This is a genomic window from Shewanella sp. SM71, from assembly GCF_025653905.1.
GTDB lineage: Bacteria > Pseudomonadota > Gammaproteobacteria > Enterobacterales > Shewanellaceae > Shewanella > Shewanella oncorhynchi.
This window is the reverse complement of sequence record NZ_JAKKRW010000019.1, coordinates 57,672-114,406: the sequence shown is the minus strand read 5'-3', so window position 1 is coordinate 114,406 and position 56,735 is coordinate 57,672. Positions and strand designations below refer to the sequence as shown.

Genomic DNA, 56,735 nt, shown 5'->3' with positions numbered 1-56,735 from the left:
CTAATCCCACCTAGGTTCATCCAATCGCGGAAGGCCCGAAGGTCCCCTCCTTTCCCCCGTAGGGCGTATGCGGTATTAGCAGTCGTTTCCAACTGTTATCCCCCTCGACTGGGCAGATCCCTAGGCATTACTCACCCGTCCGCCGCTCGCCACCTCAGAAGTAAACTCCCTTGTGCTGCCGCTCGACTTGCATGTGTTAGGCCTGCCGCCAGCGTTCAATCTGAGCCATGATCAAACTCTTCAATTAAATTTTTGTTGCTTCCGTCTTGCGACTTCAGCGGCTCAATGAATTCTGATTTTTTGTTTCTAACTAAAGAAACAAACTGTACATATTACTATGAACACTCATTGTTACATTGATTTAAATTTTTGACTGCCAACCCGAAGGCTAAGCAGTTTCGATTAACTCAACACCTGTGAGTGTCCACACAGATTTCTTGTTTTATCTTGTTAAAGAGCAACTCAGTATTCGTAAGAGAACTTGAGTACCACACTGAGCGTCGAACGCTTCCAGTTGGCTAGGGCTGCGTATTCTACGCATTTCCCGTTTCGCGTCAAGGAGTTTTTGCAAACTTTCTTTTCGCTCATCAATCAGTAAACTCATCGATGAACTGTCATATCAGGCTGCTTAACGCTGTCTGCCGTGTCAGTGGATGCGCATTATAGGGAGCAGGAGATTTTGTGCAACCCCTATTTTAAGGAAATTTGCAGTTAATTCCAATTACCTAATCTAGCCACACCATATCCACCACTTACCCCCAAAGTTACCCACAATTCAGTCAAGACTACGCCCTTGTTTCGCATTATGCATAGCCAAAAGCCATCAGATGATTTGTTGATAGTTATGAAAATAGAAGACTTTCGTCTTTTAAAATGAAGATTAAACGGTGCTAAGCGTGAGATTGACCTACGGATCGGCTTAAATGGATTTGTTTTAATGGCGACAACGCGTGACCATTAGTAAGTAGCGAGTTTGTGATGTAAGGCCTAAAGCATGACTATGATAGGGTTCATTGGTGCATAATAGATGTAGAAATAAAACAAACCCACAAAAAAGCCAGCTTACGCTGGCTTTTTACATCAAGTTACCTTAACGGCAATCGATTACACTGCTGTCTGGAAGATCACTTCCGATGCTTTTTTTGTGTAAGACTCGATTTGATCGAAGTTCAAGTAACGGTATGTGTCAGCTGCAGTTGCGTCTAACTCTTTAGCGTATTCTTGATATTCTTCAGGTGACGGCAGACGACCTAACAGTGCAGCAACCGCTGCCAGCTCAGCAGAGGCTAAGTAAACGTTAGCACCTGTACCTAAACGGTTAGGGAAGTTACGGGTAGAAGTCGATACCACAGTTGAACCTTCAGCTACACGTGCTTGGTTACCCATACACAGTGAACAACCTGGGATCTCGATGCGCGCGCCTACACGACCAAAAATCGCGTAGTAGCCTTCTTCAGTCAGCTGATCTCTATCCATCTTAGTCGGTGGTGCAATCCACAGACGTGTTGGCAGGGTTTTAGCAAACTTGTCTAGCATCTTACCGGTTGCGCGGAAGTGACCGATGTTGGTCATACAAGAACCTACGAACACTTCATCAATCTTAGTTTGCGCAACAGATGACAGTAAAACGGCATCATCAGGATCGTTTGGCGCACACAGGATTGGCTCTTTGATGTCATTTAGGTCGATTTCGATTACTGCAGCGTACTCAGCATCTTTATCGGCGCTCATCAGCTCAGGATTGGCTAACCACTCTTGCATGCCTTTGATACGACGTTCAATCGTACGACGATCGCCATAACCTTCAGCAATCATCCACTTGAGCATGATGATGTTTGAGTTCAGGTATTCAATGATAGGTTCTTTGTCTAACTTGATGGTACAACCGGCAGCAGAGCGCTCAGCTGAAGCATCAGACAGTTCGAAAGCTTGTTCAACTTTCAGTGATTCTAAGCCTTCGATTTCCAGTACGCGACCAGAGAAGATGTTTACTTTACCTTTCTTCTCAACGGTCAGCATGCCCAGTTCAATGGCTTTTAATGGGATAGCATGAACCAGATCACGCAGTGTGATACCCGGTTGCATTTTGCCCTTGAAGCGCACTAATACGGATTCAGGCATGTCGAGTGGCATAACGCCAGTCGCAGCAGCAAACGCTACTAAGCCTGAACCCGCTGGGAATGAAATACCAATTGGGAAACGCGTATGTGAGTCACCACCCGTACCAACTGTATCTGGTAGCAGCATACGGTTTAACCACGAGTGGATAACACCGTCACCTGGACGCAGTGATACACCACCGCGGTTCATGATGAAATCAGGCAGAGTATGATGTGTGTTCACATCCACTGGCTTTGGATAAGCCGCAGTGTGGCAGAATGACTGCATAGTCAAATCAGCACTAAAACCTAAACAAGCTAAATCTTTCAGCTCATCACGGGTCATAGGACCAGTGGTATCTTGTGAACCGACAGACGTCATCTTAGGTTCGCAGTATTGACCAGGACGCACACCCGCTACGCCACAAGCTTTACCGACCATCTTTTGCGCAAGTGTATAACCTTTGCCAGTATCAGCGACATCTTGAGAACGTACAAAGACGTCAGATAACCCTAAGCCTAATACGTCACGGGCTTTGTCAGTTAAACCACGACCGATGATCAATGGAATACGACCACCAGCACGAACTTCGTCTAACAAGACTTCCGTTTTTAAGCTGAATTCTGAAATTACTTCGTCGCTATCGTGACGCTTAACCACACCGGCGTATGGGTAGATGTCAATCACATCGCCCATTTCCATCTTGTTCACATCAAGCTCGATTGGCAGTGCGCCCGCATCTTCCATAGTGTTGAAGAAAATCGGTGCAATTTTACCGCCAAGGCAGAAACCGCCAGCGCGCTTGTTAGGTACGAATGGAATATCATCGCCCATAAACCACAGTACTGAGTTAGTCGCAGATTTACGTGATGAACCCGTACCCACAACGTCACCCACATATACTAATGGATGACCTTGTGCTTTTAATGCTTCAATTTTTTTCACTGGGCCAACGGCACCAGCAACATCAGGCTCGATACCATCACGGGCGTTTTTCAGCATAGCTAACGCGTGCAATGGGATATCAGGACGTGACCATGCATCTGGTGCAGGTGACAAGTCATCGGTGTTGGTTTCACCAGAAACTTTAAATACTGTCAGAGTGACTTTGTCAGCCAGTTTTGGACGGCTTAAATACCAATCTGCATTCGCCCACGCTTCAACCACTTGCTTCGCAAACTCATTGCCCGCTTCCATCTTCTCAACCACATCGTGGAAAGAATCAAACATCAGCAGAGTGTGAGATAGCGCTTTAACAGCTAAAGGTGCTAACGCTGGATTATCCAGCTGCGCGATCAGAGGTTCGATGTTGTAGCCGCCTTGCATTGTGCCTAACAACTCAGTAGCACGCTCTGCAGACAGAATCGGTGATTTTTCAGTGCCTTTGGCAACCGCATCTAAAAAAGCAGCTTTAACATAAGCAGCTTCATCAACACCTGGGGGAATTCGATTTTCAAGCAGGTCGAGAACGAAAGCCTCTTCACCTGCGGGTGGATTTTGAACTAACTTAACCAGTTCAGCCACTTGATGTGCATCTAATGGCTTAGGGACTACGCCCTCTGCAGCACGTTCTGCGACGTGTTTACGATATGCTTCTAGCACGGCAACATTCCTCTTTGTTTGGCGCTCTAACAACGAAACTGCACGTCTTCTTAATTGAAGCTGACAGTCCGACATGATCGACCCGTATTTCCGGCCTGCAGTATACTACAGCTTTGCAAAAGTATGAATCAGGTCACACTCGGCAAAAAGCGAAATAAGGACTAAATCCGGCGGCGAATGCCAACTTACGGGAAGATTAAAACAAGTGAAATTAGACAATAGTTTGAAAACAGACAAAAAACCATACACTACAAATAGTTAACAATGTTTCATTAATTTTAAATCGAACAAGCAATTTTCCGTGTCAGAGAGCAAATAGGTATAAATTTTTCTCATCTTGCTGCATTTTGGCTTTTAAGATGCAGTGCGAGAACTTACACTCAGGCTTAATTTACTGCATATCTCAGTTATTTCCTTAGTCCATCGGAGTACCAATGACATCCCTTAGCATTCAAGCCGTTATTTTTGATATGGATGGCGTTTTAATCGATTCAGAACCCCTATGGCAACGAGTCGAGTATGAAGTGTTATCCGCACTCGGCGTGCCAGTGACGGTAGAGACGATTCAACAAACCACGGGCTTACGCATCGATCAATGCGTCGATTATTGGTACCACAAGGCACCTTGGCCACACTATGATAATGCCAAGGTCAGCCAAACGATTGTTGATAAAGTTGCAAATGAAATTCTGGTTAGCGGCGAAGCTATGCTGGGCGTTTACGAAACGATTGACCACTGCCAAGCGCTTGGCCTTAAAATCGGCTTAGCGACTTCATCCCCAAACACCATTATCCAAGCAGTATTAACGAAGTTAGATCTCAGTGAAAAGTTTATGGCGATAGAATCGGCTGAACACCTAATCTATGGTAAACCCCACCCAGAAGTTTATTTGAATTGCGCTAAGGCGTTAGATGTTGATCCCCGTTGTTGTCTTGCCATCGAAGATTCCTTTAACGGCTTAATTGCCGCCAGAGCAGCCAACATGCAAACGGTCGCGATCCCTGCGCCAGAACAAAGAGGCGATGCTAAGTGGATTATCGCCCATCATCAGGCCGAGAGTTTGTTGGCATTAACAACAATTTTGGCAAAATAACGTCACAACACACCGAGTTTCTGCAGGGCGAATAAGCTTAGTCTTTACCCTACGGATAAATAGCAGAATGGTGTATGCACCAGAAGGAATTCAATGTGAAGTACCTATCCTTAATACTGCCCATGGGCTTAATACTCATGTCCACCTGTTTACCCGCTAGCGCAGGTGAGACCATGCACTGTAAACAACAAGTGATCAATACGGGCGATACTTTAACGACTGTGCAGGATAAATGCGGCTCGCCCAGCGATATTCGAGAATACAGTCTGCCCGCGACTTATCTCAACGCTAACGGAGACAGGGTGATCGATCCCAGCAAGTTGCCAACTGAGTATCAAGAATGGACCTATGACTTTGGACCAACACGCTTAATGCGTCGCCTGTATGCCACTGATAATAAAGTCACAAAAATTGAATCCTTAGGTTATGGACATTAATCGGCAGCATCATTGATTATTGTCATCAATAAAAAAGCCAGACATTGTCTGGCTTTTCTTATTTCAATCTACTGAATGTATTACCAAATTTTCACACGCTCATCTGGTGTTAAATACATTTTATCGCCTTCTTTCATCTCGAAGGCCTTATAAAAGGCTTCCACGTTACGTGGTGTACCCATGGCACGATAATGGCTCGGTGAATGCGGATCTGTCAGCAAACGACGGCTCAGCTCTTCATCACGGTAATTACGGCGCCATACTTGCGACCAACCCACAAAGAAGCGTTGCTCGCCCGTTAAACCATCAAGCACAGGTGCAGGTTTGCCGTTAAGGCTCATCAAATACGAACGTGCCGCTACAGTTAAACCACCTAAGTCGCCGATGTTCTCCCCTAAGGTCAAATCACCGTTAACAAACTTGCCGGGCATTGCCTCATAACCTGAGTATTGGGCAGACAACTGCTTACCGCGTTTTTGGAACTCTTCTCTGTCTTTATCTGACCACCAATCACGCAGGTTGCCATCACCATCGTATTTAGCGCCTTGGTCATCAAAACCATGGCTAATTTCATGGCCGATCACTGCACCTATACCACCGTAGTTAACGGCATCATCGGCATCCATATTAAAGAATGGCGGTTGCAGAATCGCAGCTGGGAATACGATTTCGTTTTTCACTGGGCTGTAATAAGCGTTTACCGTTTGTGGTGTCATGCCCCATTCGGTACGATCGATTGGCTTGCCAAGCTTGTTGATCATGTCTTGATATTCAAACTGAGCGTAACGCATGTAGTTACCCACTAACTCGTCAGCCTTGATATCTAAACCTGAGTAATCTTTCCACTTATCTGGATAACCGATTTTATAGGTGAATTTAGCCAGTTTTTCTTGGGCGGCGACTTTGGTTTCTGGCGTCATCCACTCAAGTTCATTGATACTAACCTCAAAACCTTTGATCAAGTTTTTGATCATAGTTTCCATACGCGCTTTAGCTTCTGGCTTGAAGTATTGCTTAACGTACTCTTCGCCCACTAACTCACCAATCACTTGGTCAGCGCCATCAACGGCTTTTTTCCAGCGCGGTTGTTGCTCTTCGATACCCATTAAGGTTTTGCTCTTAAAAGCGAAGTTCAAATCAACAAAGTTTTTGCTCAGTAACTCGGCGTAGCTATCCACTAAATGGAACGCGAGATAATCCTGCCAAGCCGATACTGGGAAGGTCTCGAAACCTGCACCGAGTTTTTCGAAGTAAGAAGGCTGGCGCACTATGATATCAGTGACTTTGTCGCCTAAACCTGCGCTGGTCGCGAAGGCATTGAAATCAAATTGACCCATTAACTTTTGCAGTTCAGCGCGATCTAACTTGTTGTAAGCCTTGTTGGCATCACGAGATTCAACTCGGCTCCACTGACTTTTGGCGATCATCATTTCGATGTCAGCGACGTTTTTAGCCGCACGTTTAGCGTCCTTGTAACCCGCTTCAGTCAGTATCTCTGTCACATACTTGGCCATGGCTTGGCGATTAGCGGCAAACTTAGGATCATCTTTTAGGTAATAATCGCGGTCCGGTAGCGTAAGGCCTGACTGGCTTAAATACACCGCATACTGAGTTGAGTTTTTAGCGTCATTATTGACGTAAAAACCAAAGGGAATACCAGAACCCGTCGTCAGTAATTTGCCCATAACGGCTGGTAAGTCAGCGTGCGTTTTTGCGGCAGCGATATCGGCCAGCAATGGCTTAAGCGGAGTAACACCTAATGTTTCAAGCAAATCGGTATTCATAAAGCTAGCATTGAAATCACCGATTTTCTGTTCATTAGAGCCTGCAGCAGGATTCTTTTTAGCGGCCGCTTCGTCGATAATTTTCTTCAATGCATCTTGGCTTTGGTCGTACAACACAGAAAACGCGCCATAGTTAGATTTGTCAGCTGGAATAGGCGTATTTGCCAACCATTTTCCATTAACGCTGTAATAGAAATCATCTTGATGGCGAACTGAGGCATCAAAGTTTTGCAATTCAATGCCAGACACCGCGACGGCTTCAGTTTTAGGCTCAGTACTACAAGCCGCTAAACCTAAACTCAAGGCGATACTCAGTGCCAGTGTGCTTATCTTCTTCATTGTTTTCCCCAGCTTCCGTTGAGAGTTATTATTTTTCCCGCAAAACCTTAGCATCTTGGCACGCCTCACAGTAGTAAGATTTTGTAAAAGGATATGACACTTTAGCGACACTCTTAGCTATTTCGGCAAGATAACTTCCATAGGGATGACGCTTATAGTTTTTCCATCGACCAAAAAGTAAGGGCACAACCTCAGTCATGCCCTTAAGTTCTTTACACCAATCTCAAACTAGAAGTTTTTACCCACAAATAAATAGAAAGACTTATCGCCAAGATCTGTGATCCCAAAACCAAGTGCCGCAGGTCCCATGGAAGTATCAGTACCGATATAAAGACTCGATGCATAAATCAGATCGGTCAGGGTGACGTCAGTGCGCTCGTCCCAGACATTCCCCGCCTCTAAGCTCCAACCTAGGTATAGAGGATAATCTGTCATACCTAGTGCATCACGCCCGAGATCATATTGATAAATAAAGGCCCCAAACACTTTATGTGCGCCCATAATTGAATCTTTATGGTAACCAGACAGGTTTAAGAATCCTCCCAGCTCAGATAAATGCAGCGTATTGACACCATCATTATTGTTAGTAGCAATTGATGCCTTACCAACAAAAGCGTGGTTACCGACACTCAAGGCACCTTTCCAGTCGGCCTCTATTTGCACGCTAAATTGGTTTTGATTATCGTCGATACTGTCATTGAAATCTTCATTGCGCACGTATACGTTTAAGGTTACGCGATTACCTGATGTTGGAAAGCTAATGCTATCTAAGCTATCGTAACCGAACCTAAAGTAAGCACCATAGGAACTAAAATCTAAGTCCTGCGTTAGCCAAACATCATTGACTATCGACCCCTTCTCTGCGACTAAGCCTAACTCAATCATCCCTTGTAAGGTGTAGTTATAACCTATGCCTAATTCAATAGTATGGGTTTTCTTGTCGAAGGTTAAGATACGACTGTTATTATCGTATAAGTCCCAATCACGGGTATCGTATTGATAGCGGGCACGGCTAAAGAACTGTTGGTCCCTGTCTAAAGGCTGATAAAACTCAGTTGCAAACAACTTTTCAATGCCGAGTTTGACCTCATTGCGCCACTCTCCACCATTAAAGGTCAAATCGGTCATGGTATAAGCCATGTCAAAACTGATGGCAGATTCTGAATTAAAGTCATCCTCCCAATTAAAGCCCAGTTGGAAATAATTCGGCCCCCAAGACTTAGCCTTAGTGGTAACTGTGAGTATGCGGCCATCCTCACCTTCTACAAATTCAGCATCGACACGCTCAAATTTATTGAGAGAGTAAATACGCTTTAACGCCTCATTAAGCTCGTCTTTAGATACAGCTTGCCCAGGTTTAATATCCAAGGTTTCCGTCAAGAGATTCAAACTCACCTTAGATTGGTTTTCAAATACGATTTCATTAATGGGATGACGTACATCCGCCATTAATAATTTACCTTTGGCTTTTTTAGCCTCGACGTAGGCGGCATATTCCTCAGGGCTCACGCTCATACTGCTCAACTTATAAAGCTGGCCATTAGCGGCTTCTTTTCCAAGGGTTAATGCCAGCGGCATAATAGTGAAATCAGTGGTGCTGAGGGCGTCAATAGCGGGTCGGATCAATACATCTTTATCTGTCAGTAATTGTTTTTGTTTTTCAGTGCTGGCATTGGTCAAAAAATTAGAGAGCTGATCGAGCACTGCAATAGTACTGTCTAATTTATCTTTTTTGACCAGAGGCGAGCCAATATCGACGGCGATAATAATATCGGCTCCCATGGCCTTAACCACATCGACAGGCATGTTATTAGCAATACCACCATCGACCAATAACTTGCCTTCAATTTGTGCGGGCTGAAGTGCACCAGGTACAGTTGCAGACGCTTGCATGGCTTTAACCATACTGCCGTGACTAATCACCACAGGTAAGCTAGTTTCTAAGTCGGTTGCAACCGCTCGGTAGGGAATGGCTAAATCATCAAAATGACCAAATTGCTGTACCAGATCTGTCGACTGACGTAAAAGTTGTGACATAGTCTGTCCACGTAGCAGACCACTTGGCGCCCTCACTTGGCCTTCGTTATAGCCAATGTTTAACGGAATATTGTAACGGTCACGTAACTGTTTATCCCTGTAACTCAAAATATTGCGCGGTATGGTGTCCGAGTAACCACTGTCCCAGTTGACCCCCATCATGATAGCTTCCACTTCACTCGCACTGTAACCCAGTGAATACATGCCAGCGACATAGGCGCCTATACTGGTGCCCGCGATATAATCGACTGGGATGTTATGTTCTTCTAATATTTTGAGCACGCCCACGTGAGCGGCGCCTTTAGCACCACCACCACTGAGTACGACACCAATTTTAAGGCGCTCTGCAGCCAAAGACGGGGTAACACACAAACACAAAATAATAGAAGCGAGTAGTTGACGCATCATGTGAGGCTACTTTTTATGGGATAAAAATCCGAGTTATATTAACAAACTTATCGATTTAACCGTCAGTCATATTTTATCTGGACCGACTAGTGATAAGTTTGTGTACTCTTTATACAAACAGATGAAGTTTAATTGAATAAACCGCTAAACAAAATATCCATCACCACTGAAGACGATAACGTTTACATCTCAAGCTCACAGGCTTATATCGTGCAGACGATTGCCCATCAGCTGTACAAATATTAAGTATTCGCGAGCCAATAATAGACTATGTTTCTAGCTTAATGATCAATAGAGACGATTTTGTTATCTGTCTCTAAATAGCGCTCAAAATCATCAACGCACATAGGCTTAGCAAAATAATACCCTTGAATAATATAACAGCCACGGCTAAAGACTTGCTCTAACTGCTCAACCGTCTCAATCCCTTCAGCAACCACATTTAATTTAAGGTTACGGGCTAATTCAATAATACTGCTCACAATCGCCTGATCTGCGGTATTAGTGGCGATATCAATCAAAAAGGAGCGATCAATTTTTAGGGTATTGACTTCAAAATTACGCAAATAAGCCAGTGAAGAATACCCAGTACCAAAGTCATCGATGGCAACCTCGATCCCCAAAGATTTCAATCGAGTAAGATGGTCTTTAGCGACATGCAACTCCTTCATCAATACGCCTTCGGTGATTTCTAATCCTAAAGATGCAGTTGGCATTTGGGTTTCTTGTAAAATTCTTTGGATATCTTCAATAAAATCTGGCTGCCTAAAATGCACAGCCGAAATATTAACCGACAACTTAAAGCCCGAGCCATAGCGCTTAGTCCAATTGGCTCCCTGCACACAGGCTTGTCTTAATACCCAGCGGTCAATATCAACAATTAAACCGCAGGCCTCGGCGACTTTGATGAAAATATCGGGACGAATAAAGCCGTCCAGCGGATGTTTCCAGCGAATTAATGCTTCCATTCCTATGAGCTTATCATTACGCAAAATATCAATTTGCGGCTGGTAATAAAGCTCGAACTCTTGCCGTTCTATGGCTTTGCGTAAATCGGCCTCAAGCCGTAAATGATAGAGGGCTTGAGCATTACGCTCCGAGGAATAATATTGGAAATTGCCTCGCCCTTCTTCTTTGGCATGGTACATAGCAAGATCGGCATTCTTGATAAAAGCCTCAGGCTGTACCGCATCGTCGGGCCAAATACTGATGCCTATGCTGGTCGAAATATAAAATTCCCGACCATATAACTTAAAAGGCGCGACAATTTGCTCCAACAGGCGCTCGGCGACATGGTTAATATCGTCAATGCTGTTTGCATTGCGGAGTAAAATCACAAATTCATCGCCACCAAAACGACAGAGTAAATGCTCGCTGGAAATACAAGATTGCAGTCGGCTTGATGCTTCGACCAGCAGTGCATCGCCCATGCTATGACCATAGGAATCATTAACATGCTTAAATCTATCGAGATCTAAAAACAATAGCGCCAGTTTCTCACCGGTTTGTTGCGCAGCTTGAATCGACTGTAATAAACGGCTAGAAAATAAGGAGCGATTTGGCAAGCCAGTAAGTACATCGTAATTAGCCAAACGGCGTAAATCGGCTTCAGTACGTTTACGCTCCGTAATATCAGAAAATACCACCACATAGTGGGTTACTTTCCCGTTAATGCTTTGCATCACCGACACGTTTAGCCACACAGGACAAAGTTGCTGATTGGCGCGGATTAACTCCCGCTCTCCAGTCCAAGACTGACTATCACGGAGAAGTTGCTTGATTTCCGATGCTAATCCGTCATTCATCTGTACGAATTGTGCAAATGGTTGCCCGACTAAGTCGTCAGAATCTATACCAATAATTTGTTGCGCAGCGTAATTCGCAACGCGAATACCGCCTTCGACATCTAAAATCAACACACCTTCAGAGGTATTGCCAAACGCTTTCGCCAATAAATTAATTTCATCCTCTAGCTGGCGTTGCACAGTAATATCGCTATAAATACCCGCGACCCGCTCAATTTCATTTGAGTGCTTATTGCGAGCAACTGGCCGCCCTCTAACCCTCAGCCATCCCCAATTACCGTCCTTACGCTGATAGCGATATTCGGCCTCGAATCGGTCAATCTCACCCGCCATCATGTTGTCCCACTGAGCGAGAGCTTTCTCCCTATCCTGCGGATGCACAGGCAAATCCTCTAAGCTCACCACAATCTCATTGGCATGCGTACCAAGCACCGAACCGCGATTATCAAGGTGAAATGCCTGAGTATTTTTATGCCACTCCCAGAGATCTGAGTCACTGCCGCGCAAAGACTGCCTTAACCTGTCCTCACTCTCCGTTAATGCCAGATTCATCTGCTTAAATGTATTGATCTGTCGTTGTCGATACCAAGCAAGACTTAAAGCAATAATAGAAAATAACAGCAGCAAAATACCTTTAAAACCTTGGGATAACCACCAATGCTGCTCAACATAAAAAGGATAAGAGAACGGCTTATCTGACCATATCCCATTAACTTGACTCAAAATATCTAGCACATAGCCACCCGCAGCTAATCCTGCGAGGTTGACCTGAGATTCCCCCTGCAACAAGACATAATGGCTATCTTCATCCTGATAACGTAATCGGTATTTAAATTGGATTGGCGAATCATCGAGGTAATCTAAGTTAGTGATTTGAAAACTCACCATATTCGCATCGGGTTTGATGGCCATCAGGTTACGCGGCAACAAAGATACCTCTGTCGTGTTGTTATAGTACACAGAGACAGATTCAAGCATCACATGGTCATCGGTTATACGATTGACCAGCCTATTGACATCGAGTCGCATCACTCCTTCAGGTGTTCCTAAGTAAAAGCCTGTTTTTGGCGAATAAAAATAAGCGCCCTCGTTCATTTCATCGGAAATCAAACCATCGAGTTGATTAAACATGGCGATATTGCCAGTTTGAATATCCTGACGAATCAAAGAATCAGCACAACCCACAAGATTTGACTTAGGGGTCTTTTGAATAAAAAACACTGAACTACAATTTAATTGCCATTCGGAAGTCAGTGAAACTAACGATTCCGCCTGCTGATGATATTCAAACAAACCTTTTTCATAGGAACCAAACCAGATAATTCCCGGGGACATTTCTTCAATATGGCTAATCGTTGGTTGTGCCGCAAAAGCATTAAATAAGTGCCGTTGATCATGAAACTCGTTTTGACTGTCTATGTAACCAAAGACTTTTTTACCGCCAACCCAAAGACGACCGTCAGAGGTACGATAAATCGTGCGGATCACTGGCCGCTTGGGGCCATCAAATTCGTTCGATGACTTATCAATATCAAATGGCTGGGGCTCATAGAGTCCCATTTCCCAAAAATAGAGTCCCGTGGTAGTCGCAATCCAGACGCGTCCTTTCAGTTTGGGATCCCGATAAGTTTTATATATGAGCTTATTTTTAAAGTCATCCTGACCGTGAGTCCATTTAGAAAAACTGCTGCCTTGCAAGGTCTCTTTATCAATAACAAAAAGACCACTGGTTGTTGAGATCAGTAAATAATGGTCCTCAAACTCACTAATATCATAAATACTTTCGTGGGGATTAAACCCCTCAATCGGAATGTTAACCGCTTTTTTACTGCCCTTAGCAACAAAATCTAAACTGGAAGAACCGAGCCAAACCCCTTCATCACTGGCATGTACAGACCAAGTCATGGCATCGCTCAGCTGATAGGGTTCATCTGCCGCATAAGTATCAAGAATGAAATCAGGCGGTGACGCTAACAATGCCAATCCATCACCAGAGCCTCCAACCCACATCAAGCCTGCATCATCAAACAACATGGCTTTCAGCGTTTCCATGTTGGCCTCAGCCTTCAACTCTTGCTGATAATTCTCAATCAACCGCGTCTCAGGCGACCATTTTAACAAGCCAATACGACTGGCAAACCACAAATACCCTTTAGCATCTTCAATGATCGCTGTGCTCCAATCGGGTAATTCTGGCACAGGTGTAATTTGATGAGCGATTTGATCTAATTGATAAACACCACGCCCTGTCGCAATCCAGATCCTATGTTGAGTATCCTCCAACATATCGAGAATACTGCCCATAGATTCGGTCCAAGGGTATTGGAACAGCCGTTCGCCCTTGTTATCGAGGAGCTCTAGTTGCAACTGCCCCGCAACCAACATGTGTCCATTGGGCATAAGCAATAACTTGCGCCAAGGAAGGTCGCGATTAACAGCTAATTGAGTGATAAGGCGAAGTTCTGACTTTGAAGGGGAAAACTCATAGATCTGACCATTATCAATTAATAATCGCCATGTTTTGCTATTCTTGCGGGCTGCCGATATCAGCGCACCACCTGGAAACTGCGGGAATAGATAGGGAGAACCAAATGCGGTAAATTGATTTTGCACTATATCGTAAAGGTAAATCGCGGCATTGGTGCTGACCAATAACTTGTCTCGGTCGATGTTCACCACTGTCGTTAAAAAGTCATCCGCAAGCCGTGATTCCGTGCCAATTTTATCAATGCGCCGCACCTTAGAATTACTGACCCGATACAAGCCCTGCTCAGTCGCTGCCCATACAAAACCGTAGTCATCTAAGGCTAAACCTCGGATGCTGGTGACAGCTAAACCGTCTCTATCGGTAAAAACACGCTGCACAAAGCCGCCCGCCCAAGCCGAATGGACGCTAATCAGTGAAAGGATGAAACATGTCAGAATTGTTCTAATTATTTTTGTTTGCATGTGACAACTTACTTCATACATATACCCAAACCACCTCAAAATGCAGAATTCAGCGGCTGATGTTAACGGCATGGTAACGCACTTTCAGCAAGGCTATTTATTGCTCCTGCATAAATGGCATTCACGACATATATGGCGATTGCAGCTATTTGCAGGCCTAGTGGGCTAAGTCAAAAATAGCCAACACCGCATAAAGTGCGTTACCCCGTGGTTAACATCAGCCACCGGGACGGAGCACCCAGGGCACTCCACTTCCGTGTTGCATCAATTCAAAAGGTAGCTACATTTTTTCATTGATGCGCCTTGAATTGAAGCCCCCTCGGCGCTCTGAAACTCGTATTTTGAGGTCGCTTGGGTATAACTGTACTGTAGCAGCTCAATCCCTTCAATTCATCCGCTTGTTTACATAAAAGTTACAAAAAAATACAGGCAATAAAAAAGCGCTCAAGTGAGCGCTTTTTTAATCGACAGCTAAATTACTTTTTCTTTGCCTTTGGGTTTGGCAAATCAGTAATAGAACCTTCGTACATTTCAGCCGCTAAGCCTACTGATTCGTGCAGTGTTGGGTGAGCGTGAATGGTTAATGCTAAATCTTCAGCATCACAACCCATTTCAATCGCTAGACCGATTTCGCCTAACAGCTCGCCGCCGTTAACACCCACAATAGCACCACCGATCACGCGGTGAGTGTCTTTGTCGAAAATCAGCTTAGTCATGCCCTCAGAGCAATCAGACGCAATCGCACGACCACTTGCAGCCCATGGGAAAGTTGCGGTTTCGTAAGCAATACCTTGCTCTTTCGCTTCTTTCTCAGTCAAACCAACCCAAGCTACTTCAGGGTCAGTGTAAGCAATTGATGGGATGACTTTTGGATCGAAATAGTGCTTCATGCCAGCGATAACTTCAGCCGCTACATGGCCTTCGTGCACGCCTTTGTGAGCCAACATGGGTTGACCAACGATGTCGCCGATAGCATAAATGTGCGGTACGTTAGTACGCAGTTGCTTATCAACCTTGATAAAGCCACGCTCATCAACGTTAACACCTGCTTTTTCAGCATCTAACGACTTGCCATTAGGTGCACGGCCAATAGCCACTAATACGGCATCGTAACGAACGGCTTCAGTTGGCGCGCTCTTACCTTCCATAGAAACATAGATACCGTCTTCACGTGCTTCAACCGCTGTGACTTTAGTTTCAAGGATCAGGTTGAATTTCTTCTTGATTTGCTTAGTAAATACGCGAACCACATCTTTATCAGCCGCAGGGATCACTTGGTCGAACATCTCAACCACGTCGATTTGGCTGCCTAAAGAAGCGTACACAGTACCCATTTCTAGACCGATAATACCGCCGCCCATCACTAACAACTTGCCTGGAACTTCTTTCAGTTCTAATGCGTCAGTCGAATCCCAAATACGTGGATCTTCATGCGGAATAAATGGCAGTTTGATTGGACGAGAACCCGCAGCAATGATCGCTTGCTCGAAAGTCACTTTAGTCACAGTGCCATCTTCAGCAGTCACTTCTAGCGTGTTAGGGCCAGTGAATTTACCAAAACCGTTAACCACGTTAACTTTACGCATTTTGGACATGCCGCCCAATCCGCCAGTTAATTGGCCAATGACTTTTTCTTTAAAGCCACGTAACTTATCTAAATCGATAGTTGGCTCGCCGAAGACCACACCGTGAGCGGCAACCGCTTTGGCTTCTTCGATAACTTTAGCAACGTGCAGTAAGGCTTTAGATGGGATACAACCCACGTTAAGACACACGCCACCTAAAGTGCTAAAACGTTCAACTATGATGGTTTCCAGACCTAAGTCAGCAGCACGGAAAGCCGCAGAATAACCTGCAGGACCTGCACCTAATACCACTACCTGAGTTTTGATTTCGTTACTCATGTTTTCCTCTAATTCTCATTCAATCCGTTGGAGGAGCTATCCTGCCAACCGAAAATGCGCCAGCGCGTAAGGTGGGCGCATTTTAACCTGTGTTTGATACTGATCACAATAAACAAAAGGCTGCTCAAGATGAGCAGCCTTATATGCTTACAGAACCAAAGTACGAATATCGGACAGAATTCCTGACAGCGTCACACTAAAACGTGCAGCCATGGCACCATCGATCACGCGGTGATCGTATGACAGTGACAGCGGCAACATCAATTTAGGTTCGAACTCTTTACCATTCCACTTAGGCTTAATTTCAGATTTAGACACACCTAAAATTGCCACATCTGGGTAGTTCACGATAGGCGTAAACGCCGTACCGCCAATACCACCTAAACTTGAAATGGTGAAACAGCTACCTTGCATATCAGCAGATTTCAGCTTGCCATCACGGGCACGGATAGAGATATCAGCCAGTTCACGAGATAACTCGATAATGCCTTTCTTATCCACGTCACGCACGACTGGCACAACCAAACCGTTTGGCGTATCAACCGCCACACCGATGTGGAAATACTTTTTCTGGATCAGTGATTCGCCATCAGAGCTTAAGCTCGAGTTGAACACAGGGAACTGTTGCAACGTTTTAGCCACAGCTTTCAGCATAAACACTAAAGGCGTGATCTTGTAATCGGCTTTTTTCTTCGCCGCTACATCGTTTTGCTGCTTGCGGAACTCTTCCATTTCAGTGATATCAGCTTCATCGAACTGAGTCACGTGAGGGATAGTTACCCAGTTGCGGTGTAAGTTAGGGCCAGAAATCTTCTGGATACGGCTTAATGGAATCTCTTCCACTTCACCAAACTTACTGAAATCAACTTTAGGTGCTGCAATCACTTGCAGACCGCCGCCATTACCTGAACCAACAGAAGTTGCCGCAGTCGCTTTCGGACGCGACAGTTCGTATTTAACATACGCCTGTACGTCTTCTTTCATGATGCGACCTTTACGGCCAGAACCTGTCACTTGGGTCAAGTCGACACCAAACTCACGGGCTAAACGACGTACAGCAGGAGACGCATGTACCGCACCGGTAGACACAGGGGTACCTGCGCTTGGGTGATGGGGTACTGGTGGACGGCTTGCAGGTGCAGCAACGGGCGCCGCGCTCACTGGAGCAGGAGCCGCCGCTTGTGCAGCAGGTGCTGGAGCACTTGCTGTTGCAACAGAAGTCGTCTCAATCGTCGCAATGACGCTACCTTGAGAAACCTTGTCACCCACTTTAACAGTCAAAGACAGCAGTTTACCGGCAAATGGCGCTGGCACTTCCATGGTGGCTTTGTCAGTTTCAAGGGTAATCAAACCTTGGTCAGCAGTGATTTCATCACCGACAGACACGAGCACTTCGATCACATCGACATTGCTGGCATCGCCAATATCCGGCACTTGAATTTCTTTTACCGCAACCACGCTTGCCGCAGGTGCTGCGGCCACTGGTGCAACCGTCGCGGCTGGAGCCGCTTGGGCAGCAACGGTTGGCGCGGCTGCAGGTGCAGCGCCGCCCACTTCAAGCATGATGACTAAAGAGCCTTGCGACACTTTATCGCCAACTGCGACTTTAACGTCTTTAACCACACCCGCGAAAGGTGATGGCACGTCCATGGTCGCTTTGTCTGTTTCTAGGGTAATTAAACCGCTATCAACCTCAATCTTGTCACCGACAGCAACCAGGACTTCGATAACCGATACATCAGTGTCGCCACCGATATCTGGTACTGTCACTTCAACCACTTTGGTTGCGCCCGTCGCAGGAGCAGCAGCCACAGGGGCAGGAGCCGCTTGAACTGGTGCAGATGCTGGTGCCGCCTGAGCGGGTGCTGCAACTGGAGCCGGAGCGGCTGCTGCCGCGCCCGCCGCTTGCATCATAGCAATCAAAGTACCTTCAGATACTTTATCGCCCACAGCCACTTTCAATTCGGCTAAAACACCGGCGAAAGGCGCTGGAATATCCATAGTCGCCTTGTCGCTTTCGACGGTAAGAATCGATTCTTCTGCAGCTAGGGTATCACCCACAGCCACACAAATTTCGATCACTTGCACTTCATCGCCGCCGATATCAGGAACAAAAACTTCTTTTAATTCAGCCATTTTTATTGCCTCTTACGCGTACTGTGGATTGATCTTGTCAGCGTCGATACCATATTCTTTAATGGCTTTTGCTAACACATCGACAGGCAGCTCTTTGCGATCAACCAGTGATTTCAGTGCCGCAATAACGATGAACTTAGCATCCACTTCGAAGTGGTGACGCAGATTCTCGCGGCTGTCTGAACGACCGAAACCGTCAGTACCTAACACTTTGTAATCGGTAGGAATATAAGCACGTAACTGTTCGCCGTAAATCTTCATATAGTCAGTCGCGACGATTGCAGGTGCATCACTTGAAATCACTTGGCTGATATAGGCTTGTTTTGGCGTTTCGGTTGGGTGCAGCATGTTCCAACGCTCAGCGGCTTGACCATCGCGAGTCAATTCGTTGAAGCTAGTTACGCTAAATACGTCGGCAGTAATACCGAAGTCTTTCGCCAGTGCTTGCGCCGCTTTACGAGTTTGTTCAAGGATAGTGCCACAGCTCATTAACTGAACTTTGCCTTTACCTGAACCCGCAACCGTTTCTAACTTGTAGATACCTTTCACTATGCCCACTTCCGCGCCTTCTGGCATGGCTGGTTGCTCATAGTTTTCGTTCATTGTGGTCAAGTAGTAGAAGATATCTTCTTGATTCTCGCCGTACATACGACGGATACCATCTTGTACCACAACGGCGATTTCGTAGCCGTAGGTTGGATCGTAAGTAATACAGTTAGGGATAGTGTTCGCCAATACGTGGCTATGACCATCTTGATGCTGTAAACCTTCGCCGTTAAGCGTTGTACGACCTGAAGTACCGCCCACTAAGAAACCACGAGCACGCATGTCACCCGCAGCCCAAGCCATGTCGCCAATACGTTGGAAACCGAACATTGAGTAGTAGATGTAGAACGGGATCATAGGTGTATCATTGACTGAGTAGCTCGTCGCTGCTGATACCCATGAAGACATAGCGCCGAGTTCGTTAATCCCTTCTTGCAATACTTGGCCGGTTTTATCTTCACGGTAGTAAGCAACTTGGTCAGAATCCTGCGGAATATATTTTTGGCCTTCGTGAGCATAAATACCCACTTGACGGAACAAACCTTCCATACCGAAAGTACGAGCTTCGTCAGGAATAATTGGCACAATATTTTTGCCAATTTTCTTGTCTTTCAGCAGAGCTGTCAGAACACGAACGAATGCCATAGTCGATGAAATTTCACGGCCGTTAGAGCCCTGTAAAATCGAATCGAAAATCTTCAGTGACGGCACTTCCATCTCTTCGGTGAACTTTTGACGACGTTGTGGCACGCTACCATGCAGCGCTTCACGACGGCTCATCATGTACTTCACTTCTTCAGAATCTGGACCTGGGTGATAGAAAGGCAGATCTTCTAACTGGTCATCTGGGATCGGAATATTGAAACGATCGCGGAAGTAACGGATAGACTCGATACCCATTTTCTTCACGTTGTGAGCGATGTTTTTACCTTCACCCGCATCACCTAAGCCGTAACCTTTTACAGTCTTAGCTAAAATCACCGTTGGGCGACCTTTGGTTTTTTGTGCGTGATCTAAGGCAGCGTACACTTTCACAGGATCATGACCGCCACGGTTTAAGCGCCAAATGTCATCATCTGACATGTTAGCCACCATTTCGGCCGTTTCAGGGTACTTACCAAAGAAGTGTTCGCGTGTATAAGCGCCACCTTTGGCTTTACAGTTTTGGTATTCACCGTCAACGGTTTCTTCCATTAACTGCAGTAACTTACCGCTAGTGTCACGGGCCAATAATGGATCCCAGTAACGACCCCAAATCACTTTAACCACTTCCCAGCCTGCGCCGCGGAATTCGCCTTCAAGTTCTTGGATAATCTTACCGTTACCACGCACAGGGCCATCAAGACGCTGTAAGTTACAGTTAACGATGAAGACTAAGTTATCTAATTCTTCACGGGCCGCTAAACCAATCGCACCTAAGGCTTCTGGCTCGTCACACTCACCGTCACCTAAGAAACAGTAAACGGTTTGTGCTGAACAATCTTTCAGACCACGGTCAGTCAGATATTTCAGGAAACGCGCCTGATAAATAGCTTGGATAGGACCTAAGCCCATAGAAACCGTTGGGAATTGCCAGTAATCCGGCATCAGTTTTGGATGTGGGTATGAAGACAGACCCTTGCCATCCACTTCTTGACGGAAATTAGCCAGTTGGTCTTCGCTTAAACGACCTTCTAAGAATGAACGCGCATAAATACCAGGGGCGATATGGCCTTGGAAATACACTAAATCGCCACCGTCTTTTTCATTGGGTGCGCGGAAGAAGTGGTTAAAACATACGTCATAAATAGTCGCGCTTGAGGCGAAGCTTGAAATATGGCCGCCTAATTCTAAATCTTTCTTAGAACCACGAAGCACCATAGCTAAAGCGTTCCAACGGATGATGGCGCGAATGCGACGTTCCATCTCTTGGTTGCCAGGCATGTGCGGCTCTTGACCCGCAGGGATAGTGTTCAGGTAAGCCGTTGTGGCGTTATAAGGCAAGTGAGTGCCATTACGACGCGCTTTATCGATCAGCTTTTCTAGTAAAAAATGCGCGCGCTCTGGGCCTTCCTGTTCCAACACGGCTTGCAGGGCATCAACCCATTCCTGAGTCTCTAACGGATCTACGTCTTGTAGCATATCTTCAGACATGACACTGTCCTTCTCTATATACATGATAATGAATGGTGTTTGCGGCATATTCCGATTTAGCTGGCAGCTAAATCACAGAACTTAAGCGCCACTCTTTAAACGGCGCAAGCTTCGCTGCAACCGGCTATCTTCTTCCCGCACAGATAACATCACCTCTTCGATGTAACTTAAGTGTTCATTCGAGGCTTCTCTGGCGGCGTCGGGATCACGACGAACGATGGCAGCGAGCAAGGCCCGTCTGTGATCGTTAGCCATAGTAGAAGCTTCTTCGCGGCGGCTTAAAAGCTCCAGGTTTTGCGCCACATTTTGATGCAGCACAGGGGTTAAACTAAGAACGAGGTGTAACATAGCCACGTTATGTGACGCTTCCGCCACAGCACGATAAAAACGCACAATCGCAGCAGCTTTTTGTTCGATATCGGTGGCGGCTTCCACCTCGAGGATCATACGCTTGATATTTTGCATATCGGCGTCGGTACCACGCAGGGCCGCAAAATAGGCCATCATGCCTTCGGTGGCATGGCGGAACTCCAGTAAGTCGTACTGACTCTCTGGATCTGAATTCATCAGTTCAACAATAGGATCGGCAAGGGTCTGCCAGAGTTGTTCTTTGACATAAGTACCACCGCCTTGGCGGCGCATTAACAGTCCTTTTGCCTCAAGCTTTTGAATAGCTTCACGCAAAGAAGGTCGAGACACTTCAAACTGGATCGCCAGTTCGCGTTCAGGCGGTAACTTCTGACCGGGCTGTAAACTCCCCTCTAAGATCATTTGCTCTAATTGCGCCATGATCACGTCAGAAATTTTTGGCTGATTAATTTTACTATAGGCCATCAGGCGCTCAGCTCCGTTGTAAATTGGTCTTACCAATTTTTTTGAGTGAGCGCACTTTATCAAATCAGCGTTTTGATGTCCAGATTGAAGATCACTCCTTAAAAGCGATCTCGATCAAAAGCACTCACGAAGAGAGAGCATAGCGGAAAAAAATGTTTATGGGGTCAGACCATTTGACAAAAGCACGGGCTTCGCCCTACTAGGCGCTGCAAAAAGCGCAGCGGATAGATTCTAGGCTCTAGATTCTAGACTAGAAGGAGCACTACGACGCCCTAGCAGCGAAGCGTTCTCGATTCTAACAGCGAAGCATCCTTCTTTTAGCTCACCAATCCGAAAATGGTCAGTAATGAAAGTATTGCAACAATAAGTGTAAAGTTACGTTTACTGAGCACTAATAATGCTAAGGTTGATTGTACACATATAGGTGCACTTGCGACCTCAGGTAAAGGTTGTGCCGCTAATGCCGTTTCAGCAACCACAGTGCGAGCGCTCACATTTAAGGTCAATCCATTACGGCGCCACGCCGCTAAACCTTCACTAAATTGACCACTTAAGGCATAACCAAAGGCGAAAATCCGGCTCGGTAACCAATCCAGTATCGTAATCACTTCGTTGACTAAGGGTAGCTCTAGAGATTTACGGGCATTCTCTTCGGCATAAAAACGTACCGTGCAATACAGTACCGCACCGACTGGACCTAAAAAAATGAAAAACAGCGCCACGGCACCATAATAACGATAGTTAATCCAAGCAACACTTTGCCCCACTTTGGCACCAAGGTCTTTCTCGGATACAGCATCTAAACACTCGCTACAATCGAGTTCGGCGGCATAATGGTAACAAGCTTGGACGTCTGAGCGACAAGCGGCTTGCATATATTTTTTGAAAATATCACGCTGTTTCTGATGGTTAAAACAAACCACTGCCACAACAATCCATAGTGCTAAACTTAATAAGCCCCAAAACATTCCCGCCACTAACCAAGATAAAACATATACCAACAAGGCTGGTAGCACTAACGCCAACGCCATCATCACGCTTGTCAGTGACGCTTTATCACCGAAAAATGTTGTCTGATAGGATTGCAGTAAACGATCAAATTGCCATGATGAAGGAAGAAATTTAAGTCGCTCCACTAAAATGGCGACCAAGAGTGAAAATAATGCCATGGGCTGTACCTCTATAATTTGTCCATAAATAGTCTAGGTTTATATGGAATACGTCTAAAATCCAAAAAGTTAAGTGATTAACTAAGAGCGCAACGCCTGAGTATATTCCTTTAACTTGCCTAAATATCCTTCCCAATCAAAACTTTGCCCTGGGTCCGTTTTCCGCATTGGCGCAATATCACAATGACCCACAATCCGTTCAATACTCAGCAATGGATATTCTACCAGTAGGGCTTGTGTTAACTCGATGAGTGACTGATATTGCTCAGGAGTGTAAGGCTCAGTATCTGTGCCTTCCAGTTCAATACCAATGGAAAAATCATTACAATTCTCTCTCTCACCATAACGAGACACCCCAGCATGCCAAGCCCTGTCATTACAGCTTACATATTGGACACGCTCGCCATGGCGGCGGATCAAAAAGTGCGCCGACACTTGCAAGCCCTGCAACGGTGCAAAGCTGGAATCGGCATTAGTATCTAAACACCCTTGAAATAATTGATCAATGTAAGGTAATCCAAAGCAGCCTGCGGGCAGACTAATATTGTGGATCACTAACAAACTCACTTCATTCAAGGGACGTTGATTAAAATGTGGCGACTCACAACGCCTCGCACTATCACACCAACCCGAATCAAACCGCATGATGAGCTTATCCTCTATGCCACATATACTGGCTTACTCTAACAGTATTCCTCCAAGCAAAGAAGAAACCCTGCGCACGGAACTTACTGACTGAGCTCTCTTTTAACATTGAGATCATGGAGCAAACCATCCACTCTCAATTTAAATAAGGCTGCAGCTTACTCCTTTTGCTCAATCTGCCAACCTGTTCCGTGAGACCTAAGGCCGTGGTAATCTTAACCTAAAATGCAAGTAGGCCGTAATGCAAGGACTCCGCTTATGTTAGAAAACGATATCCGCCAATCAGTAAAATCAGCCCTCAGTGAAGACTTAGGTGGCACCGAAATCAACGATCAAACCAAAGCCATCGCTTATGGCGACATCACAGCAATGTTGATCCCCGCCGATAAGTACGCTGAAGCCACTTTAATCACCCGTGAAGAAGGCGTTTTTTGTGGTAAAGCATGGGCAGAGCAGGTTTTTAACCAACTCGGTGGTGAAGTCGCACTGCATTGGCATGTGGATGATGGCGATCTAGTATTACCCAACCAGCTATTATGTGAATTATCAGGTCCTGCGCGCGCTATTCTCACTGGCGAACGCACGGCAATGAACTTTATCCAAACACTTTCTGGTGTTGCCACCTTAACCAAACATTATGTCGATAAACTGGCGGGGACTCACACTCACTTGTTAGATACTCGCAAGACAATTCCAGGCCTACGCACGGCACAAAAGTATGCCGTCACCTGCGGTGGCGGAAAAAACCATCGTATTGGTTTATATGATGCTTTTTTGATTAAAGAAAACCACATTATGGCCTGTGGCGGCATTCGCCAAGCCGTAGATACCGCCCGCAGCTTGTACCCGAATAAACCCGTTGAAGTCGAAGTGGAGTCACTCGAAGAGCTCGCCTTAGCACTCGACTCTGGCACAGATATCATAATGTTAGATAACTTCGACATCACTAAGATGGTCGAAGCGGTTGAAATGAACAATCAATATAAAGCTAAAGGCGCCGGCGCTAAGCTTGAAGTCTCTGGTAATGTCACCTTAGATACCTTAGCCGAATTTGCCAAAACAGGGGTGGACTATATCTCAGTTGGCGCACTCACTAAGCATGTTCGCGCCTTAGATTTATCACTCAGATTAAAAGCTTAAAACCGCTAGATGTTAGCTGGCAGTGGAATGTTCTCGCAAAGTACTGTAAGCACATTCCACTCATAAAATATTAAGGCGAAATGCATTTTTTTGTAGGGCTCCAGCAAACAAAATGACGAAATTACGTCTGTACTATCATACTCAGCATTCACCCTCACGAAGCACCCAACCCGCCACCATTTCATGTCACCAATTTGACGACATAGAGAGACACGCCAGCTAAACTGATATTGTCAAAAAGTTGTTATAACCTAACATGTCGATAAGTTAGCCTTTTATACAAAAACAACACTTTATTAGTACTTTATACTTAACTTTTGTTTCCTTTTACCTAACTTTGTACTAACTTTTACCAAGGCGAGATGGCCGTTTGGTCAACCTCACCTAAGGTCAGCACTGGGATTCTTTTTAAAATTGCCTAGTTCACGTTTTTTGAGAGGCATATTTTTGAAAACGTTAGCCTAAGGTGCGGTTGCCGAAACAATTTATTCAAATAAGCGCTAACCCAGCATTAACTTAGTGCTAATTTAGCAAAGCGAGCTTGGATAAATCAGCATGAGTCATTACACATGGGTCATTCAAGATCATCGGTGTACTGTTGATGTTACATAGATCATATAAATGATTTTATTGACATAAATGAGTTATAAAGTTTGATGAGATAAAACAATTTATAGAGTAAAACAGCGGTTAGGTTAAACACTCTATTCAACCACAGTAAGTCACTAAATAGTTAGCTGGAGAGAAAAATGAAGGCCATGAATTTAAACAAAGCATTAAATAAAAAAGCTCAGGGTTTTACTCTGATCGAACTAATGATCGTAGTCGCCATTATCGGTATTTTGGCAGCTGTTGCTTTACCAGCATACCGTGATTATGTTGGTTCAGCCCATGGTGGTGCAGCCATGAAAGCAATTGCATCATATACGACTAAAGCTGTGACATGTACTCAATCAGGTATTAGTTGCGATACTTTACCAGCAGATGTTGCTGCAGCCCCTGGAATGTCATTAACTGGACTTGCTGCAGAAGGAGCTGGTGGAACACTAGTGTTTGCAGAAGGTTCATGTACACTTACAGCAACTATATCTCCTGAAGGTAGAGTTACATACGGAATTGTTAACGTAGGCACTGGAGCCACAGCCGCCCAATGTACTGCAGGGGCAGGTTTATAGTTTAGTAAGTATATTTACTTCATAAATGGCAGCGCAGCTGCCATTTAACCTTTAATACATTTAGGTTTTAAAGATGCCCACAACCGGCCTTCATTTAGGTTTATCCACCCTATTTATCCGTAAAGGTCTGCTAAATGAAGAGCAGATGGCTAACGCCATCACTAAATCCCGTCAAAACAAACACGCCCTTGTAAGCACTTTAGTTCAAAGTAAGCTGGTCTCTGCCCGTGCAATAGCCGAGCTTTGCTACGAAGAATACGGCACACCATTACTCGATCTTAATGAGTTTGATCTTGCTTCCATTCCTGAGGATTTTCTCAATAAGAAACTCATTGAGAAACACCGTTGTTTACCCTTATTTAAACGCGGGAATCGCCTCTATATCGGCACATCCGACCCGACCAACATTGCAGCCCTCGAAGACTTTCAATTTAGTGCAGGGCTGCATGCCGAAGCCATTCTGGTTGAAGAGGATAAACTTGCTAAGGCGCTGGAAAAAATTCTCGAAGAAGATATCAGCGGTCTCGATTTAGGCGGCATGGACGAAGCTGCGCTGGCAGCGATAGAAATTACTGATACCGACAGACGTAGCGAAGAGTCTACTGGTGAGAGTAGTGACGATGCGCCTATTGTTATCTATATCAATAAAATTTTAACCGATGCCATCCGCAAAGGTGCGTCAGATTTACACTTTGAACCCTATGAGAAACGCTACCGCATACGGTTTCGCATTGACGGTATTCTGCACGAAGTCTCTGAACCGCCGATTAGCCTCGCTGGTCGTTTATCGGCACGACTAAAGGTAATGTCGAAACTCGATATCGCCGAACGGCGCGTGCCGCAGGATGGTCGAATTAAGATGAAGCTTTCCCGCACTAAATCTATCGACTTTCGGGTAAGTACCTTGCCGACGCTCTGGGGTGAAAAGATTGTAATGCGGATTTTAGACTCATCCTCCGCACAATTGGGCATTGAAAAGCTCGGTTACGAACCCGACCAAGAAAAGCTCTACCTTGAGATGCTAGCAAAGCCCCAAGGGATGATTTTAGTGACAGGCCCAACAGGCTCAGGTAAAACCGTCTCCCTTTACACTGGGTTAAATATTCTCAATACAGAAGAGCGTAATATTTCTACCGCTGAAGATCCGGTTGAGATTAACCTTGAGGGTGTAAACCAAGTTCACATTAATTTAAAGGCAGGGCTAACCTTCGCGTCCGCTTTACGTTCATTTCTACGCCAAGACCCCGATGTGGTGATGGTCGGGGAAATCCGCGATCTTGAAACTGCAGAGATTGCCATTAAAGCGGCACAAACGGGTCACTTAGTCTTATCAACCTTGCATACTAACTCGGCAGCCGAAACCTTAACCCGTTTAATCAATATGGGTGTTCCAGGCTACAACATAGCTAGCTCTGTGAATCTGATTATTGCCCAGCGCTTAGCGCGTCGTCTATGCCCCGAATGTAAACAAGCGGAAGTGATCCCCGAGCATGAATTACTTCGTCTAGGTTTTGCCCAAGCACAAATTACTCAGGGCTTTACCACCTTTAAACCCATTGGCTGCGAACATTGCTCTGCAGGCTACAAGGGACGGGTTGGCATTTATGAAGTGATGAAAATGTCTGACGAAATAGCCCGCACTATCATGGAAGGGGGGAACTCTTTACAAATCGCCTCCCAAGCTAAAGCGCAAGGAATGCGGGATTTGCGTCAATCGGGATTATTGAAAGTGATCCACGGTGTTACTAGCATTGCAGAAGTCAATCGCGTCACAAGTTTTGGCTAAATCCAATCTTTATGTCTAAAGTTACGTCTAAAATTCAGGCAATAGCGCATTATTACTCGTATATTTGAATCTTAGAGTCCAAACTATTTCGCAAGCACAGCGTTCAGTTAACTAGAAATCTAGAACGATTTATTTACAGGGATAATTTATGGCTACGGCAACGACCACAAGAAAGCCTCGCACCAAGAAAGCCGAGCAAAAAAGCCAACCAAAAATCTATACCTTTGAATGGAAAGGCCTAAATCGCGACGGTAAGAAGACTGCAGGTGAACTCAGAGGCGCAACTGCCGCCGAAATCCGTAGTCAGTTAAAATCCCAAGGAGTTAACCCTAAGAGCGTTCGTAAGCAGTCCTCTGCGCTATTTAAGTTAGGTGATCCGAAAATCACCCCTATGGATATTGCCATGATGACCCGCCAAGTTGCGACTATGCTAGCGGCGGGCGTACCTTTAGTGACCACTATTGAGCTACTCGGCCGTGGTCACGAAAAAGCTAAGATGAGGGAACTATTAGGAAATATCCTCAGCGAAATTCAATCTGGCATTCCTTTATCTGATGCAATGCGTCCCCATAGACGCTACTTCGATGAGCTATATGTTGACCTAGTTGCAGCAGGTGAACATTCAGGTTCACTAGACTTGGTCTTCGATCGCGTGGCTACTTACAGAGAGAAAACGGAAGCTCTCAAATCCAAAATTAAGAAGGCCATGTTCTATCCGGCTGCTGTTGTCATAGTCGCACTATTAGTAACAACATTATTACTTCTATTTGTAGTGCCTCAATTCGAAGAGATATTCAAAGGCTTTGGCGCTGAACTACCCGCCTTTACTCAATTAGTACTACACATTTCCCGCGGCTTACAATCCTCTTGGTATATCTTCTTAACAGCTATCGTCGGCGGAGTATTTTTGTTCGTTCGAGCCCACAGAAACTCACAAATTGTGCGAGATAGAGTCGATGAAGCTGTGCTTAAAATCCCCGCTATTGGGCCTATATTACATAAAGGTGCCATGGCACGATTCGCCCGCACTTTAGCAACTACTTTCGCCGCGGGCGTGCCGTTAATTGATGGTCTAGAGTCTGCCGCTGGCGCATCTGGTAATGCGGTATACCGCAAAGCCATTTTAAAAATCCGTCAAGAAGTGATGGCAGGGATGCAGATGAATGTGGCTATGCAAACCACAGGGCTTTTCCCCGACATGTTAGTGCAAATGGTGATGATAGGCGAAGAATCCGGTTCACTGGATAACATGCTCAATAAAGTATCAACCATCTACGAAATGCAAGTAGATGATGCGGTTGATGGCTTATCAAGCCTGATAGAACCGATTATGATGGTGGTCATCGGTACTGTCGTTGGCGGGTTAATTGTTGCTATGTACTTACCTATCTTCCAGATGGGTAAAGTTGTTAGCGGCTAGTTTAATTTCTCATCCTCAAAATATAAATAAGAACATCAAATGTCAGAATTTATCTCCATTTTGGGCCAGTCTCTAAACCAGAGTCCTTGGCTCTTTATTGTTTTAAGCTTTATTTTTGCCGCCACCATAGGCAGTTTTTTAAACGTAGTGATCCACAGATTTCCTGTGATGATGAAACGGGAATGGCAGCAAGAATGTAATCAGTATTTGCAGGAGTACCACGCTGAGATAGTCACACAAATCGGTATTGATAAACTCAATACACCTATAGATAGCTTCCCCGAAAAATATAATCTTGTGGTGCCGGGTTCTGCTTGCCCTAAGTGCAAAACGGCGATTAAACCTTGGCATAATTTACCTGTATTCGGCTGGTTAATGCTCAAGGGAAAATGCGCCGCCTGTCACGCCCCCATTTCCGCCCGCTACCCAATAATTGAATTCATCACAGGGCTACTTGTTGCGACTTTAGCGTGGCACTTTGGTCCAAGCTGGCAATTTGTCTTTGCGAGCATACTGACATTTGTACTTGTCGCCCTTACTGGTATCGATCTTGATGAGATGCTGCTGCCAGATCAAATGACGTTACCGTTACTTTGGCTCGGCTTGATCATCAATCTAAATCATACCTTTGCGAGCCCAACCGATGCCATTATCGGTGCGGCAGCTGGCTATTTAAGCTTGTGGTCCATTTTTTGGCTATTTAAGATCCTCACTGGCAAGGAAGGCATGGGCTATGGGGACTTTAAACTGCTCGCCGTTTTCGGTGCTTGGCTCGGCTGGCAAATGCTGCCGCTGGTCATTTTACTTTCGTCCTTAGTCGGAGCACTGGTCGGCATCACTATGATTGTAAGTAAACGCCTCAAGCAAGGTAATCCCATCCCATTTGGACCTTATATTGCTGCCGCAGGCTGGATAGCCTTGCTATTTGGACAACAGATTGTTGATTGGTACTTAAGTACGTTATAGAACAGGCTTCACTTAAGGATAACGGAACGTTCGCAAGCTTACTCACTGAACGCTTCGCTTACCGTAAGGGCGAAGCCCGTTCCGTAGACTGCAAGGACAAAGTCCGTCCTAGCAGCGTAGCGTCCTTCATAGCTTTTAAGAGAGTTTTATGTCCAAATTTGTTGTTGGTTTAACGGGTGGGATTGGTAGCGGTAAAACGACTGTTGCCAATTTATTCGCCGCAGAAGGCATTACCTTAGTCGACGCCGATATCGTTGCCCGCGACGTTGTAGCTCAGGGTTCAAAAGGACTTGAGGCCATCGTTAGCCATTTTGGCATTGAGATGTTAACGCCTGAGGGTGAACTCGATCGCGCCAAACTGCGGCAACGGATATTTAGCCACCCTGAAGAACGTGAATGGTTAAACCAGCTATTGCACCCGATGATCCGCCAAGAAATGCTAGCACAGGTAGAAAAAGCAACCTCGGCCTATGTAATTATGGTCGTGCCCTTGCTATTTGAGAACGGGTTAGATAGGTTAGTCAATCGGACTTTAGTGGTGGATATTTCGCCAGAGTTGCAAATCAGCCGCACCATAAAAAGGGACAATGTTGATGTATCTCAAGTAAATAACATCATTAATAGCCAATTGAGCCGCAGCGAAAAACTCGCCCGAGCCGACGACATTATTGATAATCAGGGAGAGATATCAACCTTAAAACGAGAGGTGCTAGCATTGCACCAACGCTATTTACAACTATCTGGTACTCATAACGCCCATGACTGAATTAGTTTACGAACAGCCCCTAAACGAGAAAATTCGCAGCTACTTGCGGCTCGAATACCTCGATAAACAGCTGCAAAGTAACCTAAGCAATGACCACCAACATAGATGTTTTTATCCGCTGTTTTCCCTCTGTGAATTGTCTGAACGCTGCGATTATCGCAATGAAGTATTAAAAGATATTGAGCGGCACTTGCTGCAACTGAACAAATGGCAAGAATTAGATCACGTCGACCACCAGCAAATCAATATCTATATCAACGCCCTCACCCAAGCCCGCGAACCGTTACAAAAGCCTGAACGCTTCGGCAGCCAATTAAAACAAGACAAATTTATTTCCGCACTACGACAACGCTTCGGCATGCCAGGTGCTTGCTGTAACTTCGACCTACCACAACTGCATTATTGGCTATCTAAACCTTGGGAAGAAAAACAGCACGATTATCGCTCTTGGATAGCGCATTTCGAACCTTTACTTACCCCGATCACGTTACTACTTCAACTTACTCGTAGCACGTCCCATTACGACAATGCCGTTGCCCACGCAGGCTTTTATCAAGGTGACAGTGCCCAAGCACTTGCTTTGGTAAGGGTTAAAGTCGATGCTTCCCACGGGTGTTATCCTACGATTAGCGGCCATAAAAACCGTTTCGCTATCCATTTTGTGCAGTTTGAACAACAACGCCACTCCGACCGTTCAATTGATTTCTTACTGGCTACCTGTGCATGAAGCCTTTACACTAATGGCCTGAAAGACATTCGTATTGGCGGCCGCTTTATCGCCGTTAACCAAGAGAACAATTATGCCATTGACCGTTAACTGCCCTATCTGCAAAGCCCCTGTCGAGTGGGTGCCACAATCTGCATTTAAACCTTTTTGCAGCGAGCGCTGTAAGTTGATCGACCTCGGCGATTGGGCGTCAGAAAAACACGTCATCCCAGTCAAAGCCGAATTTGATCCAGAAGCATTTGATGAATTTGATCTCGATGAAGGCGATTTTTTTAAAGAGTAATTTGTGGGTTTATACACGAATCACTCAGCTCAAGCCTTTAATGCACTTACTTTTACCCACTCATTAATCGATAAATATTATGACTAAACGCATCCATGTTGCCGTCGGCATTATTACTAACTCGGTCGGTGAAATTCTGTTGGCAAAACGCCCAGAACATTTACATCAAGGTGGGAAATGGGAATTTCCTGGCGGTAAAGTTGAGACAGGCGAAACTGTCACTCAGGCATTGATCCGTGAACTCAAAGAGGAAGTCGCGCTCAATGTCACTGATAGTCAGCCATTTATGGCGTTGAGTTTCGACTATCCCGATAAACAAGTGCTACTCGATATCCATTCAGTCACAGAATTTAACGGCACAGCTCAAGGCCTTGAAGGTCAGCTTATCGCTTGGGTCACTAAAACCGACTTAACCAATTACGACTTCCCCGAGGCTAATAAGCCTATTCTTGAAAAAATTCTGGCTCAGTAATCAAGTAATTTACCTCATCATCTCAATGTGTTCTATCCCCGAATCGCGATTCGGGGATGAACTATTTCAATGCCTTAACTCCGAAAAACATGTAATTATGTGATCGTTAAGCTGATAGATATTAGCAATGCGTGATCTTGCTTGCAGCAAATCAATTAATCGCTTTAATCGCATCCAGAATAATGTTTGAATCGAATTTCATTCTTTCTCTTCGATTTCGAGGGCGCATCATGCACAATAACGTTAAGGCATTCCTAGCCACTACCGCCTTATTTTTTAGTTGTCAGGTATTAGCCAATGGTGGCTGTGGATTTGAAGAACAACAACAGGGTTTAATTGCGACCTGCAGTGAGGAGAAACAAGAAGTGATTTTAACTGGCATAGTAGAAGCACAACATTTAGTCACAGATCTCAATGAGTTTGCCGAAGGGTATAAAACCTATCAAGTCGATACCAGTGCAATCACCCCACTTAAAAGCATCACTAAACCTACAGAAATTGTAGTGATCATTGGTACTTGGTGCCCAGATTGTCACCGGGAAACGCCGCGCTTTATCCGTATTATGGAAGAAGTCGCTAATCCCAATATTAAAGTGACCTATATTGGTGTCGACCGAACGAAAAAAGATCCCGAAGGCTTAGCCGCAAAATACGATTTTACCCGCATTCCAACCTTTATTGTGCTGCAGCAAGGTAAAGAAGTTGGCCGCATCGTAGAGCGTCCAACGGTTTCCTTAGAAAAAGATCTCGCCGATTTATTGAAATAATCGCCACAGTACAAACAATAAAGGCCGCATCGCGGCCTTTGGTTTTTATCATGTTTCAATAAAATATTAGCTGACTTCGTCAATAATCCGCTGAGCTAACATCACTAAAACACCTTCACGTAATGCGCCGCCAGATAAGGCTAAATGCTCGATCCCCAGCAACTCAAACAAAGCCAATAGAATAGCGACACCCGCAGCAAAAGTCGGTGCTCGCTCACTGCAAAGCCCAACAATCCCCATTAAGCTAATATCTTCTTGAGCGAGGATCTCAGCCTTCAACTGAGTAAGCACATCGAGTGTGATAGTTTCAGATAACCCTCGGTGTAGTAACACTTCTACCACGGACTGTACAGCGCCGGAGGCACCAACGACACAATGCCAACCAAGATCACGTAGGGTTTGTCTATGCTCTGCTAATGCGATTAGCACTTGCTGCTTAGCATCATCGAAATCTAACTGCTGCAGCGGCAAACTGCTGAAAAATTGGCGATTATAAGTCACGCTACCAAAGGGCAAACTGGTTTTGAACAGCACTTGATGCCCATCGCCAATGATAAACTCTGTACTCGCACCACCGATATCAATAACCAAGCGACGGCCTTGACCACAAGTGGTCGCCACCATACCTTGATAGATAAGCTCTGCTTCACGCATACCAGAGATAATTTCGATCGGATGACCTAAGAGTGGCAATGCACGCTGATTAAACTCATCAGCATTGCTAATACTGCGAAGAGTTGCAGTTGCAATCACAGCAACATTGTTTGCTTCAATCTTATGTTGCACCAACATCTGGGCAAACATACTCAAACAGTCGAGGCCGCGCTGCATGACATCGGGGCTTAATTTGCCATCGTTGCCTATGCCTTCGGCGAGCCTCACCTTGCGTTTATATTTCGCAATAATATGCGGCTGACCACCACGGGTTTTGGCGATCAGCATATTAAAACTATTTGAGCCTAATGTTATAGCGGCATAAGCGGGTGTTGGCATTTACGAATGTCTACGTGTCCTATCATGACGAGGAGGGCGAGCACCACTGCGTTGAGCACCTGGGCGGCTTGCCCCTGAACGATCACGCAAGTTTCGAGTGCCGCTAGGGTGTTTACGGTGAATCTTCGCTGGCGTAGGAATATCGGCCAGTAAAGCTTCACTGTCGTAGTTACTTACTGGAATCGAATGATTGATGTAGCTTTCGATTGCAGGCAAGTTCAATGCGTACTCTTCACAGGCAAAGCTTATCGACATGCCTTTGTTGCCCGCACGACCCGTACGACCGATTCGGTGAACATAGTCTTCGCAATCATCAGGTAAATCATAGTTATACACGTGTGAAACGTCAGAAATATGTAGACCACGAGCCGCAACATCAGTAGCAACCAATATATCTAGCTGGCCACTGGTAAATTGCTCAAGGATACGAATACGCTTTTTCTGTGGCACATCACCCGTTAATAAACCCACACGATGTCCGTCACCTTCAAGCCAAGACCAAAGCGTTTCACAACTGTGCTTAGTGTTGGAGAAAACGATGGCTTTTTCTGGCCAATCTTCTTCAATCAAGGTCAACAGCAAACGCATCTTCTCTTCTTGGGAAGGATAGAAGATTTCTTCTTTGATGTTTTTGGAGGTTTTTTCTTCGGGGGCGATTTCGACTTTAACGGGCTCATTCATATGATCATAAGCCAGCTCTTGTACTTTCATCGACAAGGTTGCCGAAAATAGCATATTAAGACGTTGATTTGCCTCAGGCATGCGTCTAAATAAGAAGCGGATATCTTTAATAAAACCAAGATCAAACATACGATCGGCTTCATCAAGTACCACAGCCTGAATTGAATTCAAGCCAATAATACCTTGGCGAACGTAGTCGATAATTCGACCCGTTGTACCAATCAAGATATCAACACCTTGATCTAATACTTTACGCTGCACATCATAACTTTCACCGCCATAAACAATACCCACCTTTAAGTGTGTGTGCTTAGCGAGTAAAATCGCATCTTTGGCAATCTGAATCGCCAGTTCGCGAGTCGGGGCCATAATGATGGCGCGGGGCTGATTAATCAGTCGACCTTCAGGTATGGGAGTCGATAATAAATGATTAAACGTGGCGACCAAAAAGGCCATTGTCTTACCAGTGCCCGTTTGTGCTTGGCCTGCGATATCTTTTGATTGGAGTAATACAGGCAGTGATAACGCCTGGATCGGCGTACAAAATTCGAAGCCGTTCTCGGCAAGGGCCTGTTTAACCTCAGGATGTAGAGGTAGGTCGGCAAACCTTTGGGTAGATAGATGTGTTTCGCTCATAGCGCAAGCTTACCTGTTGAGGTTGCAATAAGATACTCGATCGTTTGAAATAGCCACATTGTAAAAAGGTAACTTGAAAAGCTATTTTTCAGCCCCAATATACATGGTAAGCCATTAACAAACCAGCAATGGCACCCAAACTGGAGAACATCATGAGCGATAAAATTATATACCTGAGTGACGACAGCTTCGAAAACGACGTATTAAAGTCTGATTTGCCAGTATTGGTAGACTTCTGGGCCGAGTGGTGTGGTCCTTGTAAAATGATCGCTCCAATTTTAGACGATGTGTCTGAAGAATATGCAGGTCGCTTGACTATCGCTAAATTAAACGTTGACCAAAACAATGTTTCTCCAGCGAAATATGGCGTTCGTGGCATCCCAACTTTACTGCTATTCAAGAACGGCGAATTAGCCGCGACTAAAGTTGGTGCACTCTCAAAAACGCAATTGAAAGAGTTTATTGACGCTCAAATCTAATTTGACGTCGTAATGAGTGACCTCCGGCACAAGCTATAAATTAATTGTGCCGGAATTTCCCTAAATTTCTGGACGCCCCGCTTTGTTAGTGCTACTTTAATAACCAGATTCTTTCTAATAACCTCTTCTCGCTCGTCAATCACTATCCTGAATTACATCCTTACTGATTGATCGCGGTAAGCTTTGTCGCGTAACACAAGACCCCCAAAATGAACTTAACTGAATTAAAAGACACGCCGATTTCTGACCTAGTCTCGCTAGCTGAAAATATGAAGCTCGAAAATATGGCCCGCGCTCGCAAGCAGGACATTATTTTCTCAATCCTTAAAGCCCACGCAAAAAGTGGAGAAGACATTTTCGGTGGTGGGGTATTAGAAATACTCCAAGACGGTTTCGGCTTCTTACGCAGCTCAGACGGTTCTTATTTAGCTGGTCCAGATGACATCTATGTCTCACCAAGCCAAATTCGCCGCTTCAACATGCGAACGGGTGATACCATTTTTGGTAAAATTCGCCCACCAAAAGAAGGCGAGCGTTATTTTGCTCTATTGAAAGTCAACGAAGTTAACTTCGATAAACCAGAAAACTCCCGTAATAAAATCCTCTTTGAAAACTTGACCCCACTCCACGCAGAAGAACGTATGCGTATGGAGCGCGGCAATGGCTCAACTGAAGATATTACCGCGCGTATTCTGGATTTATGCTCACCGATTGGTAAAGGTCAACGTGGTTTGATCGTTGCACCACCAAAAGCCGGTAAAACGCTATTACTTCAAGGTATTGCTCAAAGCATCAGCTACAACAACCCAGAAGTGGTGTTGATGGTATTGCTGATCGACGAACGTCCAGAAGAAGTAACTGAGATGCAGCGCCTCGTTAAAGGCGAAGTTATCGCATCAACCTTCGATGAGCCAGCCAGCCGCCACGTTCAAGTTGCCGAAATGGTGATTGAAAAAGCAAAACGTTTGGTTGAGCACAAGAAAGACGTCGTTATCTTACTCGATTCGATTACCCGTTTAGCCCGTGCTTATAACACTGTTATCCCGTCATCGGGCAAAGTGTTAACTGGTGGTGTGGATGCGAACGCCCTGCACCGTCCAAAACGCTTCTTCGGTGCGGCACGTAACATCGAACACGGCGGCAGCTTGACCATTATCGCTACAGCCTTGGTTGATACGGGTTCTAAGATGGACGAAGTGATCTACGAAGAATTTAAAGGTACAGGTAACCAAGAGCTACATTTGTCACGTAAAGCGGCAGAAAAGCGCGTGTTCCCAGCCATTGACTTCAACCGCAGCGGTACGCGTCGTGAAGAAAAACTCACGACTCAAGAAGAACTGCAAAAAATGTGGATCCTGCGTAAGATCCTCAATCCTATGGATGAAGTCAGCGCAATGGAATTCTTAATCGATAAATTGGCGATGACCAAGACTAACGAAGAGTTCTTTACCGCCATGAAACGCACTAAGTCTTAAGCCATACAAGATTGCATGAATAATAAGGCCGCTCACTGAGCGGCCTTTTGTTTATGTATTAAAAAAGCCGCGGGTGCGGCTAATCTTGATTCAAGTGACTTAATCAAGCACAGGTAAGTAACTGAGCACTAACTGATCTCGACTTAACTGGCTATCAATGATCTCACCTACTGTGCCATTGTTTAACTTGATGGCAAGCGTGGCCTCCCCGGCTTGCGTCTTAAAGGTTTCCATCTCTTTAATTCGGTTGATCAGCGCAAGTGCTAAGGTGTTTTCTGCGGTTGCCGCGTACACTCGGCCATTTAACGTCACTTCCGCTTGAGTAGCCAATGCCGGGCCAGCTAAACGAATACCCACGTATTCACGCCATAGCCTGGCTTTTTGCTCGCCTTGATAATCACTGTCAACGGATGCAAGCACCACTTGGCGTAATATCATCTGCAGTAAATTACTCTTACCTTTTGGCTGCCCGTTAACAGTATCGAATTGGAAGTAACGTGATACCGAACGGTCGTAATTAGGTAATGGCTCAATACTTTGTTGCGCAAAATCAGTGTAATAAGGCAAATAGCTATCGAGCTTACCACTCGCGCCACAGCTTTCGGCAAAGAGTGGCGTATTACCACGAGTCAGCCCAGGACCTTCACCCATGGTCATCTTACACAGCATATCTTGGAACACGGGACCCACATTAGGTAAATCAACCAATGCTTTATAACCAAGACTCGATGTACTACGTGGGGTGGTACGTGATACTAAGGCTCTCACGGCTAACAATTTATCTGGCCACACCCCCAACACGTCGCGCTCATTCACATAGGGATGGTTAGGTGAGGACGCAGGCGTTTTAATACCGTTGAGTAAGCGACCCGAAAAGCTGACATCCGCCGTTAATAAATCCTGAAATTTAGGATTGATTTGCGATTTAATGATCAACTCTTTCAAGGCTTCTGGAGAATCAGAGAACTGACTTATCACCTCACCAGGCTCAAACTTCGCCTTCATATCGCCGCTTTTAAAACGATATTGTTCAAGCACTTTGCCAAAATTGTACTGTTGTCTTAAGGCCACGCTGCCATCGGCTTGCTTGTATGTCACGTCCAATGTGGCGTCATTTTCTCCCACCAGCTTGAGGAAAAAATCTGCCGACTGATTCATCGCCCGCTGATTCGCACAATACCAAGCCTCGCTACCTGCCGCCGCCAATCGTTCGCATTCACCAGCGAAAAAGTTTTCAGATAGACCAAATAATTGCTCTAAAAAGCTCACATCTTCAATGAATTGACGTATTTCATCAAACTGAGCTTTACGATTAATGGCGTAACTTAGGCTATGATCTTCAAATAAAGATTGACGATTATGGCGTAAGTTCATGGTCTCGTAGCTATCAAAATACTTCTCGATATAGAACTGATTAATATCATCTAAGTTTTTACCTGCATCACCACGATTACAGTTGCTGTTAAGGGACACATGTTCATCAGTGCAGTAAGAATACTGACGTAGGCTATTGTTTTGTTCAATGTTATAGAGCACACCAAATCGAGTATCTCCATTAACAACTCCTTTGGCGAGTTCGTCACGGCGTTTGACATCTTCCGCTTTGAGCGACACAAATTCGTTGGCCTTCGTTTCTACTTCACGGGCATAACCAAAACGTAACGCGGCTAAGTCATAGGGTTCAAACGTGGTCGCAAACCGATTCACGTTGTAATCCATTTGGCTGGAAAACTCGGCATTAACAGTAATGTCTGGGTAACCCGCATCGCTAAAGGCGACTTTTAACTCCGTCAGTTGCGCTTGGTTAAAGGTATTGTCGTGGTCGCGACTCCCAGCAAAGTTATGCCTTAAGCCAAAGGTATGCCCTAACTCATGGGTTAAGGTGCCAGCAAATGCTTGTGCAGCTAGGGCTGTCGTTAAGGAGTCTTGTAAACTTATGGGCAGATCTTCAAATGCCGCTAACTTACCACCCACTTTGCCGTCAACCCACATTTCAGCTTTTTTCCAGTCAATTTCATGACCCTTAATGCCGCGAGGTAATTCACGATCACTACCACCCGTAGCAAACACGGTATCCACATGCATCATTGAGTTTTCAGACCAAAACGCTTGTGTTTTTTCATCAAAATCCGCTAAAGCATCGAAACTATTATCCTTGGGCGTTAATAACATCGATTTGGGTGCAGCGATAAGTTGCTGAGTGGGTTGCTCAAATGCAGCCGCCTCAACTGGCGCGGTGTCTAGGCTGACATCAGGCTTGTCCAAACGAGAGACATATGGCTCACCCGTTAACGACGTCACTGAATTCGCGTCCAATTTGCCTCTGTTATAATCTAAACGCACTTGGCGATAGTAACGTACTGCGCCTTGTTTTAGATTCGAGCTGTATTGATTGACTCGCGCACTAACAATTTCACCTGTTAGTGGGTTTGCCGCTGATGGACCATAACCCGCCAAGCCATTATCCAGTGGCTCATCGAATAAGGTGATGTTGCTATAGCGCAGGTCGCCATGGCGTTTATCATTGGCTTGCTCAAGTTTTATCTGTGGAAAACCGGTTTTATACAGCTTGTTTTGAATGTTAATTGCCGTAACAGACTCAATGGCAGCATCCAAAAAGGGTTTATTTTTCGCATCGTAGAAATTATTACTCAGGTAATAAGTCAGTTCCGATTTGGCCGGATTAAAGCGATTCAAGTAGGTACGCACATACCCGTCAACGCCCTCTGAGTCAGTCGCATCACGATAGGTATGGGAGGAGGTAAAGAAGCCAAATGCACCCTTTTCATTTTCGGCATAGGGAATCGCTTGATAGTCTTTACTGGCTAACTGATCCACCGCCACAATCGAAATAAACTCGGTGGTCGTAAAGGATAGGTTGTCGAGGTTGCCACCGTAAAATTGGTTAAAGCAACTTGGTGAAGCTTGATAGATATGCTCAATTTCAAAGTTAACCACGCCCTTAGCTAAATCCATCTCATAGCCTTTTTGGCCTTGAGTATTTACTAGTCGTGGGGCTTCTGTTTCAGTAACACATTCACCAAAGGTGAAAATGTCATTAATGCTCAACTCGGCAATTTTGGCTTTGGCAAAATCAGGGACAAAATAGCGCTTATCCTGCCATGTTAAATTAGCATCTGTGTTAACTTGCTCTACGTTAACGCACTCACGCCATTTATCTTCAGTACATTTAAAGTCGATATATTCGCCAGGAATGGTTAACACTGGCGCTTGGTTATACTCATTAGGATAACGACTGTCATGGCCTAGTCCGATATTATCTCGGTCAATTTGACGTACTTGGATACCATTCTCAGTTTTATGCAAGGTCACCAACTTAGGATCACCTTGGGTAAAACCTCGCACCTCGGCAGCATAACGCGGAGCCTTACCCACGCTGCGAATGTAGAGATATTGCCGCTCAGTTGCTTTATCGATGTCGGCAGTGGTGACTTGCTTTTCATCTTTCGGGAGTTCTTTATAAGGCTCATCGCCGGCACCACACCCCACAAGGGTCAGTGCGCTGGTGATCGCCAGACATACCATGGACTTCTTCATAGATTCCTCTTAACTACTGTTTTTATAGATATTTAGTAATTGACAAATAAAAGGTTGAACTCTTTTTGTCATAAATCTCAAATCCCTGAGATGTCCCCACTTCTGGGTTATAGAAACGACCACTATTGTTGTGACCAACAGCCAACACCCAATCAGACTTAAACGACCAACCGAGTTCTTGGGCAAAGGTAAATTGATCATCGAGTCGACGACCGTAATAGTTTTTGGAAATCCGATAACGACCACTCATATCCAAATACCAATTGGCCGTTATTTGCCAATAAGCATCGAGTAATCCATCGAGTTGCTGTTCAACTAACACGCGCTCACCAGCGGTTTTGTATTGGTAAGCGTTGTAGCGATAGCGCGGTGAAAAATAAAAACTTAGGTTATCTAGCGGGCTCCAAAATAAGTACGCGGCAATGCGCGGCGCATATTGCAACCTATCTAGTTTTGATTCACGTTCTGCGGGTAAATACACACCTAAACTGCCTTTCAATGAGACGGTATCGCTTAAGGCATACAGTGGCGTGCGGTACTCCAGCAAAGGATCATAAAAACTGGACTCTTTGCCATGTAGTGTTTGCTTTTCACCCCCAAGGGTAAACAACACATTGCCCCAATTTGCCTTGTAATCGATACGGCTATCGATGTTGTAGGCTTGATAGGCGTAATAACTTTCCGAGTCATAAATGTTTCGCGTAAAACCCACATTAACGTAGCCAGACCATTTTGCTGCTTGTGCATCCGTTGCTAGCTCAAATTCATTGACGGCCAATGCTTGGCCGACAAAGGAGAAACTGGCCAGCATCACCTGCACGCAGAAAAGCACAGACCATTTATTTCGTCGACGAGGAATCGACGAATAATATTGATTACTCGTTGGTTGCATAATAAAACCTTGATTTATATTTTTAATGAAAAATCTTGATAGTGAGCATGCGCTCTATTTAACGCTAGGATGTACTTGCTTGAATTGATTTCATCCAATTAAGTAAAACTGAATAATAGTTTTCTATATTAGTAATATAACTACGTATAAATATGGTTAAGACGAAATAAATAAAACCCAAAAAAACGAAAAAAGACGCTCCCCAAAATATGCTTTCAAAATCCGTTTGGGCAAACCCAGCCCAAAGGGGAGCGCTATATTCACCAACTATTACTATTGACTGATGGCTAACAGGTTCACAGTGAAATGCCAACACCGAAGCCATTGATAAATAATTATTTTTAATAACACAAGAATTAGACAACGCGGCAATATTCACAGGTAAACTCACCCATAATATTCCAAATATCAGCCACTCACCCACAGCGAAAAGAAAACGCTTTGGTATTTTTGGATATTTTTTTGTGGCTAATTTCGTTAACATTGCTCGTCAATACGTCATGCTATAAATAATCTCCACTGCGACATCACAGCCAAAGATACAAAAAGATACATTTGTTGCATCATACGCACGAACAAAAAATATTTACAACTCACACAAGAGCTAACTCATATTAAATTAAAATAAATATGAGTTAGATCAGAAAAATCCAGCAAAATTAAACATAAAAAAACACAATGAGAAACAACTAAGCCCACCCAACAAAACAATTTAGAAAACTTTATTTATAAATAAATAACAACATGCAGTGCGCTTATTTACATATACCACCATAATGCAATTGCTTAAGGGTGTTGTGGGAGAATATGACGAGCCGCCAACTGCATTTGCAGCTCCTTACAACGTTGGCGTAACATTTCGCGAAGCAGTAACACCACGGGAGTGACATGTTCACGTCCTGGGCACACTAAGTACAAATCGACGGGCTCCCCCTGATACTCAGGCAACAAACGTACTAATCGCCCTGAGATTAAGTCATCGGCCAGATCTAGACTCGACTTAAATACCAACCCTTTGCCAGCCACAGCCCAACGGCGGGCAATCTCGGCATCATTAGCACTACGATTGCCCGTGACACGCACTTTGAATTCTTGACCATCACGCCTAAATAGCCATTGATCGTGGGTGCGATCATCCAACTTATAAAACAAGCAATTATGCTCGACTAGTTGTTCTAATGAATCAAGCGCACCAAACTTAGCGAGATATTCAGGTGAGGCGCACAAGACACGATCAACACTGCAGATAGGGAAAGCCACTTGGTTAGAATCCTGCGGTTTTCCATAGCGCACGGCGACATCAATTTTATCGTGATAAAAACTGCTGATATTGTCGCCAAGGTGCAAGCGAACTTGCAGTTGAGGGAAATCGAGCAAAAACTCGTCGAGCCAAGGCACAAAAAGATTACGGCCAAAGTCTGAAGAAACCGACAGGCTTAAGGTGCCGGATATTTTACCTTTATCACTGGCGATAGCTTGTTCGCCAAGCGCTAAATCGCTTAGCGCACGTCGGCAATGAATAAGATAACGTTCACCTTGCACAGTCAAACGTAAGCTGCGTGTCGTGCGGATAAATAAGCTAGTATCGAGCTGTTTTTCAAGCCGTTTTATTGCCGCGCTGGCAGAAGCGGCGGAGATATCCATCTCGGCTGCTGCGGCAGATATATTGCCGCAATCAGCGACTCGCACGAACAAAGCTAAATCATTAATTAGCATGATTATCAAAAATCCTTTGAAAAAATTACAAACTTTATCCTGTTTATCTCTTGGCTAATATTCCACACAATGGCTACACGATACAAGTACACTCAAATAAGTCGACTCCAGCAAGTACACCCAGAGGAATAAACATGAAAGCCATTGGTTACCAGACAGCAAGTGCAATCACAGCGCCAAATGCATTAGAAAACATCACGCTAGCCGAGCCAACTGCGACAGGTTTTGACCTTTTAGTGGAAATCAAAGCCATTTCTGTCAATCCGGTTGATACAAAAATCCGTGCATCTAGCTCTGCACCTGCAGGCGAATACAAAATTATCGGCTGGGATGCGGTCGGTGTCGTCAAAGCCATTGGTGAGAAAGTCAGTCTTTTCAACGTTGGCGATGAAGTGTGGTATGCGGGTGATATCAGTCGCAGCGGAAGTTATGCAGAATATCAATTGGTTGATGAGCGAATTGTCGGCCATAAACCTAAAAGTTTAACCTATACCCAAGCCGCGGCATTACCTTTAACGGGGATTACGGCATGGGAGATTTTATTCGACCGTTTAGCTTTACCCCAAGATGGTTCGGCAACTGACGCCCGTATTTTAATTATCGGTGCGGCCGGCGGAGTGGGTTCAATCATCACTCAGCTTGCAGTAAAACTCACAGGTGCAGAAGTCATAGGCACTGCATCTCGTCCTGAATCCGCCGCATGGGTGCACAAACTTGGTGCCGATGCTGTTATCGACCACACCAAGCCACTTTCACAGGAACTTGCCAATATTGGCATTACTGATGTGACCCATGTGATTAGCTTAACCCAAACCGATCAGCATTTTGATGAAATAGTACAAGTGCTTAAGCCACAAGGAAAACTAGCATTAATCGATGATCCTAAAGGGCCATTAGATGTGATGAAACTTAAGCGTAAAAGCTTATCCTTACACTGGGAACTGATGTTTACCCGCAGCCTTTATCAGACCGAGGATATGATTGCACAACATCACTTACTCAACCGCTTAAGCGCCCTTATCGATACAGGCGAGTTACAGAGTACGTTCGGTGAGCACTACGGCACCATTAATGCCCAAAACTTAATCAAAGCTCACGCTCTGATAGAGTCTGGCAAAGCAATAGGTAAAATTGTTTTAGAAGGTTTTAACCAATGAAAATAACAGTATTTGCCCAAATCATAGCGAATCAAGGCCAAAGCGATACGCTATTTAAGATACTCAAGCAACTCGTGACAGACACTCATACCGAGGCTGGCTGCATCGAATACAAACTGCATCACTCATTAGATGATGAAAATATCTTCTGGATGTACGAAATTTGGCAATCCAAAGCAGCACTGGATGAACATATGGCGAGTACGCACTTTCAAGCATTCGTCGCTCAAACCGCAGACATAATCAATCGAGCTGACATTCACAAAAGCTACGCCTGCTAATCAACAAAAAAGCGCCAAACACGTTGGCGCTTTTCATCATTTATCACTTATCAAATCAAAGTCATGGCCATCTTGCGGCGTAAATACGCGATTTGCTGCATGTGTGGCAAATCCTTAGGACAGTTGTCTTGGCAGCCGAGTAAAGTCATACAACCAAATACGCCATCCTGATTGCCAATCACATGGTAAAAATCCTCGGCAGTACGAGCGTCACGGCTGTCCATCTCAAAACGAGCTATTTTCATCATGCCCACAGCGCCGACAAAAGTTTCACGCATTTGTTTCGTCGCACAGGCGGAAACACATACACCACATTCAACGCAGCGCTCTAGCTCATACAAACGCGCAGCTTCATCTGGATCCATAGGATCTTCAAGCCGATGCACGCTTATATCATTGGCCTTAGGGTGTAACCACAGCTTTAAGCGTTCGGCCAGTTCCCGCATAAACTTACCAGTATTAACCGAGAGATCACCAATCAACTCAAAACCTGGCAGCGGCATTAAGGTGATTTCGCCCTTAGGGTATTTGGCCGTTAAGGTGCGGCAAGCTAGCGTCGGGAAACCGTTGATCACCATAGCGCAGCTACCACAGATGCCAGCACGACAGACAAAGTCGAACTGCAATGAAGTGTCTTGTTCTTCCCTGAGTTTATTAAGGGCGATAAATACCGTCATCCCCGGCGTTTCGGTAAGCTGATAACGCACCATTTTCGGCTTATCGTTTGGCTCCTGCGGATCATAACGAAAGATATTAAAGGTTAACTGACGACCTTGGCTCATTATGATTTTTCTCCTAATGCATTGGCAGATGGACTTTTTAAAGTATCACTTAAACGTTCATTATTGGGTTGTAAGCTCTCGGGTAATTCAAAGGGCATAAGAGCCCGCTGCCTTTGATAACGGTCAGCATCATCACCTAGCTCAGCTAAAATCTCGGCAATTTGCTGTTCACGCTTTTCGGTATTGGGATGCACTATGGCGTTGTTGATGCCATAACCACGATAACCCGGCGGGAGTTCCATCTTCATCACATCGAGTGCTTCGTAGTTAAGCACAGGTTCGAGTGCCTCGGGATCCGGCCAGCTGGCCAAGGTGCGATTCAGCCAGTCTCGATCATTTCGCTGTGGATAATCCTCGCGAGCATGGGCACCACGACTCTCTGTTCGCGCTGCGGCGCCGCAGGCTACGGTTAGCGCCACTTTTAGCATACGCTTGACCCGCAGGGCTTCAACTAACTCGGGATTGGCGTGACGCTTTTTACACTTAAGCCCGAGTTTACGCGAACGCTCGAGCAACACTTTTAGTTCGGCAACCGCTTTTTCAAGCTCGGGGCCATTACGGAAAATCCCCACATAATCCATCATGATGCGCTGCATTTCGCGCTTGAGCTCAAAGGCGCTCTCGTGACCATCACCCTCGACCAGCATATCGATTTCACTCTGCACCTGCTGCATAAACCGTTCAGCAAGCTGAGTGTCGATCTCAAGGCTATTGTTCTCACAAAAATCGGCGACATATTTACCAATAATCATACCGCCAACCACGGTTTCGGCCAACGAATTACCGCCTAAACGGTTAAAGCCGTGCATGTCCCAACAGGCCGCCTCTCCTACGCTAAATAAGCCTTTAAGCTGCGGACTTTCACCTGTGGCATTAGTCCGAATACCGCCCATAGAATAATGCTGAGTTGGGCGTACAGGGATCCAATCTTTAGCGGGATCGATGCCAAGGAAATTCTCACAAATTTCCTGCACTTCCCTAAGATTCGTTTCAATATGCTTGCGACCTAAAAGGGTTATATCTAGCCACAAATGCGGGCCATAAGGGCTATCGACGCCCTTACCTTTACGTATATGTTCGGTCATGCGACGCGATACGACATCCCGCGATGCCAACTCCTTTTTATCGGGCTCATAGTCAGGCATAAAGCGATAACCGTCTTTATCGCGCAATAAGCCGCCATCACCACGGCACCCTTCCGTTGTTAAAATGCCCACGGGGACAATGGCAGTGGGATGGAATTGTACCGCCTCCATATTGCCAAGCCTTGCCACGCCAGTTTCCAATGCCAACGCTTGGCCAATACCTTCGCAGATAATCGCATTGGTCGACACTTCATAAATTCGGCCATAACCACCAGTGGCTATCGTAGTGGACTTAGCCACATAGGCTCTAAGTTCACCCGTAATCAAACAACGAGCAATCACGCCATGGCAACGCTTACCATCGTGAATAAGTGCCAAGGCTTCGATACGTTCATGGACGGGAATATCCATGGAAATCGCTTTGTTATCCATAGCGTATAACAGCGAATGACCTGTACCGTCGGCGGTATAACAAGTGCGCCATTTTTTAGTCCCGCCAAAGTCCCGCGCATTAATCAATCCATGGGCTTCTTGGGCCTCATGTAGGGTGACTTTTTGCGCATTGACTATCACTTCTCTTGGGCCAGCAGTCACCCGAGACCAAGGCACGCCCCAATTTGCTAATTCACGCACGGCCTTAGGTGCACAATGGGCAAACATCCGTGCGACATCTTGATCGCAGCCCCAATCGGAACCTTTTACCGTATCTTGAAAATGCACATCCTCATCATCGCCCATTCCCTTAACAGCATTGCCTAAACTCGCCTGCATACCGCCTTGAGCGGCAGCTGAGTGGGAGCGTTTCGCAGGAATGAGTGACAGCACTAAGGTATCGAGCCCACGCTCTTTCGAAGCGATAGCGACCCTTAAGCCCGCGAGCCCAGCTCCTACCACCAATGAATCGGTATAAATCAGTTTCACGCCTGCTCCTTAATGGGGTCTATTGTTTTGTGCTGTTTTTTTATGTTCGACATTCTATTCACTGATTAACTTAATCATTGATTAAAAGCGGAATTAACTCGCGTAGGGTAAAAATGCCAGAAGTGAGGCGACACCAACAGTGACAAATAGCACGCTCACTATGGTCTTGATCTTACGTAATCGACTGCGGTTGTTGAGATCCCGCGCCGCGCCCCATTTCAAAGCCACACGGTAAATGCCAATTGCTGCATGTAACTCCACAGTGAGCAGTAAAGGCAGATACACCATCCAGACACCTTGATTCCAAATACGATCGGCGCTTCCCTGAGGGCCAATGGTTTCGGGAGCCGAGCCAATAAGCCACAAATGCACAGGCAACAGCAGTAAAATCACTACACCGGTAATGGCTTGCCAGCGCCACAAGCGAGTATCGCTGTGGTCGATCACTTGCATTTGTTGGTGCAGAGCCCTTTGCTGACGCAGACTCATGGGTAATTTTTGCAATGCCACTAACACGTGCACTAACGCCAAAATGGCAATACCAATGGCAATACAAGTCACTACCCAAGGATAACCGTGTCCATCAGCGGACAGAAAACTCAGCTCCATAGTGCGTGCCACCCAACTCATGGCATCCGCACCCAATAAAATCGATGACACTAACACTAAGTGGGTCCACAAAAAGACTGCGAGTATTACCCCAGACAAACTCTGGCTTAAATCCAGCCAAGCACTCCATTTTTTAATATTTAATTTGATCGCCATCCTATCGCCTCACGCCGTTGACCTTATCGAGCCAATCTCATTAAGTCTTATCGCAAACCAATATCGCTCACACATCCACACGAAAACGTGAGCCAGATCAATTGAGTGCTGAATAATTAACCTAATGCTTAATAATAGCAGTGAAACAAAATCCTGCTGCTGGCTTAAAGCCTACTCAGGTACGAAGGGCTGCACAGGAATACCGAGCTCGCTACCGATAAATAGATATGAAACAAGGCTCGCAGTACCAAGGCATAGCAAGTAAATAATCAGCACCTTAGCGAATTTTCGTAGACCTGAACGTTTAGTGGTTATGCCCCACTTTACCGCCACGCGATAGAGACCAATCATGGCGTGTACCACTACAGCGGGAAGTAACAGCGCATACAGCAACCAAGCATTATCGTGATAAACCCGCTCAGCCGATAAATGCGGGCCAATTTCGGGATTCAAAATCATAGTGAAGAGATGAACTGGAACGAGGAAAAATAAGATAAAGCCAGTGATCAGTTGCCAAAACCACGCATGGGTATCCTTATGCTTGATATTCCCCATGTGCGAACGCAGGGCTCGCCATTGCCCTAGCTGCGCCGGAAAACGCCGTAGCGCCACCGCGGCATGTACTATCACCACCAATAGCATAAACACTGAAAACACTTTAGTGACTATAGGAAAACCATGTCCTGTGCTGCTAAACATCCCACCTTCAAGCAACTGAACGACCCGATAAAAAGCCTCTTTACCCAGCAAAATACTCGATTCAAAATGCATGTGTAATAGTAAAAAACTGCCAAGCATAATCCCTGTCGCACTCTGCAGCCTATCAGCCTTAGCCGACCAAGGATGACCTAGCGGTGTACTCACCCTATTGTGAACTCGAGTTATGCTTGTCATCTTGAATTAACCTATGTCGTTTATCGTTGGCACCTCTTGGCAAACTACACCATAGCAGCAACTCAAATCAGGCTTCAGTGTCACAGATTTAAAGCGTGAGCCAACTCACCTGACGGAGTTCAACTCTTAGAAGATGATCACAAAAAACGTATCAAAACCAAACAAAGGTAAAACCAATTAACCAATATTTTTCATAGTGTTATACCAAATAATAAAACTGACAATTCGTTTTTTAACACCAATCCATACCCGACAGCTAACGCCTTGTCTGTATAGACAAAAGCGTAATACCAGGATAGCCAGTCGTCGAACCTAAAGCCTAGTGATAATCAAACGACCTTACCTAAAGCGCTTTAAATTCCCGCTACGTCCTGCATTTTGGGATAGTTTGGGTATACAATACCGCGATATTTTGAACCCTTAGTTTATGAACACTCAGTCACAGGATGCCCCCATGCCTTGGATCCAACTCCGTATAAACACCAATAGCGATGACGCTGAAACCATCAGCGACTTGCTCATGGAAGAAGGTTCAGTCTCTATCACCTTCGAAGACGGTAAAGATACCCCTATTTTTGAACCTAAATTGGGCGAAACCCCACTGTGGCGCGATACCGTGGTAGTGGCCTTATTCGATGCAGAAACCGATCTGACACCGACCATCGCCATGCTGAAAACCTTGCCTTTCCTCGGTGAGAACTTCAGCCATAAAGTCGAACAAATTGAAGATAAAGACTGGGTACGCGAATGGATGGATAACTTCCACCCAATCCAATTCGGCACACGTTTATGGATCTGCCCAAGCTGGCGCGAAATCCCAGATCCAACCGCAGTTAATGTGATCTTAGATCCGGGTCTTGCCTTCGGTACTGGCACTCATCCCACGACAGCACTGTGTTTAGAGTGGCTAGACAGCTTAGATTTAAGCGATGAAGAAGTGATCGATTTTGGCTGTGGTTCAGGCATCTTAGCCGTAGCCGCACTGAAACTGGGTGCGAAAAAAGTCACAGGTATCGATATCGACTATCAAGCCATCGACGCCTCGCGTGCCAACGCCGAGCGCAATGATGTCGCTGACAAGCTGGCGTTGTACTTACCAGAAGACCAACCCGCCGATCTCAAAGCCGACGTACTGGTCGCCAATATTCTTGCTGGCCCACTGCGTGATTTAGCGCCTTTGATCGCAGAACGCGTAAAAACCGGTGGCAAACTTGCCCTTTCCGGCCTCCTCAAAGAACAAGCCCAAGAAATCTCTGACTTTTATAGCCAATGGTTCGATATGGACGCAGCGGCTCACAAAGAAGATTGGAGCCGCTTGACAGGTAAGCGTAAATAGCGCTAAAGGGTGGCGCAACATGCGCCACCGCTGGCTTCCAACAATTTAGCCTCTGACTTCTCGTCAATTAAAAGTCAAGAAAAAAAATTACCTCTAGGTCATTTATTGACCTTTTCACGGCCAACAAAAAGGGCTACTATAGCGCCCCTTTGAAGAGCTAAGGTGAAACATAAAATGCAGATTGGACCCTATCAACTGAACAATCAGCTGATCGTGGCACCAATGGCAGGTGTCACCGATCAAGCCTTCCGCAATCTTTGTCTTCGTTATGGCGCAGCCTTAGCGGTTTCCGAGATGCTTTCATCCAATCCCGAGGTTTGGGATACAGATAAAAGCCGCCAGCGCATGACGCATTCTGGCGAGGAAGGCATCCGCTCAGTGCAAATTGCAGGGGCTGATCCTGATTTAATGGCGCAAGCCGCCTTGTTCAATGTCGAACAAGGTGCTCACATCATTGATATCAATATGGGTTGCCCCGCGAAAAAAGTGAATAAAAAGCTGGCTGGCTCAGCGCTGATGCAAAATCCACCGCTGGTAAAAGAGATTTTACAAGCCGTGGTCGCCGCAGTGAATGTGCCTGTCACGTTAAAGATTCGCACCGGCTGGGAGCCAGAACACAAGAATGGTGTTCAAATCGCCCAGATTGCAGAGGATTGTGGCATCGCCTCGCTCGCCGTTCACGGCCGCACGAGACAATGTATGTACAGAGGCAACGCCGAGTACGACACGATCAAAGCAATCAAACAGAATGTCTCGATTCCTGTCGTCGCCAATGGGGACATCGACAGTCCGGAGAAAGCCCGCTTTGTGCTGGAATACACCGGTGCCGATGCCTTGATGATAGGACGGGGTGCTCAAGGACGGCCTTGGATTTTCAGAGAAATCCAGCACTACTTGGAAACGGGTAATAAGCTAGCGCCCATTGAGGTTGCCGAACAGCGTCAAGTGATGCTGGAACACCTCACCAAACTGTATGACTTATATGGTGAATACAAGGGTATCCGCTTCGCCAGAAAACATATGGGATGGTACCTAGACCAAGAAGCTCAGCGCCAATTTAGGGCTGACTTTAATCGGCTGGAAACCGCTGCAGAACAGTATTCCCTCGTGGAATGTTATTTTGATGAATTAGTACAGAATTAATAAAGAGCAGAATAGAATGTTTGATCAGACAACTAACACAGAAGTTCACCAGCTTACCGTTGGCAAAATCGAAACCGCAAACGGCACTATCAAGCCCCAGTTATTACGTGACGCCGTCAAGCGTGCCGTAACTAACTTCTTCGCACAGTTGGACGGTCAGGAAGCACAAGAAGTTTATGAAATGGTGCTAAGCGAAGTTGAAGCGCCCCTGCTTGACATCATCATGCAACACACTCGTGGCAACCAAACCCGCGCAGCAAACATGCTAGGTATCAACCGTGGTACTCTGCGTAAAAAATTGAAAAAATACGGCATGAATTAATCCGCAAGGATTAAGCTGTTGTATTGAAAAAGAAAAGGCCTGAAGAGATTCAGGCTTTTTTGCTTTCTGATACACCATTTTCTAATGTAAACCTTTCTAATGCGCGCCCTTCTTATGCACATAGTTACACAGTTACCATCATGCTTGGTTTGCCACGCCTCTCACGCCAACTAAGACATCATTCACCAATACAATGCACTTAGCTGCTCTAGCGACCAAAATTAATAAATAATCCATACAGCCCATAGCACAACCTTGACACGAGCCATCGGGTTTTAAGTTATAATGCATTTAAAAATCAGTCTGTTAATTCTAAAACTTTTTAGCCGTAGGTTTTACATTGTCATTGAATCACTCTGAACAAGATATCAAACACAGTTGGTTTGGCCGTTTCTTTATTGGCAAAGCTGATGCGGTAAAACTCACCACGAGTGGTATTAGCATTAATCGCACTAAAGGCGGCTTTTTTGCTCACTCTCGCAGCGCTAACAAAGTAGCAGCTGACGAATGTTTTACCTGGCAACAGCTCGATTCCCCACCATTTTTTACCTTAAGTCCACTAGGTTATCTACTCGGTTTCACGGTATTAGGCAAAGCCTATCAACTGCCGTTTCTCAGCTATTTTGCACAACATCAATTTAGCTATCAAATCGCACAGTATTGGGCAAATGCCAATGGGCCGCGCGTTGCTGAGTTAATGGCGAAAGTGGATAAGACACTGACACACACTTATTTACGTGAATCACGGGTGGAAATGATACAAGCCAGAGTCGCGCGCGAATATCAGCGTTGGTTCCCTTGGTGTGAAAACCTGCCATTAGCGAGAAATCTACACACAGGGTTAGCGAGGCTTAAGCAAATCCACCGATGGACTCGCGCCGATATAAAGCAACTGCGTGAAGATTATATTCAGTCGCAGCTCATTAAATTTGCTGACTATTTTGAGCATGTAGAATCTAATCCCTTAACCGAAAAACAGCGCCGAGCTTGTATTATCGATGATAACAATAACTTGTTATTGGCAGGCGCAGGCACGGGAAAGACCAGTGTGATGGTTGGTCGAGCAGGATATTTACTTAAGAGTGGTCAAGCAAAAGCCGATGAAATATTGCTATTAGCCTATGGCCGTAAAGCGGCTGACGAGATGGATGAGCGGATTAAAAACAGGCTCGGTACGGATGATATCAAGGCGAGCACCTTCCACAGTTTAGGCTCAAAAATTATCGCCGACGTTGAGCGAGCAAAACCGAGTTTGTCCCCTTGGGCAGAGGATGACAAAGCCAAAGAGCTGTGGGTGCACAATACCCTTGAGACTTTGATTGAAGATGAGGCTTACCGTAAACAACTTTTCGAATATTTCAGCCGTTTCTATTATGTTGAAAAAAGCCCATTCGAGTTCGATATGGAAGGTGATTATTTTCAATACTTGAATGATAACGATATTCGCAGTCTTAAAGGTGAGCGAGTCAAAAGCTTTGGTGAGCTCTACATTGCCAACTGGCTATTTAGCAATGGCATCGAATATGTTTATGAAGCTAAGTATGAGCATGATGTGCGCAGTATTGATTTTCGTCAGTATCAACCCGATTTCTATCTGCCTGAATACCAAGTTTATCTTGAATACTATGGTATTGATGAACACCAGCATACCGCCCCTTATATCGATAACCAAAAGTACTTGGAATCGATGGTATGGAAACGCCAGCTACATCAACAGCATGGTACTAAGTGTATTGAGCTATTTTATTACCAACATAAAAAAGGGTTGTTAATCAGTAAGCTTGAGCAAGCTTTACAGGTCTTTAAAGTGCAATACGCGCCCTTACCCGATGAAGCCATACTCGCCACCCTGCATGAACTAGGCCGCGTGACTGAATTGGCAAAAATGTTTAGTCAGCTAATTGGGCTGTATAAAGCAGCTTGCCTTGATGAACATGGGCTTGAGGGTGTATTTGCTCGCGCCGCCGATGCTCAGCAGACCCGCAAGGCATTCGAACTGCTTGAGCCCATACTCACGCGCTATGAGCAGCATTTAGCGATAAATGGCGACATTGATTTTGAGGACATGATTGGCAAAGCGTTGACGTATCTACAACGCGGACAATTCATTAGCCCGTGGCGTTTTATTATGGTGGATGAGTTCCAAGATATTTCAGAACCACGTGCCCGCTTAGTCCGCGCCTTGAGAGATTCCTGTGCACCCCATTCTAAAGCGTTGGCGTCTTTATTTTGTGTCGGGGATGACTGGCAGGCAATTTATCGTTTTAGCGGTGCAGATGTGAGTTTAACAACGCAATTTAGCCAATATTTTGGCCCAACAACCCAAAGCTACTTGGATCTGACTTTTAGGTTTAACAGTAGTATTGGGCAAGTCGCCACTCAGTTTGTCACCCAGAATCCCACGCAATTGAGGAAGGACATTCGCTCCCTCATGCAGGTAGCCTACCCTGCAGTCTCAATATTACGCCGCGGAGAAAACGAGCAGTCAAGCCTAAATGAACCAAGCCCAAATGCACTGGAACAAGCATTAACGGCCATTAGTGCAAGGATAAGCGCTAGAAGTGACAAACTTAACAGCGTAGCAAGCGTCTATTTACTGGCACGTTTTTGGTTTCAGTTACCCGATAACATCCAAGTTAACCAACTTAAAGCTAAATATCCCAACTTGAAGATTGAGTGCCAATCTTTTCATGCTTCGAAAGGGAAAGAAGCCGATTATGTAGTGATCATGGGGATGAAAACGGGAATGCATAGCTTCCCTTCAATGAAAATCACTCCTCCGATACTAGATGCATTTTTACCAAAAACGGAAGCGTTTGAATTTGCAGAAGAACGTCGACTGTTTTATGTCGCGTTAACGCGGGCAAAACACCGCGCCTATGTGATTGCCGATATGACAGACGTGAGCCCATTCGTCACCGAACTGCTTACAAAAGGCTACGCAATTGAACAAGATGAATTCAGCACCACTTTAGTACAAAGGTTATTTGAAGACATAAAATGCGTGCGTTGTAGCACGGGAACGCTTAAGCCTAGAACGGGAAAATTTAAATCGTTTTATTCCTGCTCACATTTTCCCCTTTGCGATCACAAGGAAGAAGGTTGTGAGCTCTGTGCTAGCCCAATGACCCGCACACGCTTTGCTGGCTTTAAGGTATGTTTGAATGAGAACTGTGGTCATATAGCACCACTTTGTAGCCTCTGTGGTGGCGATATGCTGTTAAAGGATGGTCGATTCGGTCCCTTTTGGGCTTGTCGCAATTACCGCGGGCAAAACCTACCCAGCTGCATGAATATTCTAAACAAGGCCAAGTTGTCGCTCCCATGCGAGCGACCCACAAAGCATGTGAGCTAGATGCAAAAATGCTCAACAAAAGCCTATAACAATGAGTCGCAACTCATTTTTATAGGCAGGGGATTTAGAGTAAAAAGAAGAAATAAACAACGAGGAAAAAGGAGCTGAGTGCGCCAATAACCACTGGGTAAATGAGATAAGCATCTTGCGCTCTGGCAGCACGAATAAAACATAAATGAGCCAGAAAATAATTATAGATAAAAATCATAATTGAAATCATAACACCATGGCTAAAGCGTAATGTATTCATATTGAGTGCAACAATAATAAGCAATAGCCAATTCAGCAGAATAAGATACAGAAAGACCTTCTGTAATTTATCCGAGCCGTTTCGATGAAAAGATGCAGCCATTGCATATCCTATATTTTCGCCCTTAGTCTAATTGCATCAATCAAGTTCTGGACTTCAGCTTTATCACGATAAATCCAGCGAGCGCCTAAGAACTTCAATCGACCTTTAATCGTGTGTTCTCGAGTTACCTCACATAAGACTCGTGTTTGCTCAAGTTCAATATAGAATCTCCTCCCTACTGATAGTGGTTCATTGCACAAAATCCCAACACCGCCAATGCTAATATCTTTTATATTTGCAGTTCCAATCGGCGTAATAACAAACCAGCGAGTTGTTGATAAATTTACTGTCAGGCCATCGCATGCAAATGCGAGTGGCGCTCTTTTATTTCGTCTCAGGCTAAATCTTTGATGAGTTCGACGATTATCAAATTCAATAATCTGATACTCAGGGGTCGCTTCAACTTCATCCTCAGAATGTACAAACTCTTCATACAGATTCATAGTCATCCCTAACAAATGAGAGCAGGTATTAACACTAGCGAGTGT

The 56,735-nt window shown here is 45.3% G+C and carries 43 protein-coding genes and 1 rRNA gene (1 of these 44 only partly in view); 20 read left to right on the top strand and 24 right to left on the bottom strand.

Annotated elements, in window-relative coordinates; translation table 11 throughout:
* Together L5L97_RS17700 and acnB are read right to left on the bottom strand one after the other, a co-directional pair.
* Positions 1-247: ribosomal RNA gene (locus L5L97_RS17700) — 16S ribosomal RNA — on the bottom strand; the annotation flags it as partial.
* An 857-nt stretch (positions 248-1,104) separates the two neighbouring features.
* Positions 1,105-3,702, bottom strand: coding sequence for a bifunctional aconitate hydratase 2/2-methylisocitrate dehydratase (gene acnB / locus L5L97_RS17695; RefSeq protein WP_173247838.1), 2,598 nt, complete (start codon positions 3,700-3,702; stop codon positions 1,105-1,107).
* A 434-nt stretch (positions 3,703-4,136) separates the two neighbouring features.
* Here acnB and hxpB point away from each other — a divergent pair, with 434 nt between their 5' ends.
* A complete protein-coding gene (gene hxpB, locus L5L97_RS17690) occupies positions 4,137-4,796 on the top strand; it encodes a hexitol phosphatase HxpB (protein ID WP_219235611.1) in 660 nt (219 codons plus the stop codon).
* Between the two features lie 95 nt (positions 4,797-4,891).
* Positions 4,892-5,233, top strand: coding sequence for a DUF2845 domain-containing protein (locus L5L97_RS17685; RefSeq protein WP_028759308.1), 342 nt, complete (start codon positions 4,892-4,894; stop codon positions 5,231-5,233).
* An 80-nt stretch (positions 5,234-5,313) separates the two neighbouring features.
* Here L5L97_RS17685 and L5L97_RS17680 read toward each other — a convergent pair whose 3' ends face one another.
* The 9 genes from L5L97_RS17680 to ampD all read right to left on the bottom strand — a co-directional run bounded on the left by L5L97_RS17680 (position 5,314) and on the right by ampD (position 23,922).
* Positions 5,314-7,356: a M13 family metallopeptidase gene (locus tag L5L97_RS17680; RefSeq protein ID WP_263183147.1), complete on the bottom strand. Its 2,043-nt coding sequence runs from the start codon at positions 7,354-7,356 to the stop codon at positions 5,314-5,316.
* 228 nt (positions 7,357-7,584) lie between these two features.
* The gene (locus L5L97_RS17675; RefSeq protein WP_173496216.1) at positions 7,585-9,801 is read right to left on the bottom strand and encodes a patatin-like phospholipase family protein; all 2,217 of its coding nucleotides are present in this window, start codon (positions 9,799-9,801) and stop codon (positions 7,585-7,587) included.
* A gap of 281 nt (positions 9,802-10,082) precedes the next feature.
* Entirely contained in the window at positions 10,083-14,576 is a 4,494-nt protein-coding gene (locus L5L97_RS17670; protein ID WP_263183145.1) for an EAL domain-containing protein, read from the bottom strand.
* A 455-nt stretch (positions 14,577-15,031) separates the two neighbouring features.
* The gene (lpdA, locus tag L5L97_RS17665; RefSeq protein WP_105250398.1) at positions 15,032-16,459 is read right to left on the bottom strand and encodes a dihydrolipoyl dehydrogenase; all 1,428 of its coding nucleotides are present in this window, start codon (positions 16,457-16,459) and stop codon (positions 15,032-15,034) included.
* 147 nt (positions 16,460-16,606) lie between these two features.
* Positions 16,607-18,595: a dihydrolipoyllysine-residue acetyltransferase gene (gene aceF, locus L5L97_RS17660; protein WP_173247848.1), complete on the bottom strand. Its 1,989-nt coding sequence runs from the start codon at positions 18,593-18,595 to the stop codon at positions 16,607-16,609.
* Between the two features lie 12 nt (positions 18,596-18,607).
* On the bottom strand, positions 18,608-21,274 hold the full coding sequence (gene aceE / locus L5L97_RS17655) for a pyruvate dehydrogenase (acetyl-transferring), homodimeric type (protein WP_105250400.1): 2,667 nt from the start codon (positions 21,272-21,274) through the stop codon (positions 18,608-18,610).
* An 81-nt stretch (positions 21,275-21,355) separates the two neighbouring features.
* Complete coding sequence (pdhR, locus tag L5L97_RS17650) at positions 21,356-22,108, bottom strand: pyruvate dehydrogenase complex transcriptional repressor PdhR (protein WP_105250401.1); 753 nt, start codon at positions 22,106-22,108, stop codon at positions 21,356-21,358.
* 317 nt (positions 22,109-22,425) lie between these two features.
* Positions 22,426-23,277: a beta-lactamase regulator AmpE gene (ampE, locus tag L5L97_RS17645; protein ID WP_173496212.1), complete on the bottom strand. Its 852-nt coding sequence runs from the start codon at positions 23,275-23,277 to the stop codon at positions 22,426-22,428.
* An 81-nt stretch (positions 23,278-23,358) separates the two neighbouring features.
* On the bottom strand, positions 23,359-23,922 hold the full coding sequence (gene ampD, locus L5L97_RS17640) for a 1,6-anhydro-N-acetylmuramyl-L-alanine amidase AmpD (RefSeq protein WP_113940785.1): 564 nt from the start codon (positions 23,920-23,922) through the stop codon (positions 23,359-23,361).
* Positions 23,923-24,180: 258 nt separating this feature from the next.
* On the opposite strand from ampD, the gene nadC reads away from it, so the two are divergent.
* The 10 genes from nadC (at position 24,181) to L5L97_RS17590 (ending at position 33,424) form a co-directional block, all read left to right on the top strand.
* Positions 24,181-25,062, top strand: a complete 882-nt coding sequence (gene nadC, locus L5L97_RS17635) for a carboxylating nicotinate-nucleotide diphosphorylase (RefSeq protein ID WP_263183140.1) — start codon at positions 24,181-24,183, stop codon at positions 25,060-25,062.
* A 749-nt stretch (positions 25,063-25,811) separates the two neighbouring features.
* Entirely contained in the window at positions 25,812-26,237 is a 426-nt protein-coding gene (locus L5L97_RS17630) for a prepilin-type N-terminal cleavage/methylation domain-containing protein (protein ID WP_311999983.1), read from the top strand.
* A 73-nt stretch (positions 26,238-26,310) separates the two neighbouring features.
* Complete coding sequence (gene pilB / locus L5L97_RS17625; protein ID WP_263183139.1) at positions 26,311-28,023, top strand: type IV-A pilus assembly ATPase PilB; 1,713 nt, start codon at positions 26,311-26,313, stop codon at positions 28,021-28,023.
* 148 nt (positions 28,024-28,171) lie between these two features.
* Positions 28,172-29,443: a type II secretion system F family protein gene (locus L5L97_RS17620; protein ID WP_263183138.1), complete on the top strand. Its 1,272-nt coding sequence runs from the start codon at positions 28,172-28,174 to the stop codon at positions 29,441-29,443.
* Positions 29,444-29,482: 39 nt separating this feature from the next.
* A complete protein-coding gene (locus L5L97_RS17615; RefSeq protein ID WP_263183137.1) occupies positions 29,483-30,409 on the top strand; it encodes a prepilin peptidase in 927 nt (308 codons plus the stop codon).
* Between the two features lie 148 nt (positions 30,410-30,557).
* A complete protein-coding gene (gene coaE / locus L5L97_RS17610; RefSeq protein WP_263183136.1) occupies positions 30,558-31,175 on the top strand; it encodes a dephospho-CoA kinase in 618 nt (205 codons plus the stop codon).
* Positions 31,168-31,902 carry a cell division protein ZapD gene (gene zapD / locus L5L97_RS17605; protein ID WP_212601342.1) on the top strand — a complete coding sequence of 245 codons (735 nt, stop codon included), beginning with the start codon at positions 31,168-31,170 and terminating at the stop codon, positions 31,900-31,902. Before coaE ends, zapD begins: the two co-directional genes overlap by 8 nt.
* 73 nt (positions 31,903-31,975) lie before the next feature.
* Positions 31,976-32,185, top strand: a complete 210-nt coding sequence (gene yacG, locus L5L97_RS17600) for a DNA gyrase inhibitor YacG (protein WP_006083355.1) — start codon at positions 31,976-31,978, stop codon at positions 32,183-32,185.
* A 79-nt stretch (positions 32,186-32,264) separates the two neighbouring features.
* Positions 32,265-32,657 (top strand): 8-oxo-dGTP diphosphatase MutT, encoded by a 393-nt coding sequence (gene mutT / locus L5L97_RS17595; protein WP_263183135.1) that lies wholly within the window; start codon positions 32,265-32,267, stop codon positions 32,655-32,657.
* Positions 32,658-32,887: 230 nt separating this feature from the next.
* A complete protein-coding gene (locus L5L97_RS17590) occupies positions 32,888-33,424 on the top strand; it encodes a thioredoxin family protein (RefSeq protein WP_263183133.1) in 537 nt (178 codons plus the stop codon).
* Positions 33,425-33,490: 66 nt separating this feature from the next.
* On the opposite strand, the gene L5L97_RS17585 is transcribed toward L5L97_RS17590, so the two are convergent.
* A complete protein-coding gene (locus L5L97_RS17585) occupies positions 33,491-34,417 on the bottom strand; it encodes an exopolyphosphatase (RefSeq protein WP_263183132.1) in 927 nt (308 codons plus the stop codon).
* Complete coding sequence (gene rhlB, locus L5L97_RS17580; RefSeq protein WP_063884693.1) at positions 34,418-35,734, bottom strand: ATP-dependent RNA helicase RhlB; 1,317 nt, start codon at positions 35,732-35,734, stop codon at positions 34,418-34,420.
* A gap of 152 nt (positions 35,735-35,886) precedes the next feature.
* Between rhlB and trxA the strand changes: the two genes are divergently transcribed.
* Positions 35,887-36,213, top strand: coding sequence for a thioredoxin TrxA (trxA, locus tag L5L97_RS17575; protein WP_105250415.1), 327 nt, complete (start codon positions 35,887-35,889; stop codon positions 36,211-36,213).
* A 209-nt stretch (positions 36,214-36,422) separates the two neighbouring features.
* A complete protein-coding gene (gene rho / locus L5L97_RS17570) occupies positions 36,423-37,688 on the top strand; it encodes a transcription termination factor Rho (protein ID WP_011787892.1) in 1,266 nt (421 codons plus the stop codon).
* A gap of 99 nt (positions 37,689-37,787) precedes the next feature.
* Here the strand turns inward: rho and L5L97_RS17565 are convergent, their stop codons facing one another.
* The 4 genes from L5L97_RS17565 to L5L97_RS17550 all read right to left on the bottom strand — a co-directional run bounded on the left by L5L97_RS17565 (position 37,788) and on the right by L5L97_RS17550 (position 43,854).
* On the bottom strand, positions 37,788-41,246 hold the full coding sequence (locus L5L97_RS17565; protein WP_263183130.1) for a zinc-dependent metalloprotease: 3,459 nt from the start codon (positions 41,244-41,246) through the stop codon (positions 37,788-37,790).
* 22 nt (positions 41,247-41,268) lie between these two features.
* Positions 41,269-42,138 carry a hypothetical protein gene (locus L5L97_RS17560; protein WP_263183129.1) on the bottom strand — a complete coding sequence of 290 codons (870 nt, stop codon included), beginning with the start codon at positions 42,136-42,138 and terminating at the stop codon, positions 41,269-41,271.
* Between the two features lie 64 nt (positions 42,139-42,202).
* On the bottom strand, positions 42,203-42,622 hold the full coding sequence (locus L5L97_RS17555) for a hypothetical protein (protein WP_263183128.1): 420 nt from the start codon (positions 42,620-42,622) through the stop codon (positions 42,203-42,205).
* 302 nt (positions 42,623-42,924) lie between these two features.
* Positions 42,925-43,854 carry a LysR family transcriptional regulator gene (locus L5L97_RS17550; RefSeq protein WP_263142947.1) on the bottom strand — a complete coding sequence of 310 codons (930 nt, stop codon included), beginning with the start codon at positions 43,852-43,854 and terminating at the stop codon, positions 42,925-42,927.
* Positions 43,855-43,988: 134 nt separating this feature from the next.
* Here L5L97_RS17550 and L5L97_RS17545 point away from each other — a divergent pair, with 134 nt between their 5' ends.
* On the top strand, positions 43,989-45,011 hold the full coding sequence (locus L5L97_RS17545; protein ID WP_263142950.1) for a zinc-binding alcohol dehydrogenase family protein: 1,023 nt from the start codon (positions 43,989-43,991) through the stop codon (positions 45,009-45,011).
* Positions 45,008-45,292, top strand: coding sequence for a putative quinol monooxygenase (locus tag L5L97_RS17540; protein WP_131523405.1), 285 nt, complete (start codon positions 45,008-45,010; stop codon positions 45,290-45,292). The genes L5L97_RS17545 and L5L97_RS17540 overlap by 4 nt, the downstream gene beginning before the upstream one ends.
* Positions 45,293-45,342: 50 nt before the next feature.
* Here L5L97_RS17540 and L5L97_RS17535 read toward each other — a convergent pair whose 3' ends face one another.
* From L5L97_RS17535 to L5L97_RS17520, 4 genes are all read right to left on the bottom strand, one after another.
* A complete protein-coding gene (locus L5L97_RS17535) occupies positions 45,343-46,074 on the bottom strand; it encodes a fumarate reductase iron-sulfur subunit (protein WP_113940800.1) in 732 nt (243 codons plus the stop codon).
* Entirely contained in the window at positions 46,074-48,080 is a 2,007-nt protein-coding gene (locus tag L5L97_RS17530) for a fumarate reductase flavoprotein subunit (RefSeq protein WP_263183127.1), read from the bottom strand. The genes L5L97_RS17535 and L5L97_RS17530 overlap by 1 nt, the downstream gene beginning before the upstream one ends.
* 93 nt (positions 48,081-48,173) lie before the next feature.
* Positions 48,174-48,845 carry a fumarate reductase cytochrome b subunit gene (locus tag L5L97_RS17525; protein ID WP_263183125.1) on the bottom strand — a complete coding sequence of 224 codons (672 nt, stop codon included), beginning with the start codon at positions 48,843-48,845 and terminating at the stop codon, positions 48,174-48,176.
* 171 nt (positions 48,846-49,016) lie between these two features.
* Positions 49,017-49,739 (bottom strand): fumarate reductase cytochrome b subunit, encoded by a 723-nt coding sequence (locus L5L97_RS17520; protein ID WP_263183124.1) that lies wholly within the window; start codon positions 49,737-49,739, stop codon positions 49,017-49,019.
* A gap of 454 nt (positions 49,740-50,193) precedes the next feature.
* On the opposite strand from L5L97_RS17520, the gene prmA reads away from it, so the two are divergent.
* The 4 genes from prmA to L5L97_RS17500 all read left to right on the top strand — a co-directional run bounded on the left by prmA (position 50,194) and on the right by L5L97_RS17500 (position 55,895).
* Positions 50,194-51,075: a 50S ribosomal protein L11 methyltransferase gene (gene prmA, locus L5L97_RS17515; RefSeq protein WP_263183122.1), complete on the top strand. Its 882-nt coding sequence runs from the start codon at positions 50,194-50,196 to the stop codon at positions 51,073-51,075.
* Between the two features lie 174 nt (positions 51,076-51,249).
* On the top strand, positions 51,250-52,218 hold the full coding sequence (dusB, locus tag L5L97_RS17510) for a tRNA dihydrouridine synthase DusB (RefSeq protein ID WP_105250428.1): 969 nt from the start codon (positions 51,250-51,252) through the stop codon (positions 52,216-52,218).
* Positions 52,219-52,234: 16 nt separating this feature from the next.
* The gene (gene fis / locus L5L97_RS17505; RefSeq protein ID WP_006083371.1) at positions 52,235-52,540 is read left to right on the top strand and encodes a DNA-binding transcriptional regulator Fis; all 306 of its coding nucleotides are present in this window, start codon (positions 52,235-52,237) and stop codon (positions 52,538-52,540) included.
* Positions 52,541-52,880: 340 nt separating this feature from the next.
* A complete protein-coding gene (locus L5L97_RS17500) occupies positions 52,881-55,895 on the top strand; it encodes a UvrD-helicase domain-containing protein (protein WP_263183120.1) in 3,015 nt (1,004 codons plus the stop codon).
* Between the two features lie 64 nt (positions 55,896-55,959).
* Here L5L97_RS17500 and L5L97_RS17495 read toward each other — a convergent pair whose 3' ends face one another.
* The 3 genes in view from L5L97_RS17495 to L5L97_RS17485 are tightly spaced (at most 34 nt apart) and all read right to left on the bottom strand, a layout consistent with a single transcriptional unit that may run on beyond the window.
* Complete coding sequence (locus L5L97_RS17495; protein WP_113940804.1) at positions 55,960-56,247, bottom strand: hypothetical protein; 288 nt, start codon at positions 56,245-56,247, stop codon at positions 55,960-55,962.
* 8 nt (positions 56,248-56,255) lie between these two features.
* Positions 56,256-56,690 carry a pilus assembly protein PilZ gene (locus tag L5L97_RS17490; RefSeq protein WP_219251928.1) on the bottom strand — a complete coding sequence of 145 codons (435 nt, stop codon included), beginning with the start codon at positions 56,688-56,690 and terminating at the stop codon, positions 56,256-56,258.
* A gap of 34 nt (positions 56,691-56,724) precedes the next feature.
* Positions 56,725-56,735, bottom strand: the 3' portion of a protein-coding gene (locus tag L5L97_RS17485; RefSeq protein ID WP_263164600.1) for a flagellar motor protein MotB. The gene runs 910 nt beyond the window's last position; the window shows 11 of its 921 coding nt (coding positions 911-921); its start codon lies beyond the right edge, outside the window; it ends in the stop codon at positions 56,725-56,727.

Bases quoted from the DNA above. Each gene is read 5' to 3' on its own strand.
- hxpB (WP_219235611.1), top strand. From the start codon at position 4,137: ATGACATCCCTTAGCATTCAAGCCGTTATTTTTGATATGGATGGCGTT.
- L5L97_RS17680 (WP_263183147.1), bottom strand. From the start codon at position 7,356: ATGAAGAAGATAAGCACACTGGCACTGAGTATCGCCTTGAGTTTAGGT.
- L5L97_RS17675 (WP_173496216.1), bottom strand. From the start codon at position 9,801: ATGATGCGTCAACTACTCGCTTCTATTATTTTGTGTTTGTGTGTTACC.
- L5L97_RS17670 (WP_263183145.1), bottom strand. From the start codon at position 14,576: ATGTATGAAGTAAGTTGTCACATGCAAACAAAAATAATTAGAACAATT.
- lpdA (WP_105250398.1), bottom strand. From the start codon at position 16,459: ATGAGTAACGAAATCAAAACTCAGGTAGTGGTATTAGGTGCAGGTCCT.
- aceF (WP_173247848.1), bottom strand. From the start codon at position 18,595: ATGGCTGAATTAAAAGAAGTTTTTGTTCCTGATATCGGCGGCGATGAA.
- aceE (WP_105250400.1), bottom strand. From the start codon at position 21,274: ATGTCTGAAGATATGCTACAAGACGTAGATCCGTTAGAGACTCAGGAA.
- pdhR (WP_105250401.1), bottom strand. From the start codon at position 22,108: ATGGCCTATAGTAAAATTAATCAGCCAAAAATTTCTGACGTGATCATG.
- ampE (WP_173496212.1), bottom strand. From the start codon at position 23,277: ATGGCATTATTTTCACTCTTGGTCGCCATTTTAGTGGAGCGACTTAAA.
- ampD (WP_113940785.1), bottom strand. From the start codon at position 23,922: ATGCGGTTTGATTCGGGTTGGTGTGATAGTGCGAGGCGTTGTGAGTCG.
- nadC (WP_263183140.1), top strand. From the start codon at position 24,181: ATGTTAGAAAACGATATCCGCCAATCAGTAAAATCAGCCCTCAGTGAA.
- L5L97_RS17630 (WP_311999983.1), top strand. From the start codon at position 25,812: ATGAAGGCCATGAATTTAAACAAAGCATTAAATAAAAAAGCTCAGGGT.
- pilB (WP_263183139.1), top strand. From the start codon at position 26,311: ATGCCCACAACCGGCCTTCATTTAGGTTTATCCACCCTATTTATCCGT.
- L5L97_RS17620 (WP_263183138.1), top strand. From the start codon at position 28,172: ATGGCTACGGCAACGACCACAAGAAAGCCTCGCACCAAGAAAGCCGAG.
- L5L97_RS17615 (WP_263183137.1), top strand. From the start codon at position 29,483: ATGTCAGAATTTATCTCCATTTTGGGCCAGTCTCTAAACCAGAGTCCT.
- coaE (WP_263183136.1), top strand. From the start codon at position 30,558: ATGTCCAAATTTGTTGTTGGTTTAACGGGTGGGATTGGTAGCGGTAAA.
- zapD (WP_212601342.1), top strand. From the start codon at position 31,168: ATGACTGAATTAGTTTACGAACAGCCCCTAAACGAGAAAATTCGCAGC.
- yacG (WP_006083355.1), top strand. From the start codon at position 31,976: ATGCCATTGACCGTTAACTGCCCTATCTGCAAAGCCCCTGTCGAGTGG.
- mutT (WP_263183135.1), top strand. From the start codon at position 32,265: ATGACTAAACGCATCCATGTTGCCGTCGGCATTATTACTAACTCGGTC.
- L5L97_RS17590 (WP_263183133.1), top strand. From the start codon at position 32,888: ATGCACAATAACGTTAAGGCATTCCTAGCCACTACCGCCTTATTTTTT.
- L5L97_RS17585 (WP_263183132.1), bottom strand. From the start codon at position 34,417: ATGCCAACACCCGCTTATGCCGCTATAACATTAGGCTCAAATAGTTTT.
- rhlB (WP_063884693.1), bottom strand. From the start codon at position 35,734: ATGAGCGAAACACATCTATCTACCCAAAGGTTTGCCGACCTACCTCTA.
- trxA (WP_105250415.1), top strand. From the start codon at position 35,887: ATGAGCGATAAAATTATATACCTGAGTGACGACAGCTTCGAAAACGAC.
- rho (WP_011787892.1), top strand. From the start codon at position 36,423: ATGAACTTAACTGAATTAAAAGACACGCCGATTTCTGACCTAGTCTCG.
- L5L97_RS17565 (WP_263183130.1), bottom strand. From the start codon at position 41,246: ATGAAGAAGTCCATGGTATGTCTGGCGATCACCAGCGCACTGACCCTT.
- L5L97_RS17560 (WP_263183129.1), bottom strand. From the start codon at position 42,138: ATGCAACCAACGAGTAATCAATATTATTCGTCGATTCCTCGTCGACGA.
- L5L97_RS17555 (WP_263183128.1), bottom strand. From the start codon at position 42,622: ATGTTAACGAAATTAGCCACAAAAAAATATCCAAAAATACCAAAGCGT.
- L5L97_RS17550 (WP_263142947.1), bottom strand. From the start codon at position 43,854: ATGCTAATTAATGATTTAGCTTTGTTCGTGCGAGTCGCTGATTGCGGC.
- L5L97_RS17545 (WP_263142950.1), top strand. From the start codon at position 43,989: ATGAAAGCCATTGGTTACCAGACAGCAAGTGCAATCACAGCGCCAAAT.
- L5L97_RS17540 (WP_131523405.1), top strand. From the start codon at position 45,008: ATGAAAATAACAGTATTTGCCCAAATCATAGCGAATCAAGGCCAAAGC.
- L5L97_RS17535 (WP_113940800.1), bottom strand. From the start codon at position 46,074: ATGAGCCAAGGTCGTCAGTTAACCTTTAATATCTTTCGTTATGATCCG.
- L5L97_RS17525 (WP_263183125.1), bottom strand. From the start codon at position 48,845: ATGGCGATCAAATTAAATATTAAAAAATGGAGTGCTTGGCTGGATTTA.
- L5L97_RS17520 (WP_263183124.1), bottom strand. From the start codon at position 49,739: ATGACAAGCATAACTCGAGTTCACAATAGGGTGAGTACACCGCTAGGT.
- prmA (WP_263183122.1), top strand. From the start codon at position 50,194: ATGCCTTGGATCCAACTCCGTATAAACACCAATAGCGATGACGCTGAA.
- dusB (WP_105250428.1), top strand. From the start codon at position 51,250: ATGCAGATTGGACCCTATCAACTGAACAATCAGCTGATCGTGGCACCA.
- fis (WP_006083371.1), top strand. From the start codon at position 52,235: ATGTTTGATCAGACAACTAACACAGAAGTTCACCAGCTTACCGTTGGC.
- L5L97_RS17495 (WP_113940804.1), bottom strand. From the start codon at position 56,247: ATGGCTGCATCTTTTCATCGAAACGGCTCGGATAAATTACAGAAGGTC.
- L5L97_RS17490 (WP_219251928.1), bottom strand. From the start codon at position 56,690: ATGAATCTGTATGAAGAGTTTGTACATTCTGAGGATGAAGTTGAAGCG.